This window comes from Eisenbergiella tayi, from assembly GCF_001881565.1.
Classification (GTDB): Bacteria; Bacillota; Clostridia; order Lachnospirales; family Lachnospiraceae; genus Eisenbergiella; species Eisenbergiella tayi.
Map to the genome: position 1 here is coordinate 553,679 of NZ_MPDJ01000003.1, position 57,671 is coordinate 611,349.

The 57,671-nt window shown below is 43.5% G+C and carries 50 protein-coding genes and 1 tRNA gene (1 of these 51 cut by a window edge); 35 read left to right on the plus strand and 16 right to left on the minus strand.

Features of this window, described 5'->3' with window-relative positions; genetic code table 11:
* Positions 1-227 precede the first annotated feature (227 nt).
* Both BLA28_RS13815 and BLA28_RS13820 read right to left on the minus strand, forming a co-directional pair.
* Entirely contained in the window at positions 228-872 is a 645-nt protein-coding gene (locus BLA28_RS13815) for an ankyrin repeat domain-containing protein (protein WP_069158582.1), read from the minus strand.
* A 144-nt stretch (positions 873-1,016) separates the two neighbouring features.
* Positions 1,017-1,298 (minus strand): hypothetical protein, encoded by a 282-nt coding sequence (locus tag BLA28_RS13820; protein ID WP_069158581.1) that lies wholly within the window; start codon positions 1,296-1,298, stop codon positions 1,017-1,019.
* A gap of 243 nt (positions 1,299-1,541) precedes the next feature.
* On the opposite strand from BLA28_RS13820, the gene BLA28_RS13825 reads away from it, so the two are divergent.
* A complete protein-coding gene (locus tag BLA28_RS13825) occupies positions 1,542-2,090 on the plus strand; it encodes a hypothetical protein (protein ID WP_069158580.1) in 549 nt (182 codons plus the stop codon).
* A gap of 3 nt (positions 2,091-2,093) precedes the next feature.
* Here BLA28_RS13825 and BLA28_RS13830 read toward each other — a convergent pair whose 3' ends face one another.
* Positions 2,094-2,747, minus strand: coding sequence for a Crp/Fnr family transcriptional regulator (locus tag BLA28_RS13830; protein WP_069158579.1), 654 nt, complete (start codon positions 2,745-2,747; stop codon positions 2,094-2,096).
* Between the two features lie 88 nt (positions 2,748-2,835).
* Between BLA28_RS13830 and BLA28_RS13835 the strand changes: the two genes are divergently transcribed.
* On the plus strand, positions 2,836-3,375 hold the full coding sequence (locus BLA28_RS13835; RefSeq protein ID WP_069158578.1) for an ECF transporter S component: 540 nt from the start codon (positions 2,836-2,838) through the stop codon (positions 3,373-3,375).
* A 76-nt stretch (positions 3,376-3,451) separates the two neighbouring features.
* On the opposite strand, the gene BLA28_RS13840 is transcribed toward BLA28_RS13835, so the two are convergent.
* The 3 genes from BLA28_RS13840 to BLA28_RS13850 are packed head-to-tail and all read right to left on the minus strand — an operon-like array spanning position 3,452 to position 5,244.
* Entirely contained in the window at positions 3,452-3,931 is a 480-nt protein-coding gene (locus tag BLA28_RS13840; protein ID WP_069158577.1) for a flavodoxin domain-containing protein, read from the minus strand.
* Complete coding sequence (locus tag BLA28_RS34220; protein WP_242880634.1) at positions 3,924-4,604, minus strand: FMN-binding protein; 681 nt, start codon at positions 4,602-4,604, stop codon at positions 3,924-3,926. Before BLA28_RS34220 ends, BLA28_RS13840 begins: the two co-directional genes overlap by 8 nt.
* Before the next feature lies 1 nt (position 4,605).
* Complete coding sequence (locus BLA28_RS13850) at positions 4,606-5,244, minus strand: TetR/AcrR family transcriptional regulator (RefSeq protein ID WP_069158576.1); 639 nt, start codon at positions 5,242-5,244, stop codon at positions 4,606-4,608.
* Positions 5,245-5,434: 190 nt separating this feature from the next.
* Between BLA28_RS13850 and BLA28_RS13855 the strand changes: the two genes are divergently transcribed.
* Together BLA28_RS13855 and BLA28_RS13860 are read left to right on the plus strand one after the other, a co-directional pair.
* The gene (locus BLA28_RS13855) at positions 5,435-6,295 is read left to right on the plus strand and encodes a helix-turn-helix transcriptional regulator (RefSeq protein ID WP_069158575.1); all 861 of its coding nucleotides are present in this window, start codon (positions 5,435-5,437) and stop codon (positions 6,293-6,295) included.
* Positions 6,282-8,357: a HelD family protein gene (locus BLA28_RS13860; protein WP_069158574.1), complete on the plus strand. Its 2,076-nt coding sequence runs from the start codon at positions 6,282-6,284 to the stop codon at positions 8,355-8,357. Before BLA28_RS13855 ends, BLA28_RS13860 begins: the two co-directional genes overlap by 14 nt.
* 20 nt (positions 8,358-8,377) lie before the next feature.
* Here the strand turns inward: BLA28_RS13860 and BLA28_RS13865 are convergent, their stop codons facing one another.
* The gene (locus BLA28_RS13865) at positions 8,378-9,016 is read right to left on the minus strand and encodes a DUF3298 and DUF4163 domain-containing protein (RefSeq protein WP_069158573.1); all 639 of its coding nucleotides are present in this window, start codon (positions 9,014-9,016) and stop codon (positions 8,378-8,380) included.
* A 104-nt stretch (positions 9,017-9,120) separates the two neighbouring features.
* On the opposite strand from BLA28_RS13865, the gene BLA28_RS13870 reads away from it, so the two are divergent.
* The 3 genes from BLA28_RS13870 (at position 9,121) to BLA28_RS13880 (ending at position 10,950) form a co-directional block, all read left to right on the plus strand.
* The gene (locus BLA28_RS13870) at positions 9,121-9,300 is read left to right on the plus strand and encodes a DUF6440 family protein (protein WP_069158572.1); all 180 of its coding nucleotides are present in this window, start codon (positions 9,121-9,123) and stop codon (positions 9,298-9,300) included.
* A 231-nt stretch (positions 9,301-9,531) separates the two neighbouring features.
* Positions 9,532-10,119 carry a TetR/AcrR family transcriptional regulator gene (locus BLA28_RS13875; RefSeq protein WP_069158571.1) on the plus strand — a complete coding sequence of 196 codons (588 nt, stop codon included), beginning with the start codon at positions 9,532-9,534 and terminating at the stop codon, positions 10,117-10,119.
* Between the two features lie 39 nt (positions 10,120-10,158).
* Positions 10,159-10,950 (plus strand): class I SAM-dependent methyltransferase, encoded by a 792-nt coding sequence (locus BLA28_RS13880; RefSeq protein WP_069158570.1) that lies wholly within the window; start codon positions 10,159-10,161, stop codon positions 10,948-10,950.
* 42 nt (positions 10,951-10,992) lie between these two features.
* Here BLA28_RS13880 and BLA28_RS13885 read toward each other — a convergent pair.
* Positions 10,993-11,063, minus strand: a tRNA-Gly gene (locus tag BLA28_RS13885).
* A 159-nt stretch (positions 11,064-11,222) separates the two neighbouring features.
* On the minus strand, positions 11,223-12,038 hold the full coding sequence (locus tag BLA28_RS13890) for an HAD family hydrolase (RefSeq protein WP_069158569.1): 816 nt from the start codon (positions 12,036-12,038) through the stop codon (positions 11,223-11,225).
* A gap of 266 nt (positions 12,039-12,304) precedes the next feature.
* Between BLA28_RS13890 and BLA28_RS13900 the strand changes: the two genes are divergently transcribed.
* The 16 genes from BLA28_RS13900 (at position 12,305) to BLA28_RS13975 (ending at position 35,671) form a co-directional block, all read left to right on the plus strand.
* Positions 12,305-13,204 carry a LysR family transcriptional regulator gene (locus BLA28_RS13900; RefSeq protein ID WP_069158567.1) on the plus strand — a complete coding sequence of 300 codons (900 nt, stop codon included), beginning with the start codon at positions 12,305-12,307 and terminating at the stop codon, positions 13,202-13,204.
* 4 nt (positions 13,205-13,208) lie between these two features.
* Positions 13,209-14,363: a 23S rRNA (uracil(1939)-C(5))-methyltransferase RlmD gene (gene rlmD / locus BLA28_RS13905; protein ID WP_069158566.1), complete on the plus strand. Its 1,155-nt coding sequence runs from the start codon at positions 13,209-13,211 to the stop codon at positions 14,361-14,363.
* A gap of 237 nt (positions 14,364-14,600) precedes the next feature.
* Complete coding sequence (locus BLA28_RS13910) at positions 14,601-17,180, plus strand: type I restriction-modification system subunit M (RefSeq protein WP_069158565.1); 2,580 nt, start codon at positions 14,601-14,603, stop codon at positions 17,178-17,180.
* Positions 17,177-18,331, plus strand: a complete 1,155-nt coding sequence (locus tag BLA28_RS13915; RefSeq protein WP_069158564.1) for a restriction endonuclease subunit S — start codon at positions 17,177-17,179, stop codon at positions 18,329-18,331. Before BLA28_RS13910 ends, BLA28_RS13915 begins: the two co-directional genes overlap by 4 nt.
* 5 nt (positions 18,332-18,336) lie before the next feature.
* Positions 18,337-21,420, plus strand: a complete 3,084-nt coding sequence (locus BLA28_RS13920) for a type I restriction endonuclease subunit R (RefSeq protein ID WP_069158563.1) — start codon at positions 18,337-18,339, stop codon at positions 21,418-21,420.
* Positions 21,421-22,228: 808 nt separating this feature from the next.
* Positions 22,229-22,444, plus strand: coding sequence for a DUF2397 family protein (locus tag BLA28_RS34680; protein WP_242880640.1), 216 nt, complete (start codon positions 22,229-22,231; stop codon positions 22,442-22,444).
* 416 nt (positions 22,445-22,860) lie between these two features.
* On the plus strand, positions 22,861-23,256 hold the full coding sequence (locus BLA28_RS13930) for a DUF2399 domain-containing protein (protein WP_069158561.1): 396 nt from the start codon (positions 22,861-22,863) through the stop codon (positions 23,254-23,256).
* A gap of 149 nt (positions 23,257-23,405) precedes the next feature.
* The gene (locus BLA28_RS13935) at positions 23,406-24,578 is read left to right on the plus strand and encodes an MFS transporter (protein WP_242955478.1); all 1,173 of its coding nucleotides are present in this window, start codon (positions 23,406-23,408) and stop codon (positions 24,576-24,578) included.
* A gap of 194 nt (positions 24,579-24,772) precedes the next feature.
* A complete protein-coding gene (locus BLA28_RS13940) occupies positions 24,773-25,411 on the plus strand; it encodes a uridine kinase family protein (protein ID WP_069158560.1) in 639 nt (212 codons plus the stop codon).
* Between the two features lie 64 nt (positions 25,412-25,475).
* The gene (locus BLA28_RS13945; protein WP_069158559.1) at positions 25,476-25,691 is read left to right on the plus strand and encodes a hypothetical protein; all 216 of its coding nucleotides are present in this window, start codon (positions 25,476-25,478) and stop codon (positions 25,689-25,691) included.
* Positions 25,692-25,760: 69 nt separating this feature from the next.
* A complete protein-coding gene (locus BLA28_RS13950) occupies positions 25,761-25,955 on the plus strand; it encodes a YwbE family protein (protein WP_069158558.1) in 195 nt (64 codons plus the stop codon).
* A 226-nt stretch (positions 25,956-26,181) separates the two neighbouring features.
* Complete coding sequence (locus tag BLA28_RS13955) at positions 26,182-27,009, plus strand: metallophosphoesterase (RefSeq protein WP_069158557.1); 828 nt, start codon at positions 26,182-26,184, stop codon at positions 27,007-27,009.
* 16 nt (positions 27,010-27,025) lie between these two features.
* Positions 27,026-27,676, plus strand: coding sequence for a response regulator transcription factor (locus tag BLA28_RS13960; protein WP_069158556.1), 651 nt, complete (start codon positions 27,026-27,028; stop codon positions 27,674-27,676).
* Positions 27,669-29,063: a sensor histidine kinase gene (locus tag BLA28_RS13965; RefSeq protein WP_069158555.1), complete on the plus strand. Its 1,395-nt coding sequence runs from the start codon at positions 27,669-27,671 to the stop codon at positions 29,061-29,063. Before BLA28_RS13960 ends, BLA28_RS13965 begins: the two co-directional genes overlap by 8 nt.
* A 201-nt stretch (positions 29,064-29,264) precedes the next feature.
* Complete coding sequence (locus BLA28_RS13970) at positions 29,265-31,604, plus strand: glycoside hydrolase (RefSeq protein ID WP_069158554.1); 2,340 nt, start codon at positions 29,265-29,267, stop codon at positions 31,602-31,604.
* A 242-nt stretch (positions 31,605-31,846) separates the two neighbouring features.
* Positions 31,847-35,671, plus strand: coding sequence for an AAA domain-containing protein (locus tag BLA28_RS13975; protein ID WP_069158553.1), 3,825 nt, complete (start codon positions 31,847-31,849; stop codon positions 35,669-35,671).
* Between the two features lie 187 nt (positions 35,672-35,858).
* On the opposite strand, the gene BLA28_RS13980 is transcribed toward BLA28_RS13975, so the two are convergent.
* The 4 genes from BLA28_RS13980 to BLA28_RS13995 all read right to left on the minus strand — a co-directional run bounded on the left by BLA28_RS13980 (position 35,859) and on the right by BLA28_RS13995 (position 40,836).
* Entirely contained in the window at positions 35,859-38,405 is a 2,547-nt protein-coding gene (locus BLA28_RS13980) for an FtsX-like permease family protein (protein WP_069158552.1), read from the minus strand.
* Complete coding sequence (locus BLA28_RS13985) at positions 38,402-39,091, minus strand: ABC transporter ATP-binding protein (protein WP_009250413.1); 690 nt, start codon at positions 39,089-39,091, stop codon at positions 38,402-38,404. The genes BLA28_RS13980 and BLA28_RS13985 overlap by 4 nt, the downstream gene beginning before the upstream one ends.
* A gap of 82 nt (positions 39,092-39,173) precedes the next feature.
* Complete coding sequence (locus tag BLA28_RS13990) at positions 39,174-40,163, minus strand: sensor histidine kinase (RefSeq protein ID WP_069158675.1); 990 nt, start codon at positions 40,161-40,163, stop codon at positions 39,174-39,176.
* Entirely contained in the window at positions 40,150-40,836 is a 687-nt protein-coding gene (locus BLA28_RS13995; RefSeq protein WP_009250411.1) for a response regulator transcription factor, read from the minus strand. Before BLA28_RS13995 ends, BLA28_RS13990 begins: the two co-directional genes overlap by 14 nt.
* Before the next feature lie 546 nt (positions 40,837-41,382).
* Here BLA28_RS13995 and BLA28_RS14000 point away from each other — a divergent pair.
* Entirely contained in the window at positions 41,383-42,144 is a 762-nt protein-coding gene (locus tag BLA28_RS14000; RefSeq protein ID WP_069158551.1) for an EFR1 family ferrodoxin, read from the plus strand.
* A gap of 51 nt (positions 42,145-42,195) precedes the next feature.
* Here the strand turns inward: BLA28_RS14000 and BLA28_RS14005 are convergent, their stop codons facing one another.
* Entirely contained in the window at positions 42,196-42,570 is a 375-nt protein-coding gene (locus tag BLA28_RS14005) for a carboxymuconolactone decarboxylase family protein (RefSeq protein WP_069158550.1), read from the minus strand.
* Positions 42,571-42,702: 132 nt separating this feature from the next.
* Between BLA28_RS14005 and BLA28_RS14010 the strand changes: the two genes are divergently transcribed.
* The 3 genes from BLA28_RS14010 (at position 42,703) to BLA28_RS14020 (ending at position 47,330) form a co-directional block, all read left to right on the plus strand.
* Positions 42,703-43,065: a MerR family transcriptional regulator gene (locus tag BLA28_RS14010; protein ID WP_069158549.1), complete on the plus strand. Its 363-nt coding sequence runs from the start codon at positions 42,703-42,705 to the stop codon at positions 43,063-43,065.
* 80 nt (positions 43,066-43,145) lie between these two features.
* Complete coding sequence (locus BLA28_RS34230; RefSeq protein WP_242880639.1) at positions 43,146-45,998, plus strand: AAA family ATPase; 2,853 nt, start codon at positions 43,146-43,148, stop codon at positions 45,996-45,998.
* 18 nt (positions 45,999-46,016) lie between these two features.
* Positions 46,017-47,330, plus strand: a complete 1,314-nt coding sequence (locus tag BLA28_RS14020; protein WP_069158673.1) for an McrC family protein — start codon at positions 46,017-46,019, stop codon at positions 47,328-47,330.
* 53 nt (positions 47,331-47,383) lie between these two features.
* Here the strand turns inward: BLA28_RS14020 and BLA28_RS14025 are convergent, their stop codons facing one another.
* Positions 47,384-48,271, minus strand: coding sequence for a LysR family transcriptional regulator (locus tag BLA28_RS14025; protein ID WP_069158548.1), 888 nt, complete (start codon positions 48,269-48,271; stop codon positions 47,384-47,386).
* A gap of 161 nt (positions 48,272-48,432) precedes the next feature.
* Between BLA28_RS14025 and BLA28_RS14030 the strand changes: the two genes are divergently transcribed.
* Together BLA28_RS14030 and BLA28_RS14035 are read left to right on the plus strand one after the other, a co-directional pair.
* Positions 48,433-48,954, plus strand: coding sequence for a flavodoxin (locus tag BLA28_RS14030; protein ID WP_069158547.1), 522 nt, complete (start codon positions 48,433-48,435; stop codon positions 48,952-48,954).
* Positions 48,955-49,039: 85 nt separating this feature from the next.
* Entirely contained in the window at positions 49,040-50,032 is a 993-nt protein-coding gene (locus BLA28_RS14035) for a GDSL-type esterase/lipase family protein (protein WP_069158546.1), read from the plus strand.
* Positions 50,033-50,125: 93 nt separating this feature from the next.
* On the opposite strand, the gene BLA28_RS14040 is transcribed toward BLA28_RS14035, so the two are convergent.
* The gene (locus BLA28_RS14040) at positions 50,126-51,124 is read right to left on the minus strand and encodes a LacI family DNA-binding transcriptional regulator (protein ID WP_069158545.1); all 999 of its coding nucleotides are present in this window, start codon (positions 51,122-51,124) and stop codon (positions 50,126-50,128) included.
* Between the two features lie 504 nt (positions 51,125-51,628).
* Here BLA28_RS14040 and BLA28_RS14045 point away from each other — a divergent pair.
* From BLA28_RS14045 to BLA28_RS14070, 6 genes are all read left to right on the plus strand, one after another.
* Complete coding sequence (locus tag BLA28_RS14045) at positions 51,629-52,996, plus strand: hypothetical protein (RefSeq protein WP_143131501.1); 1,368 nt, start codon at positions 51,629-51,631, stop codon at positions 52,994-52,996.
* A 57-nt stretch (positions 52,997-53,053) separates the two neighbouring features.
* A complete protein-coding gene (locus BLA28_RS14050; protein WP_069158543.1) occupies positions 53,054-54,571 on the plus strand; it encodes a xylulokinase in 1,518 nt (505 codons plus the stop codon).
* A gap of 65 nt (positions 54,572-54,636) precedes the next feature.
* Entirely contained in the window at positions 54,637-56,100 is a 1,464-nt protein-coding gene (locus BLA28_RS14055; protein WP_069158542.1) for a hypothetical protein, read from the plus strand.
* 50 nt (positions 56,101-56,150) lie between these two features.
* Positions 56,151-56,651: a YjbQ family protein gene (locus BLA28_RS14060; protein WP_044963579.1), complete on the plus strand. Its 501-nt coding sequence runs from the start codon at positions 56,151-56,153 to the stop codon at positions 56,649-56,651.
* Positions 56,652-56,662: 11 nt separating this feature from the next.
* Positions 56,663-57,373: a triose-phosphate isomerase gene (locus tag BLA28_RS14065; protein ID WP_069158541.1), complete on the plus strand. Its 711-nt coding sequence runs from the start codon at positions 56,663-56,665 to the stop codon at positions 57,371-57,373.
* Positions 57,348-57,671 carry the beginning of a GH39 family glycosyl hydrolase gene (locus tag BLA28_RS14070; RefSeq protein ID WP_069158540.1) on the plus strand. The gene runs 1,806 nt beyond the window's last position, so the window shows 324 of its 2,130 coding nt (coding positions 1-324); its start codon is at positions 57,348-57,350; its stop codon lies beyond the right edge, outside the window. The genes BLA28_RS14065 and BLA28_RS14070 overlap by 26 nt, the downstream gene beginning before the upstream one ends.

Consider the following 57,671-nt stretch of genomic DNA (forward strand, 5'->3'; position numbering starts at 1 on the left):
AATTTATTTACCAATTTATTCCACTTACATGCAGTATTGTCAGTAATGCTGATACCTATTCAAAAAAGAGGTGTGTCGAATAATCTGCAAGTGATACACAGTTTATTTGACACACCCGCAAACAAAGAATCTTTGTGCCTTCAGTCTAATCTGCATCATTTGATTTCAAAGTCATTATTTCGCCATTCCTTACAGGAACTCAAAATACCATACATAAAGCTATTGTCCTATTCGCCTTTTATTTCCTCATATGTCTTCGCACCGTTTGCTATTAAGTAATTAATTATTTCATCGTTATTGGTAAAATAAGCTTTATCTAAAGGTGTTTGTTCAAATTTGACATAATTTACATCTGCATTATATTCAACAAATAGTTTTACATATTTAAAATCATTATTTTGTATGACAAAATAAAACAGCTGCGTACTCCATGTCGCTTCTGCATTGGGATCTGCGCCATAGTCCAACAGCATTTTTGCCATATCATAATTATCATTTTTAACAGCGTAGTAAATTGGCGGATATATGTATTCTTTTTGTTTATTTGGGTCTGCACCTTTTTCAAGAAGAGTTTTTGCTCTATCTATGTTATCCGCGTAAACATTATATTCAATTGAATTCCTTTGCGAAATGCTCTGCTTAATGTCACTGGTGATATTAAAACCAATGATTAAGAGTAACGGCAATGCAGATAAAAAACCTAAAACAAAGGATATTATGCCAAACACCGACAAAACCCGGCTTTTCTTATTTCTTTTTTTAGCCCATCTTGAATTTACGAATCTAAAAACAATGCTGAGAATTATTCCGCCAATACCAAGCACAAATAGAAATAAAGAAATACTGGCAATCATCATTGCAATAAACGCCATAACAATACTCCTTTCAATATGAGGACGTATAATCACTTTTCTAAACTATGCGTCTATCTTTTGTTTCTGAGGCTGAGAATTAAAGATCCCTTAAGTATATGAATAATACCATTCATATACTGACCCCATAAGAATAATGTCCGTTCATTGAGACATAAGCATTACTATTATTGGCAGGCCTAATATTAAATATATAACATTTAACCCTAATACAATAATCCCACCTATTACATTCATTCTTCTCCTGAATAAAAAATAAATTGAGACTGCTGCATAAATAACGGCAGCGATTGGAGTGACAAAACAAATTACTAAAAACAGCAACCCCAATATCATACCAAAAGGTAACGAGAGAAACAGGAAGGCAAGCATAGGAAGGCAGTTAAGGATGCTTAAACTGAGTAAAGCTATTAAATATTTTTTCATAATAAATCCCCATTATAGAAAACCTCATCAGTATATGTATACATCGTCATATCACAAAAGAATATAAGAACAGGAGATAATATTTTTTTCAAGATTCCCCTCTGGATCTTTTCATGATAAAATCATCTTACAAGAATTTTCTGTAGCAGGCAACGAAATAAGACTGAAAATCAAATAATATTATTTGAAAAAGAGAAAAGAAATATTACCTATACTATCTATAATAAGGAAGGAACAGAAAAAATGAGAGTTTTATTTATCGGGAACAGCCATACCTACGTAAATGACATGCCGGAATTGTTTGCCGGGATGGCGAGAGAAAAGGGGATACCCTGTGAGGTGACGATGATCGCCCACGGAGGATGGTTTCTTCATCAGCATCAGAAGGAACCGGATGTGAGATTTAACATTCTTTTCGGCAATTATGACTATGTGGTTCTTCAGGAGCATGCTCATCCTTTTGGGCCGGAGTCGGTTATGATAGAGGCGGCAAGGGAAATCAGCAAATGGATACGGGAGGCAGGGAGCATCCCTGTAGCTTATATGACCTGGGCGGAAAAAGAAAATGAGGTGGGGCAGCAGCAGATGACGGATGCTTATCGGAGAATGGCGGTTGAAACAGGAGCGGTTTTGGCGCCGGTGGGAGAAGAATGGTGGAAGTATAAGCATGCCCACCCGGAAGTGGAGATGTATGCTTCGGACGGCGAACATGCTTCACTTGAAGGATCCACGCTGGCGGCACGGATTCTTCTGGAGGCAATTCTGGAGAATGAGCAGGAAAAGGAAAGCTGAATGTTACGTAAGGAGCCGGAAATGGCTGCGGCTGAAGTCGATCAGGCCATCCTGCTTCATCCGGGAAAGTTCCCGGGAAAGTGCGCTGCGATCCACGTTCAGGTATTCAGCCATAGCAGCCCTGTTAAGAGGGATGCTGAAGGAACGGGAGCCTGTCTTTTCGGCCTCCTGGGAAAGGTAAGTCAGTACCTTGTCACGGATGGTGGGCTTTATAAGACAATCGTTGCGATCGTGTAATACGAGAGCCATTTCCGCGATTCCGTGCAGAAGGTTATAAAGGAGACGGGCGTGTCCGGGGCAGCTGCTTTGGGTGAGCAGCTTCCGATAGGGAAGGTACAGGACGGAAGAGGTTTCGTCTGCCTGTACGGTTACCGGACTTTTCCTTTCCTGGCTGGCGGCCAGAAGTACGCCGACATAGCTGCCGGGCTTCAGCAGGGTCACGATGACCTGTTTTCCGGTAATATCGGTTTTCAGGGAATGCGCGCTGCCTGAGAGGAGAATACCGAGATCCGATACCGAATCTCCCTGCAGAAGGATTCCTTCATTTTTATGATAATCCTTCTGCACGGCGGACAGGGATTCCAGTATTTCAGGGATCTGGTTCCGGGCGATGTTTTCAAAGAGAGGCGTTCCCTCCGGAATAAGTGTTTTTTTCATAAAGGTTCCTTTCGTTGCATGTGCAACCGATGGATTTTTTCTATCATACTATAATGCTAAGAAAAATCCAAGTCGGAGGTATATTTTTATGGAACAGAAAAAAAGGATTATCCGGATAACACGGACGGCGGTATTTCTCGCCCTTTTGATCGTACTGCAGGCGGCTACGGCACCTTTGAGAAGTACTCTTCTCACAGGTTCTGTGGTCAATTTCCTCCTGATTACCTCGGTAATGCTCTGCGGGCCTGCTTCGGGCTTTACGGTTGCCGTACTTTCCCCGGTGCTGGCAAGATTTCTGGGGATAGGTCCGCTGTGGGCGCTTATTCCTTTTATTATTGCGGGAAATATCACGATTTGCGCCGTATGGTATCTGATTGCGGGAAGAGGAGGAAGGACAGGCGTTTTCAGAAAATGCCTGGCAGTGGCGGGAGGTGCTGCGGCAAAGACGGCGGTATTGTATGGAGGGATTGCCTGTTTCGCGGTGCCTTACCTTCTTGTACTGGCGGAACCGCAGGCATCGCTGGTTTCCGGGATGTTTTCCCTTCCTCAGTTTATTACGGCCATGGCGGGAGGGACGGCGGCAGCAGTTCTGCTTCCGGTTCTGAGAAAAGCGGTAAAAGAAATATAAAAAACAGCACTGCCAGGGGTATGATTTTCCCTGGCAGTGCTGTTTCTGGCAGAAAGAGCCGGTGAAGTACGGCTCCTTATCTGGTATCGGAAGGAAGTACGGTTTTAATTTGTTCCCGGATAAAGGCGGCTGTATCCGAGATATCTGCGGCGTCCGGATGGCCTTTGGCGATACCGCCGATGAGCTTCCAGGGGCCATTGGTATCAAAGCCCTTACACTGAAAACTGCCTGTGATGCTGCAGCCGCAGTTTTCTAAGAGAGCGCGGAAGTTTTTGCTGTAATTTTTCTGGTTGGATCCGCTGGTGAGGATGGTGAAGACCTTACGTCCTGCCAGGTCTTTCCTGTGTTTTTCCAAAAAAGCAAGCATGGCGGCATGAGGTTCGCCCATATAAACGCCGGAAGCCAGGCCGATAAGGCTGTATTGGGACAGATCCGGGAGGGGAGTATCAGTCAGGGGAACCAGTTCGGCGAGGGGTTCACCGCCGATGGCCTGTTTCAGCAGCTTTTCTGTATTTTGGTGGTGTTGGGATACATAGAAAATAATACATTTATTCATGAGAGATACCTCCTGTCAGAGCGTTTTCAACAGCTTTCTGGATAACCAGGCTGGAACAGGTGGCGCCGGAAACGGCATCCACCGGCAGGGTCTGGGTATCGGTGATAACATCAAGCACCTGCTCAGCCGCTTTTCCGCGTTCGTTGTCATGGGAAAGCAGGTCGATATGGGTAATTCGGCCATTCCGGAGGGTGACCTGTACTTTGGCATAAATATAACCGGCATCATATTCCCCTTCATAGTTTCCGTCAGGCATGCGGGAAAAATCTGTACCGGACAGGTGGATATCTGCAATGGCCGAACGGTAGTTTCCATAGTCAATACTGTAGGAAACAATATGTAAAACAATGCACAGAAGCATGATGCAGGTGAGGAGCCGGTGCTGCTTGAGCCGGAGCCGGTCATCCCGGCAGATATGGCACAGGGTTATCAGGAGAACCAGGGTAATCAGGATGGCCGCTCCCGACAGGTATACGGAAATGTGTCTTGTTTTTATAAGAGAGAGGGCACAGATAAGATGAATCAGTCCGATGATTAGCAGGGCGGCGGATAAGGGCTTATGAAGCTTCATAAATAAGTTATCCGCCGCTGAAAGGCCGAATTTTCTTGTTATTCCTTTGGTGCCCAGCAGGCAGAAGCACAGAAGGCATAAGAGGCCGGTGAGGATACCCATATCAACATCCTCCTTTTAAGGATTGAAGCAGCATGCGGAAGCTGTGCTGAAGAAATTCTGATTTATCCATGTTCATTCTTTTTTTCAGATAGCATTCTTTTTCATTCGCCATGGGTATCAGGCTTCCCAATGCGGCCCAGAGAGTAAAGGCGGAGGGCATGATATTGATGTCGGGGGAGAGTATGCCTTCCCGGATTCCCTGCCGGAAAATCTCTGTAATGCAGTCATTGATTTCTTCACCCACATCATAAATAAGATGAAGGATCTCGCTGTCGGCAAGAGACTGCTCATCCACGGGGATATTCCCGAGAATACTGGGAAAATACAGCGGATATTGTTCATACAGCTGTGACAGCTTCGCGCAGATACGAAAATAGCACTGTTCAAAATCCAGGTTTTCCCGGGTGCATTCTTCCATACTTTCCTTCAGGCGGCACATGTGGCTGTATATAATGTGTTCATAAATTTCGTCTTTGCTTTTGAAATATACGTAAAGGGTGGATTTGCTGTAATCCGCAGCTTTGGCAATATCGTCCATGGTGGTCTGGCGGATGCCTTTTTCTGAAAACAGCTTTTCTGCGGTATCCAGTATGCTTTTTTTATGAAATTGGACGAGGGCTTCTTTTTTTCTTCCGGCCATAAGGATTCCTTTCATAATCGAACTATAGTTTCAATAATCATACTATTAGTTCGAATTCGTGTCAAGGCTTTGTTGGCCAGACTTTGCAGCTGCCGGTTTTTTTATCTGTAAAAGTGGGAAAACCGCAAGAATGATTAAAAGCGATTCCCCGTAATTGGGTATAATAAGATTTCTGAAGGAGGAAACACCTATGGCAAACCGCAATATCGAAAATATCACGGCAGTCATTGACTATGTGGAAGATCATCTCACCGAAAAACTGGATCTGGACAGGATAGCGGAGGCGGTACACTACTCCAAATATCATCTCCATCGTATGTTCGCCGATACCGTAGGGCTTACCGTCCATGATTATATTCAGCGGCGGAGACTGACGGAGGCGGCCAAGCTGCTCGTTTTTTCCGACAAGCCTATTCTGGAAATCGCTTTGACGGCAGGATTTGAAAGCCAGCAGGCATTTACGGCCTGCTTTACTTCCATGTATAAAACGGCGCCGGGCAGATACCGGGAAACAGAACGGTTTTATCCCCTTCAGCTGAGATTTCATTTAGAAGGGAGTTATGCAATGCTGGAACAAAAACAAAGACGGCAGTGGGATATTGCCTTTGCCGTGCAGGAGGACATCCCCTGCTGGATGGAACTGGTACGGCTTGTTGTCGATGGCTTTCCCTGCCTGGATGAAGCGGAATATATCCGGGTGCTGAAGGAAAAGATCCGCACCGGACAGGCGCTGATTCTAAAGGACGGGGCAATGGCCGTGGGAATTCTGCTTTTTACCGGTGAGACAGGAAGCATTGATTTCATGGGATGCCATCCTTTATACCGGAAAATGGGGATTCCGAAGGCTTTTTTAGATAAGGTGATGGGAGAACTTCTGAAGGGGAGGGAGCTCAGCATTACCACCTTCCGGGAAGGCGACAGGGCGGATACCGGACACCGCAGGGCGATTAAAGGCCTGGGATTTGCCGAAGCGGAACTGCTGGTGGAATTCGGCTACCCCACACAGCGGTTTGTGCTGCACAGAAAGGAGGGAGAGGATGGAGGAGAATAAAATACCTTTTCCGGAGGAAATCACGCATCTGGCCCGGATAAATGCCATTCTGGAAAAGGCGCTGGACAAAGCGGAGAATTCTGTGGGACAGCTGGAAAGAGAATACCGGGATGCAAAGCGTTATATGGCCGACAATCGGGGAGAAATAGATCCCGACGAAATGTTCCAGAACGAGCTGCTGCTGAAGCAGACGGACAGGACAGGCGCCTTTGCCGCGGAGGGCAGAAACCGGCTGGTACGGCTGAAGGAGTCTCCGTATTTCGCCAGAATCGATTTTCTGGAAGAGGGAAGCAGCCATGCGGAAACCTACTATATCGGCCGTTTCGCTTTTCAGTATGACAGGGAACCCTTGATTTTTGATTGGAGGGCTCCTGTGGCAGGGCTTTTCTATGATTTTGAAAATGGCCCTGCAGGCTTTGAAGCGCCGGCGGGATATATCGGCGGCGAACTCACCGGAAAAAGACAGTTTAAAATTACGGCAGGGGTGTTGGAATATGCACTGGAAAGCTCCGGAAATGTCCGGGATGAGGTGCTGTTAAAAGAATTGAACCATACTTCGGATGAAAAAATGAAATCCATCATTTCCACCATTCAGAAGGAGCAGAACCGGATCATCCGCAATGAAAAGGCGGAAACACTCATTATCCAGGGAGCGGCGGGTTCCGGGAAGACCTCCATTGCCCTGCACAGGATCGCCTATCTGCTGTACCGCTTCCAGGACCGGCTCCATTCCCGTGAAGTGATGATTCTTTCGCCCAATAAGGTCTTTGGGGATTACATATCCAATGTCATACCTGAGCTGGGGGAAGAACCCATATCCGGGACGAGCCTGTCGGATATTGCACATCATCAGCTGGAAAAGGTCATCGGCTTTCTGCCGGAAGAGGATCCCCTTAAGAAAATGGGTAAAGGCCGGGCGGAACGGATACGGTTCAAGTCTTCTATGAGATTCCTGCGGCTTATAAATGAATATAAAATACAACTGCCCTATGCTGTTTTTTCGCCGGAAGAATACTGTTTCGGAGTATTTCATGTAACAAAAGAATGGATCCGTGCCCGTTTCCTTGCCTATGACGGACAGCCGGTGAAACGGCGGCTGGAACTGGCCGCGGAGGATATCCTGGAACGTCTGCGGACGGAGAATATAAGGGAAGAGACCCTTCCAAGGTCAGCGCAGATCAGAAAGAGCCTGGAAGCCATGCTTATTATCAAAAATCCTCTGGCTGTTTATAAGGATTTTTATGTCAAAATGGGAATTGCGGATTTTTTTGTAATGCCCGCGGCTAAAACTCTGGCATGGGAGGATGTCTGTCCGTTTCTGTACCTTTACGGCGCTTTTGAAGGCTTTCGGGAAAATGGTATTACTAAGCATCTGGTTATTGACGAAATGCAGGATTATACGCCGGTACAATTTGCGGTTCTTAACGAGATGTTCCGCTGCCCCAAGACGATACTGGGGGATTTCGGACAGTTTATCAATCCCAACCATCTTCATACATTGAAGGATATACGAAGCCTTTACAAAAATGCGGAATTTGTCATGCTGAATAAAAGCTATCGCTCCACATGGGAAATTATCCGGTTTGCCAAAAGAATATGTCCCAATGATCTGATAGAACCTGTGGAACGGCACGGAGAGGAACCGGATGTGATTTGCTGCGCGGACAGGAAGGAGGAGATAAGGCAGATTAAGAAGGAAATACACCGTTTTGCTGCGGGGCCGAATGCCTCCATGGGAATCCTTATGAGAACCAATGAAGAGGCGGAAAGGATGGCAGAGCTTCTTTCGGAGGACTGTGAAGTGAACCGGATTGCACCGGAAAGTACGGCTTTTGTCAACGGAGTGTCCATAGCTTCGATTCAGATGTCTAAAGGGTTGGAATTTGATGAAGTAATCGTTCCGGATGTGGCTCAGGACACTTATCGGACGGAGAAGGACCGGGGACTGCTTTATATTGCCTGTACACGGGCAATGCACAGACTGACGGTTATGTACGCGGGAGAGAGATCGAAGCTGCTGGCCGGGGAGGGAGAATCCCTCCGCCGACCTGAGAAACTGTAGTATGATGCAGCCATGCGGAATCAGAAAATGTTCCATATGGGGAAATGGAAGGTGGGGATTCCTGTGGAATAGGGGGCTATGTCGTATTGCTGGAAGTAAAGGATGCCGTTATATGGCTCCAGATAGAAATTAGCCAGATTCAGGTTTTCCCTTATTAAAAACTCGTAGTTGTCAAAATAAGTATCGGGATTTTCCTGCTGTCTCTCGGCTATTTGATGGGTGATGTTTTTCTGCAGCTTACACAGGGAATCCGGGGTGAGAGGATATACGTCGCCAAGCTGAAGCAGCGTGCAGTTCCTTAAATTCCATGTGTTTGAGGTACGTTTTGTACCGCCGTGGGCTCCGCCGGTATAGGTGTAGGTGTCTGTGTACAGGCTTAAAATGCATTTTTCATTATAAGTCACTGTGAAATCGATGATAAATTCGTAGCTGTTGAAGGGATGGGCCTGCGTATCCTTTGCGTTTTCAAGGGCTTGTTGGTATAATATAGTGCGGCAGTAGTTTTCACTGTTTTTCGCTTCCCTGTAATAAAAATCGTTGATGCTCTGTACGGAGCAGAACGAGGAAGAAATGCAGGGATAGTTGATTTTGTAGGTGAGAACGGGGGTATCTTCATCGTATAGGGTGTCCTCTAAGGTGGTTTTATAATATGTCTGCATAATATCATCCGGGGATTTTGATTATTAGTAATATATGCGGTGGAGAGGGAAAATGATAAGCTTTATTTTGGAATGGGAATTGTAAGGGAAGAGGGGGATAAGGTATGGATCGGTTTGTAAGAGTTTACAGTCAGGGAATCGTTGATGCGGTTGAAATATGGGTTGATATGGAAACGGGGGTTAATTATATGTGGCGTAAGGCGGCTAATGCCGGAGGGCTGACACCGCTTTTGGATGAGAACGGGAATGTGGTGGTTACGAAGGGCGGGGATGGACGTCAGTGAGTGGCAGCTTGTCTTAAGGGTTTCTGTAACGAGAAAATAGTTTTCTTATTAATCGGCATGATCCAATTACACGGGTTATGCCGCTTTTCTATGGGGATAAGAATGAAGTATCAAAAATAAGCAAAGAGAAAAGCTGAATGGATATGTTATTAAAAGATCTCTTGACATGCATTGCATGTTATGCAACAATAGTTGCATAACATTTGTTTTTTATAAAAGTGAGGTGAAAATATGCCGCCCAAAGCAAAAATATCGAAGGAAATGATTTTGGATACTGTATTGGACATTACAAGACAGGCAGGATTTGATGCTGTAAATGCGAGAAGCATTGCAGACAAGCTGCAGTGCTCAACACGCCCGATTTTTACCTGTTATAAAAATATGGATGAATTAAAGTGTGAATTCCTTGATTTTGCCTTTGAATTTTATAATCAGTATGTTGCTGATTACAGAGCATCCGTAAATACAGATTCTTGCCTGATTCTTCCTTTGTCATATATTGCGTTCGCCAGAGACGAAACAAATTTGTTTAAACTGCTTTTTATTAATGATATGGATTTGGATATGACAGAGGCAAAGGATTTTTATAAGGAAGTGGGAAATGAAGAAAAGGCAAAGATTTTTTCAGACAGCATTGGAGTTGAATGGGAACGCGGAAAAGCCATATTTTTAGATCTGTTCCTTTATACACATGGCATTGCGGTCTTAACAGCGACCGGAAAACTGACATTTGACCGAAATAATGTTGAAAAAATGCTGAAGAATTTACTTTCTGCTTTTATAAAACAGGAAAAGCCGGATTGGGAATTTTTTGCTTAATGATACTTTTCAACTACTTTAAACCGAAGGAGCAGTAATATGAAAACAAATCCGTATTTAATTGATTTTTACAATAATTATGATGAAGACAGCCGTCTGGCGTTAAAAAGCGGGTCGGTGGAATTCCTTACCACCATGCGTTATATAGAGAAATATATAAACCTGAGTGCCCGTGTGCTGGAAATTGGTGCGGGAACGGGACGGTATTCCCATGCACTGGCACGCCGGGGATACGCTGTTGATGCGGTGGAATTGGTGGAGCATAACATTGAGGTATTCCGAAAAAATACCTTATCAACTGAAAATATAACGATTACCCAGGGCAATGCTTTGGATTTATCTGCTTTCCCGGATAATGAATATGATATTACGTTGCTGTTGGGGCCGCTGTATCATCTTTATAGCAAAGAGGATAAAAGACAGGCCCTGGGTGAAGCGATTCGCGTTACAAAACCGGGCGGCTGTATTTTTGCAGCCTATGTTATTTCCGATGGCTGCCTTCTGGATGAAGGATTCCGGCGGGGAAATATCAATGTTGCGGAATATATTGAAAAGGGGCTGATTGACGCCGAAACATTCGCTGCAAAATCGGAGCCAAAGGATTTGTTTGAACTTGTGCGTAAAGAAGATATTGACGATTTGATGTCTGTGTTTCCGACAGCACGCTTACACTATGTCGCAGCAGACGGCTGTGCTTTGTTTATGCGTGAAGTGATTGATGAAATGGAGGATGATACCTTTGAATTATATTTGAAATATCATTTTGCCGTTTGTGAACGGGTTGATTTGGCCGGTATTACAAGCCATGCGCTGGATATATTTAAGAAGTGAGTCTGTTTATCCCTGTTTTCAGGGAATTTGGGCAAAACAAAAAGCAGATAGCGGGAATCGAACCCGTCTCTCCAGCTTGGGAAGCTAGCGTTCTACCGATGAACTATATCTGCATGTATTAGAGTATATCATAAGGTTTAAAATTTGAAAAGAGGGAATTTATTATCCGAATATAAATGAATGATAAAAAATATACAGACAAACAGGAGCTGCTTCCATCATTAGCCCGCAGCGCCTGTTTTGACTGGCAATTGAGAGACATACCGCCCCTTCTACTGTATATTTGTTTTAACCGTACGCAGCACCTGCAGTACTCCGTCATTGATATTGGTATCTGCCACAAACCGGGTCAGGCTCTTGATTTCCTTTCGTGCATTGCCGATGGCATAGCTCTGATCCGCACGAAGCAGCATGCTTGCATCGTTCATATTGTCTCCAAAGGCCATGGTTTCACCGGGAGTTATTCCATACCGGTTCTGAAATTCGGAAAGGGCGATCCCTTTATCTGCATTGATGGGAGTGAAATTCATCCATTGCTTTCCGGCGCATACCAGCTGCAGTTCTTTGTGACCGTGCCATTTCTGGTAAAGCCCCTGGTGTGCGATTTCCTCGGCTCTCGTGGGATGATACATTTCCACGCTGAGAATACCGTCATTAGCAGGCAGATCCTCAGGCATCCGTTTCAGCTTTTTAATATCCAGCTGGTACCCTTCCGTCAGCCAGCGGTAAAGTTCGTCGGCCCCTTCTTTAACATACCCGTCCTTGACTGCGGAAATATAAGTAGTGCATCCGGGAAGAGCCTCAATCTCACGCACAATTTCTATAGCCAGTTCCCGGCGTATGGTATAACAGGACAAAAGATTGCCGTGATAAATCGTACGCGCGCCGTTATCACAGATGAACAGAATATCATCAATTACCGGTGCAAACAATTTTTTCAGGCTGGAATAGGAACGGCCGGATACAGCGGCAAAAAGAATGCCATTTTTTTTCAAATGGCGTATCTGGGTAAAGTATTCCGGGTTCAGATCATGGCCTCCGTCCGGTACCAGAGTGCCGTCCACATCAGAACAAATTAATTTGAGCATGCAGAAAACCTCCCTCAGTCTTCTTAATGGAATTAACGGAAATTATATCGTTCATTGTAGTCTGTATGGGAGAAAACGTCAAGAAAATATGGAAAAAAGAAGAGAGAAGCACATCGGAACGTCAGGAAAATGCCGTATGGAAAGGAATAAATAAAAGTTATCTTTATTTCTTTTTATATAAGGCTATGTTATTATTAATAAAGAGAAAAAGCAGGAAAACCGGCGGAAAATGACAGCCGGAAAAGGCTAAGGGAAAAGGAGAACTCATGCAGGATTTTCGGATGGAAACCTTTCTGGCAGTGTGCCGAAACCTGAATTATACGAAGGCAGCGGAAGAACTGTGCATTACACAGCCCGCGGTGTCACAGCATATCAGGCATTTGGAAGAATACTACGGAACACGGCTTTTTGTCAGCGAGGGAAAAAAGATGGTGCTTACGGAGGCTGGCCGCCTTCTGCAGAGCGCGGGCCTCACTATGCGCCACGATGAATACGCATTAAAGGAACTTATGGCCCGGGCCGGGGCGACAGAACGCAGCCTGCACATGGGCGCGACTATGACAATCGGTGAGTTTGTCCTTCCGTCCATGCTCAGCAGATACATGCTCAGGGCGCCGGAGGCTTCCGTCCATGTTACGGTTGCCAATACGTCGGACCTTCTGGGGCTTATAGATGAAGGAAAACTGGATTTTGCACTGGTTGAAGGCTATTTTTCCCGCCAGGATTATGATTATCAGATTTACTCCACGGAAAAATATATTCCTATCGCAGGAGCCAGGTACCAGACCCGGGCGGGCATGAATGACAGCCGCAAGATCAGGACGGAGGATCTGCTCGGAGAAGCGCTTCTCATCAGAGAAAAAGGAAGCGGCACAAGGGAGGTCCTGGAACGCATACTGGAAGGAAAGAACCTGTCGGTAAGAGATTTCCGCAAGCTCCACGAAATCAACAATATCCACGTTATGAAATATCTGGTGCAGGAAGGCCATGGGATTAGCTTCCTCTATGAAGCCGCCGTCCGGCAGGAACTGGATCAGGGCAGTATTCGGGAAATTCCGCTGAAGGATTTTAATGTGGAGCATGATTTTTATTTTGTATGGAGAAAAGGCAGTATTTTCGGCGGGGAATACAAAGAGATTTTTAAACAATTGAAGGATAAGGAATGAGCATATGGAAAAGAAATGCGTAAATGAAAAAAAGTGCGGAAGCTGCAAATATCTGCACATGACCTATAAAGAACAGCTGAAGAAAAAAGAAGAATTTGTAAAGCATGAGCTGGAGAAATGCCCGGAACTGAAAGGGCATTTCAAACCGATTATCGGCATGGAAAATCCATGGAATTACAGGAATAAGGTAACCGCTGTTTTTGACAGAGACCGGAAAGGAAATCCGATTTCCGGAGTCTATCAGGAAGGCACGCACCGCGTGATCCCGGTAGAGAAATGTCTGATTGAGGACGAGCTTGCGGATAAGATTATCGGGACAATCCGCGGGATGCTGCGTTCTTTTAAAATCAAGGTTTATGATGAGGATACGGGCTATGGCCTGCTTCGCTATGTGCTGGTGAGAAGAGGCTTTGCCACCGGTGAGGTTATGGTGGTTCTTGTGACGGCCTCGCCGATTTTCCCTTCTAAGAGAAATTTTACCAATGCATTGCTGAAGGCTCATCCGGAAATCACAACAGTGGTACAGAATGTGAATAACCGTACGGACAGCTTGATTCTGGGGGATAAACAGCAGATTCTGTATGGGAAGGGATATATTGAAGATATTCTCTGCGGCTGCAGATTCCGGATTTCTCCGGCGTCTTTCTATCAGATTAATCCGGTGCAAACGGAGAAGCTTTACAGTAAAGCGGTGGAGCTTGCAGGGCTGAGCGGGAAGGAAACCGTTATTGATGCTTACTGCGGTATTGGGACGATTGGGCTGATCGCGTCGAAGCATGCGAAGAATGTGATTTCGGTGGAACTGAATCCGGATGCGGTCAGGGATGCGATTGTTAATGCGAAGGTGAATGGGATTAAAAATGTGCGTTTTTATAAGGCGGATGCGGGGCGGTTTTTGACGCAGATGGCGGAAGAAGGGGCGAAGGCGGATGTGCTGCTGATGGATCCGCCGAGGAATGGGAGTTCGGAGGAATTCCTGCGCAGCGCGGCTTTGCTGGGGCCGGGGAAGATTGTGTATATTTCCTGTAATCCGGTGAGTTTGGGGAGAGATTTGGGAGTGCTGAAGAAGATGGGGTATCGGGCGGAGGAGTGTTGGATGGTGGATATGTTTCCTTGGACTGCGCATTGCGAGGTTTGTGTGGAATTGTGTCGAAAATAGACGAGCTGGTATGAGTTAGCATAAGTGTTTATTTATGATGTTAAGTTAAAACAATACTGTTTATAAGAAAAGTTTAATATGTGTTAATTTTAAATCACATATTTATATCTGAATAAAAAGAAAAATGACTTTGGATAAGTAGCAAATAGTTAGATAGATGTTTTGACCAGGTACAATTAAAAAGGTAAGGCTCATCATAGTAATTATTTAATAATAATCATATTGGAGGACTAAATTGTGATTACATCAGAAGAAATTAAACGTAGATTATGGGATGGAGCAACGGAACTGCGAGGGTCGATGGATGCAAGCCGTTATAAAGATTATATGCTTGGTCTAATGTTTTATAAGTTTTTAAGTGATAAGACTTTAGAAACATTTAAATCAACAGCGGGTTTAGGGCAGATGTCGGAAGCAGAGTTAGTTGATGAATATGTAAAGGCAAGAGTCGATTATGATACTGAATTGGATAAAATGATTCAAGATGTATTGGGGTATTATGTAGTACCAGAATACCTTTATCAAACATGGGTGAAAGATATAAATAAAGGTGATTTTGAAGTCCAAAAAGTAACAGACGCACTGAATAATTTTGAACTAACGATTTCGGTAACCGGTGATTCGAATGATTTTAAAGGACTATTTTCAAGTTCAACACTAGATCTGACAGATACGGCACTTGGTAGTAATTTAAATGAGCGCAGTAAAAATATCAAGGCGTTGATTTTATTATTTGCTGATTTGGATATGGTGGCGCTGCAAAAAGGAGATGTTTTAGGTGATGCGTATGAATACTTGATCGGTCAGTTTGCTATGGAGTCGGGGAAAAAGGCTGGGGAATTCTATACACCACGTCAAGTAAGCGAGGTTTTGGCGCAAATAGTAGCCAAAACCCCAAATATTAAATCAATCTATGATCCAACGGTTGGAAGCGGCTCCTTACTTCTTACGGTCAAAAAACATTTGGAAAAAAATATTCAAAAGAATTTAGAATATTATGGGCAAGAAAAAAACACTGCTACCTATAATCTTACCCGCATGAATTTGCTTCTTCATGGTATTCGTCCTGAAAAAATGACTATAAAAAATGGAGATACCTTGTCCCAGGATTGGCCGGAAGATCCAGAACATCCAAATGAAGGTATCCTATTTGACGCGGTAGTTATGAATCCTCCCTATTCAGCAAAGAACTGGAATAAAGCGGGACTGAAAGTAAGCGATCCGAGGTTTGAATTGGCTGGAGTATTACCTCCTGATTCCAGGGGTGATTTTGCCTTTCTTTTGCATGGATTATATCATTTAGGGCAAAATGGAACTATGGCTATCGTACTACCTCATGGTGTGCTTTTTCGTGGTGGTACGGAAGGTGAGATTCGTCAAAGACTTATAGATAAAAATTGTATTGATGCAATTATTGGTTTACCAATTAATTTGTTTACAAATACTGGCATTGCTGTCGTTGTTATGATATTAAAGAAAAATCGCGAATTAAACGCGCCGATTCTTATGATAGATGCGTCAAACGGTTTTATAAAGAATGGAAAACAAAACACGTTGCAAGAGAAGGATATAGCCAAAATTGTAGATACCTATACAGACAGAAAAAAAATACATGGGTACAGTTATTTAGCGACTCGGGAGGAGATTATTGAAAATGATTATAATATAAACATCCCACGCTATATTGAGGCGATGAATGAAGAAATTCCGCATGATGTGGATGCTCATTTGTTTGGCGGTATTCCAAAGAAAAATATAGATGATTTACAAGTTTTACAAACTAGTGTATCTGATTTATTATTAACATCTATGAAGGAACTTCGTCCCAATTATGTGGAATTGACAAAGACAATAACGGAATTAGCGAACGAAATATTATCGGACAAGCGTATTCTTAAAAAATCAGAGGTGCTTAAAATAAAAATAAAAAAATATATTGACAGATATTGGTCTATTTTGCGACAGATTGAGAAAGATACAAACTTGAAAATGCTCATGGATGATATGCTCTTTGAAATAAAAATTATGTTGGCAGAGTTTGATTATATTAATGTTTATGATGGTTATCAGATTGTTGCTGAGATTTGGAAATCCTTTCTCACCCACGACACGGAATTAATTGCCTCGAGTAACTTTTATCAAATCGGCCGCACTCGTGTACCTAACATGGTTACAAAGGGCAGCGGGAATAACAAACATGAGGAACAGGATGGCTGGATTGGTGCGATTGTACCAAATGATTTGATAGCCAAGCGTTTATATCCGGCGGAACTTCTGGAGATTGAAAACAAAAGATTACGTTATATAGAACTTGACACTGAGCTTTCAGAACTTGTTGAAGCTGCCAAAGTGGAAGACAGTGATGAATTTAATGCGTTATATGACACACTCAAAAAAAATGACGACGGAGAACCTCAGGATAGTTTTGAAACTAAAATTGTAAAAGATGAATTAAAAAATTCGGAAAAAGGTAAAAATGAATATAACTTGCTAAGAAAAGTCGATAAACTAATCACGGATAAATTATTGCTGAATAAATCTATAAAGGCTGAAGAAAAAGAACTGAAAAAGAAAATCGAAGAACGCATTCTCGTTCTCACAGATGATGAAATTGACAGTTTGGTTTATGAGAAATGGTTTGGAACTATAGTAGATTTAATGACGGATTTGGTGGTTCAGCCATTAAAAGAAGAATTGAATATTTTAGAAATGTTAATTAATCGTTATTCACAGACCTTATCTGCGATAGAACTTGAATGTGAAACATTAGAAAAAGAGCTTGAAATTTTGGCAAACGAATTGGTGGTGGAAGGATGAGTAAAACTAGAAAATTAGTGCCAAGAAGGCGATTTAAGAAGTATCTAAATGATGGGGATTGGGAACAGCACAAGGTAGGCGAAGTTGTCGATGTTCGAAATGGAAAGGATTACAAACATCTTTCTGAAGGCAGTATTCCAGTATATGGAACGAGCGGGTATATGCTGAGTGTTAATGAAGCTCTTTCATATGACGAGGACGCCGTTGGTATAGGAAGAAAAGGTACAATAGATAAACCTTATGTATTAAAAGCTCCATTTTGGACAGTAGATACACTGTTTTATGCAGTCCCGAGAGAAAAGATGGATTTGGATTTTGTCTTAAACATTTTTCAAAATATTGACTGGAAAAAGAAAGATGAGTCTACAGGAGTTCCTAGTTTATCAAAAACGGCTATAAATGCAACAAGAGTAATGATACCTCAATATAAAGAACAGTGTGTTATTGGGGAATATTTAACTAAGATCGACAATCTATTGACCCTTCATCAGCGTAAGCTAGAGAAAATGAAAGCGTTAAAGGCTGCTTACCTTTCTGAAATGTTTCCCGCGAAGGGGGAGTGCAAACCAAAACGTAGATTTAAGGGCTTCACTGATGATTGGGAACTGCGTAAGTTGGGAGAAATCGGCTCAGTTTCGATGTGCAAAAGGATATTTAAAGAGCAAACATCAGTGAAAGGTGATGTACCCTTCTATAAGATAGGCACTTTTGGCGGAGATGCTGATGCCTTTATCTCACAGGAGCTATTTGAAGAATACAAGGTAAAATACCCGTATCCGTCTAAGGGAGCAATATTGATTTCCGCTTCAGGAAGTATAGGGCGAACTGTTGAATTTACTGGGAAAGACGAGTATTTTCAGGATTCTAATATAGTATGGCTGACTCACGATAAAAGGCTTTGCGACAGCTTCTTGAAGTGCTTTTATGAAACTGTTAAGTGGGCTGGGATTGAGGGGAGTACTATTAAACGACTGTATAATGATAACATTCTTAAAACGGAAATTGCTCTGCCGTGCATAAGTGAGCAAAAGGCTATCGGAAATTTTTTTAGTAATCTCGATCACCTCATTGCCCTCCACCAGCGTACTCTCGAAAAGCTTCAAAATATGAAAAAAGCATATTTAAATGAAATGTTCGTAGGAGGTGAGTAATAATCATGAGCAATAAGGCTAAAGATGCCAGTGAAAAAGCTTTTCAGGAGAATTTTGTATCAGAATTACAAAAATACAAATGGGAGGCGCCAGAATTTTTAAATGGTAACAAACAAAAAGTAACGGTTGATACGTTGCTTGCCCATTGGCGTTCGGAGTTAAACCGAATCAATGCCGACCAATTAGAAGGTGTCCCCTTAACGGATGGTGAATTTAATCAGGTTCTTTTCAAAATCAGCCAGATATCCAATAGCTTTGAAGCGGCTAAAGTTTTAGCAATGGAAGAATCAAAAGGAAAAATTGACGGTATTTACCGTGATGACAATTCAAAGCTTACGAGAAAACAAATCACGTTGACTATTTTTCAAAAAGCACAGGTGCGTGGTGGAGATTCAAGTTATCGGATTGCCAGAGAAGTAGTAACAAAAAAAAATAACCGTTTTGATATTGTGTTGCTAATAAATGGTCTGCCATTAATTAATATTGAGCAAAAGCGAACCGACAAAACGCTTGATGAGGCCTTTAGACAGTTTATCCGTTATTACCATGATGGGGAATATAGTAATAATTTTATGGTATTTTCACAAATGATGGTGATAGCAACAGAAATAGAAACTCGTTACTTTGCCACTCCTAAAACTATAAATGATTTTAACCCAAGCTTTGTTTTTCACTGGTCAAACAAAAATAATAAGCCGGTTAATAACTGGCAGGAGGTAATTGAGCAGTTTTTGATGATACCAATGGCACATCAGATGGTTGGGGATTATCTTGTGATTGATGAGGCGAAAGAGGAAGAAAACAGGCGTCATATGTTAATGCGGCCCTATCAGGTATATGCCCTGCAATCAATAGAGGCGGCAGCCTTTGGCTGGGACAATTATAAAAAGGAACCACACGGTGGTTTTATTTGGCATACCACGGGCTCGGGTAAAACAATTACCAGCTTTAAAACCGCTCTGTTTTTGTCTACGCGGGCAGGGTTTGATAAAATTGTCTTTCTGGTTGATAGACGTGAGCTTGATAACCGCACCAGTGAGAATTTTAAAGCTTATGCTAAATATGAATCCGTGTCTGTTGATGATACAAAACATACCTATCAGCTAAAAAAACAATTAAAGTCGGCGAAAAATGGTATTGTTGTTACGACAACTTTTAAATTGAACAATTTAGTGGAGGATTTAGAAAGCAATGGTGACACCAGTGTAGCTGATAAGAAAATGGTTTTTATCATTGATGAAGCGCATCGCACAACGATGGGACAGATGATGAGCAGAATTAAAAATTATTTCAAAAAGAATGGGCTATTTTATGGTTTTACAGGAACACCTCTGTTTGATGAAAATAAAGTCAAGGGTAAAGTGAATGAGAAAAGTGAAGTTATTAACACAACTGAAAAGCTATTTGGTCCGCTCTTACATCAGTATACAATAGATGAAGCGATTGCCGATGGAAATGTGTTGGGTTTCCATGTTGACTATATCAATACGGGGGAGTTTAAAAGTTACGACGATTTAAGAGATCAGTTAGTGGATAAAGTATTGGAAGAAAGACCAGATCAGGCAAAGAAAGACGTAGAACGACTTGTTCAGGGATGGTCTGAAACAGAAGTGGAGAAACAGGCAAGCATTCGTAAGTTGTTTGTCTATCAAGATGAAACACATATTCCAAGAGTTGTGGAAGAAATTTTATGTAATTGGGAATCTCAGTCACAGGGGCGTGAATTTAATGGGATTTTGACAGTTGCTTATAAAAACCGTGTGATTGCTTATTATAATGAGTTTAAAAAGCAGATAGCTAAAAGTGGTTCCAAATTAAATATTGCAATGACGTTTAGTTTTGGAAATGAAAACGATCCTGATATTATTCCAATTGAAGTTATTAAGGAAATGTTTGATGATTATGCGACTTTTACTGGCATTAAATTCATTGCTGGCGATAAAAAACAGGGAGAAGATGCTTATTTTGAAGATTTAGTGGAGCGCGCAACCCATGGTGGAAGTAATCGTAATTCAAAGAATATTGATTTAGTGATTGTAGCTGACCAGCTTTTAACAGGTTATGACTCAAAACGTTTGAATACCTTATATGTTGATCGTACACTCGAATTACAAGGATTGATACAGGCGTATTCACGGACTAACCGTGTTTTTGGAAAAGCGAAAGAGTTTGGTACGATTATTAATTTCCAATATCCGAGAATCACAGAGGAGATGGTAAATACGGCGCTGAAACTCTATGGTAGTGGAGGTAAGAGCAGCCATGCAATTGTTGATACATATCATACAGCAGTAGAAAAGCTTAATATTAAAATCGTTGAAATGATTGTAACATTATCTGATCCGACTAAATGGGCGGAAATAAAAATTGATGAAGAGAAAAAAGAAGCATTTCTTTTAGCCTTTAAAGATGCGGCAGAACAGTTAAATCTTGTAGAACAGTATTATGAGTTTCGGTGGGATGAGAAATCTTTTGGGATAGATGAGCATACCTGGTTGAAATATATGGGAGCATATAAAAATCTGATTTATAGGCCGGCTACTCCACTGCCAATGACCAATATAAGACCTCTTGTCGGCAAAACCAAACTGGCACGAACACAGGTAATTGATGCAGCACATATTCTGAGTTTGATTGGATCTAAAGTTAGAAGTGTAGATGGGGTTCAAACAGTAAATGATGAAACATTGCGAATTATTCATGAGGAAATTCAAGAACTTAGTAATATGGGAGAAGATGAACAGGCAGCACTCTTAAAAGAATTTGTAGATACTGAACTGGTTCCCGGAAATTTATCAAGCAGTTTAAATTTTGATGAATCTTTTGAAAAATGGAAGAATCATAAACGTGAACGATGTATTTTTACCTTTGCTGAAGAATGGGGATTAGAGCCTCAGTTGCTTAGAGAATCGGTAACTTCATACTCATATTCTCAGCCATCCACGGTTCCTTATATTGATGAATTAATTGAAAGCGTTGTTTTTGAAAATGCCGTAAATAAGTCGGCAGGAAACAGATTGAAACATATTATGGCTTTAACTAAGAAATTACCTACGTGGTTGGCAGAAACGAAGCAAAGGTATGACTAATTATCTCTTTTTTCCGCTGATTGTAACGACTGTTCCGAAAGGTATTTATTATATTTTTTAACGAGAATTTTAAAATATGGCCTTATGTGCAAGTGTTAGAGATGTTATAATTGGCCGGAAACTACACATGGAAGGAAGATAAGGTACAATAGATCTTAAGCTAAGGTTAGTTCATGCCATGAGGGAATCTTTATTATACACTCAACACACGTTGAGACGGTTTGTCTGCTGTCCAAGAAGACTTGATTATGTGTGAGTTTGTGGGATTTTTTTGAGGGATATGCAGTAGTCTTTTTACGAAAAGAAAGATTGTCAGCAGTAGAGAACAATCCTATCACAGAAACTCGGAGTCATATCATGGAAATGGAATATTTTGAACCAATTAATGAGTCATCTTATTTATCTGTTCTCAGGGCACCGGTATACCGTAAAATTATGAGGTGTTTTTAACGTGAATATGAGAAAAAGCATTTCCAGATATATATAGAAGATATCTTCCAGTTGTTTATGCAGGATGAGATGGTAACGGAATTTGTAATGGAACAGCTGATGACAGATCTAGAAGCCTTGGTCAGGTCGAAAATCTTACTACGATCCAGGATCCCAGAATGCTTTACACTATAGCGGATTACAAGAATAAGTAGTATCACATATACTATGTCAGAATATGCGGTTGAGATTGAGTGTCTCACTGTACGACAGGAGAATATCTTTTGCAATCTGACAAATTATCCACGAATTTTTGTACGGCTGAAAAAACTGCAAAAGGCAGAAAAAAAGATAGCAGTCTGAAGGAGAACAATGAGTGGTGAGGCTGCTACAGAAGAATTTTAATCGGCTAAATCAGAATTATCGGCGGGGTTTTTATTACGGAAAAACAGAACATCTGATGAAGTTAGTGGAATTTGATGTACATAAAGATAAGTTTATTAAGTATATAAATGAATTTGTGCAGGAATTGCAGTGTCATTCCAAGTGGATTGGGCTAATTATGAAGGATAATATGTCTGTAATTGAAGAATAATCCTGACAAGAGTAAATTGGACATTCCACATGTGGTTTTATGGGAATGCAGAGCCGAGTATACGTGAAAATATGATGGGAAATGGATTTCTCTTAAAAACTGGTTTATAGATTCTTTTGGAAATGAGAGCGAGTGCATAAAGTTCTGGAAATAATGGATGATGTAATAAGAAGTATTATTCAAAATACAACTCTGCACGTACAGCTCCAGAATGGCGAAATCAGCAGAAAGGATGATTACCGCAAGTTTTGGAATTGCTTTTTTAGGTGAGAATTTGGAAGAGTTATAGAAGTTATCGGCTCATTTTTTGGAGTACAGAAAACACAGCATTTTAAGACATTGGAACCTAGTGAGTGGAAGGGGCATTTTCTTTTATCAGAGTTAATTATGTTGAAATGTAGCTAAAATCTTATGAGATGGTTTCCTGCTATTTAATTCATAATCTGAAAAATTCGGACTATACCCTTTTATGTACTTCCGGTCAGCCCCGTTCTGTGGCACAGGTTCTGATTCCTTATATTTTAGCCGGTGGAGCAGAAGTCTGCTATAATGGAGATATTGCTTCGGATGGGATCTGTATAGCTGACAGACTTTGGAAGAAATTCGGGGATCACGTCCATATATGGAGAATGTCGCCGGCAGATTATGTAAAAAGCCTCTCAAAAGAAAAAATAGGGGATATTGGAAGAACAAAACTTGAGAATATCAGTCATCCTATATTGAAAAAAACGGCAGAATGCATGAAGGAAAAACAGCTGGCCGGATATCAGGAGAATATGCTGAAAGAGCTGTTGAAGGATATGAAGAACTGAATCAGAAAACTTGATTCCGGATAATGCATAAAAACAGTAACAGAATGGAGCACACAGTGAACACAGAACAAAAGAAAAAATCATTACTAAACCATCCCTTACTTCAATTGCTGAAGCATAACAAAGGAAATCCAAGAACATTGATACTAATGGAGCCTCTATGGGGCATTCCATATAATCTAATCACGCCATTTGCCACACTATACATGTATTCGCAGGGAGTAACGGACGTTCAAATCGGACTGATTCTGTCTATCGCCATGGTGGTTCAGGTACTTTTTTCTTTCTTTGGCGGTATATTAACGGATAAGCTTGGGCGGAAATTCACGACTATGATGGGCGATTTCTTCGGATGGAGTGTTGCCTGCCTGATATGGAGCATATCAAATAACTTCTGGCTTTTTTTAATTGCCATGCTCTTTAACTGTTTTGAACAGATTAACCAGACCGCATGGTATTGTTTGCTGATTGAAGATGCGGAGCCCAAAGATTTATTGGGAATATATACATGGGTGAATATAGGCGGTTTGATTGCAATCTTTTTTGCACCGATTTCAGGCTTGCTAATCAATTCATTTACCGTGATTCCCGTTATCCGGGTTTTATATTTGGTCTTTTCCGTAAATATGCTGATTAAGGTAGCAGTTACTTTCCGCTATTGTAAGGAAACCCGGCAGGGAAAGATCCGAATGGCTGAGACAAAGAATACCTCTTTGCTTCATATGTTATATGAATACAAGGAGCTAATTCCTAAAGTATTGAAGGATAAGGAGGTTATGAAGGTTCTGGCTGTTTCTGTCATATTATATATCACGAATATGGTCAGTACGAACTTCTTCAGCTTATATGTGACGCAGTGGCTGGGCATAGAATCTCGTTATCTGGCCTTCTTCCCGATTCTGAACGCGGCTGTAATGTTGATTTTTATGATTGGGATACAGCATAAGCTGGAGCTTGTAAAATTTCGGATACCTATGTGGGTTGGATTGGCATTATATGCAATAGCGGTGATTCTTCTGATATTGGCGCCAATAGGAAATATGCTGTTTGTCATTATTTATGTATTCATTGTGGCAGTAGCAGGGGCTCTTGTTATGCCTCGAAAAGATACTCTGATCCAGCTGAGTATTAATGCGGAGGAGCGTGCCAGGATTAATGCGCTGATTATGTCCTTTACAATTGCCTTTTCTTCCCCATTCGGCTATTTTGCAGGATGGTTATCAAGCATTGACAGACGGCTGCCGTTTGCATTTGCATTTGCTTTGTTCCTAGCAGCATTTATTATTGTGGGCCGGATCCGTGATCCCGAATTCTCTAAGTAGTTATTTAATAAACAGCATTCTGTCATGCCATGGGATTTGCTGCGGGATATAAATATCACGGTTAAAATAATCGGCTGTAATTCATGTCTTATACCTCCGGATAATAACCGTATAATCTGAATTAGGATGAATATGAAGAACTACAGGCAGGGTGCGCCCATAGAATTACACCAATCAATAGGAGGGTGAAACACATGAAAAAAGCTATGCTGCCGTCACTTAAAATAGATTCATGGACAGAGGAAGCTTTGTCCGATCTGACAGCAAAAATATCAGATAATAAAGTCAAATCACTTATACTCATCGATGGAGCAGCCGGTTCAGGAAAGACAACTTTAGCGGTAAAAATCGCTGAACGATTGCATGCAAATCTGGTCCATACAGACGATGTAAGCTGGTGCGCCGATCCAATCCGCTGGGATGAGGAATTGCTTGACGGTATTGTTAAACCCTGGTCCGCTGGAAAGAAGGCGGCGTATAAACCAACCGGCTGGAAAAAAGAGAATCGTCCGGGAGCCATCGAGGTGGATCCGGATAAGGCGCTTATCATAGAAGGCATGGGAGCCGGCAGAAAAACACTGCGTGCGGCGGCAGAATATTTGATTTGGGTGGATACCGAGCCGGAAACAGCCAGGGCACGAGTTGTGCAGAGAGACCTTGCAAACGGGGAAAATGGCGGAACTGTTGAGTCTGTCACAGAATTCGCCGATTGGTGGGATTCCTTACTGGTGCCTTTATTTTTGGAGGAGGAGCCGTGGAAATATGCAGATATTATTGTCAGCGGTTCCAGGTCTGATTTAATTTCTGATAAGCTTATGATCCATGTAATATAAGTCCTATATTGATACCCCGGAATAAATTTTCACCCGTATTCCCCCTCGTACAAGGAGGAAAAACATGCCAGAACAAATTCAAAACATGGAACAAGCAGAAAAAATCTTAGATTATTGGTATGCCATAGAGTTTCTGGCACAGGATAAATTCGATGATATGTGGGAAATACGCAGTAAATTTCTGAGGGCACAGGATGTTTTTACAATAAGTGTGATGAAATGGCACCAACAAGATATAAAACACCTTCCGAATATCCTCAAAATAAAATTGAAAAAATAAATGAGGTTGTGAAAACGAAAAGACAAAAGAAAATGATATCTATCATGTAAAGAATGGAGTAGAGATCCTATGGATAGTACAATAAGAAATAATATTAAAATTGGCCAAACCGTTAAAGTGATTCAAAAACAAGATCAAAGAACGGGAAAGCAAACGGAAGGAGTGGTAGAACGGATATTAACAAACTCCGCCAATCATCCCAGAGGCATTAAAGTGAAATTAGAGGGTGGTATTGTCGGAAGAGTTTGTGAAATTAAAGGATAATAAATTCGATATCAGAGGGATATTTATGCAGCCAGTATTGACTATGATCTGAAAGAAAAAAGTGTAGTGTTGGATGCACTAAACTAAATTGTAACTGCGTATTTATCCTTACCTCAAAGATAAGAATTCACAAAAAAACCGTTTCACCTAAAATTTGACACATCAATGACACATCCTGCAGGTAAAATAATAAACATGTAAATTAAGAAGCAGGAGTTCACCCCAAATGAAGTCATTCATCCATCGATTTTTCGCGGTTCTGTTAATCCTGAGTATAACAGTAACCATAATAATCTATTATGCAGTTAAAATAGAACCATACACAGTTACAATAAATAATGTGAACCTAAATAACAACTTCCCTGAAAATCTTAAAATAATCCAAATATCTGACATCCAAATCAGTGAAAACTATCAGGCTTCAGATTTCCAAACAATAATTTCTCAAATAAATCAGTTAAGTCCAGACATCTTCATATTTACCGGAGATTTATACGAGAATTACTCCTCTTATGGCCCTGAAGAAGAGCTGATCCAACTATTAGCAGGCATTTCAGCAGCCTACGGAAAATACGCAGTCTGGGGAAATCGTGATTATGGCGGCGGAGCTGTAAGGCGGTTTGAAAAAATCATGACCGCCGGAGGTTTTCAGGTCTTGTGCAATGAAGGAGTCCATATTATGCTGAATAACGGAGAACGCCTGTTTCTTGCCGGATTAGATGATTCACTGATGGGTAGTCCAAATATCACGCCGATATTATCCCAAATGAAAGAAGATGACGCCTATCGTATCTTAATGCTACATGAACCGGATGCCGCTGATTTATATGCAGACTATGGATTTGAGTTGATGCTGGCCGGACACAGCCATGGAGGCCAGGTAAATCTCCCTTTTCTTTCCTCGCCGACGACATCCATGGCAGAGAAGTACCAAAAAGGTTTATATGACATGGAAACATCGGGAAAAATAAAATTATACGTTAATTCAGGAATAGGAACCTCCCATTTTCCCATACGTTTTCGTGTTCCCCCGGAGATAACAGTACTTTATTAAAAGTAGGAGGACAACTGTGAATATATTAATTGTCGAAGATGATTCTGACATGCAGAAAATTTTGAAGATCTATCTTCAGCGTGAAGGCTATCAGGTAAACAGCGTTTCTAACGGACGGGACGCAATTGATTTCCTGATCGTGAAGGCTGTGGATATTGTCCTGCTGGATTGGATGATGCCGATAAAAAACGGAATGGAAACGCTGAAAGAAATCAGGCAGCTGAATATTCCGGTTAAAATACTGATGCTGACAGCGAAGGGTGAAAACGCAGATGAGGCCGCAGGCCTTACCTTCGGTGCGGATGATTATCTGCGGAAACCTTTTGATATACAAATCCTTCTGCTTCGGATAAAAAAGCTCTGTAATTCAGAGAATCTTCTTCGATGCAATGACATTGTCCTGAACCCTGTTACAATGGAGGTAATGAAAGGGCAGGATAAGGTGAAGCTTACGAAAAATGAATATGAGCTTTTAAAGTATTTCCTCGCCAATCAAAACATGATTCTTACACGGGAACAGCTGCTGAACCATATATGGGGCATGGATTTTGAAGGTGATATCCGTACCGTTGACACCAACATCCGCAGGCTTCGCCAAAAAATCGGAGAGGAATATATTCAGACAAGGATCGGTATGGGATATATTATGGAGAAACGCCATGATTAAACGGAGAGTGAAAATACGCCGGTTATCTACGAAATTCCTTTTTGGCATAACGGGAATTCTTGTGCTGATTTTAATAGCAACCCTGCTTATTAATTCCCGGATCGCAGAACGGTATTATCTGAATCAGCAGAGCCGGTATGTCAGGAAGACGGGAGAACTTCTGAAAGAACGCCTGCAGGAAGGCCAGGAAGCGGATAAAGTAATAGAGGAACTGGAAGCTTCAGAACAGGTATTGATTGTATATTCTGCAAAATCAGACAGCTATGATGAGCTGAGCATGGATTTACGAAGAAAATTTCAGGAAAAGGGATTAGGCTTTCAAAAATTCTGGCTTTGGGATCAGGATTATATTTCTGCTGTTCAGAATGGCAGTCAATTCCGCCTTTATCAGCAGAAAAAGCTGAATTATGCTATTTTGGTGGAATATCTGTCTTCCGGAGAAAATCTGTATGCAATAGCTGCGATTGTTCCCAACACAGGAGAATTTGTCCGAATCATCAACCATTTCAGTATTCTGCTGTATTCCATTTCCCTGTTGGCAGCTGTGCTTTTGATTTATTTAATGATAAGGCATATAACAGAACCGCTGCAGCAAATGGAGCATTTTTCCAAAAGAATATCCGAACAGGATTATGGGCAGTTGACGGTTCAGACGCATGATGAACTGGAAAGGGTAGCGGACAGTATGAATGAAATGTGTATGTCCATCCAGCAATATCAAAAGGAACTGTTGATAAAGAATCAGCAGATGGAACAGCTTCTGAACGATGTAGCTCATGATTTAAAAACGCCGGTATCCCTGATTGGCATATATGCCGATGGTATCAGAGACGGTTTGGATGATGGTACCTTTTTGGAAACAATCGCGCAGCAGAATGCCAGAATGGCGCAAATGATAGAGCAACTTCTCAATCTGTCACGTATTGGCCAGAAGAATTATCCGTCGGGAAAAATCAAACTGGACATATTGCTGCGGCAGTGTATGGAAGAACAGAAAGTCTTTTTGCAGGAGAGAAAACTAATTCTGAAAGATAATATTGTACCAAATGCGGAGATTGATGGAAATGCCGAGTTAATCCGAACTCTTTTTTCAAACCTGCTGTCCAATGCGGTAAAGTATGCTTCAGCCTCGGACATCGAAATAGAACTATCCCAAAACGAGGAAGGAACATATCACTTCTTCATTTCTAATGCACTGGAAAATGAAGATTTAGACATAGAGCAGATTTGGGTTCCTTTTTATGTAGGGGAAGCATCCCGGAACAAATCGCTGTCCGGAACCGGATTGGGACTCTCCATTGTAAAAAAGATTGTCGTTCAATGCGGGTATAAGATTCAGTGCAGGAAAAAAGACGGGAAGATTATATTTGAAATGGATTTTCAATAATAAATAATATGGAGGGTATAATCAGATACTGAAAATATCTGGTTATATCCTTTTTTTGAATAACCTAATAAGGCATTATTTGTGCAAAATAAATTCCCTTTTGACACACGGATGTAATACCTGCCTTTTATAATCCTAAAAGTACATGAAAGAAAGTACAGTAAAGCAAATATCGGAAACAACGAAAGGAAAACAACTAAAATGAGAAAACATAATTATTTTCACACAGGTATATCCGTACTTCTTATACTAAGCAGTATCCTGAGCGGATGTGGGATAAAAAATTCCATGGAAGAGTCCGAGAGCGGGACGAATGAGCAAACAATATCCCAACAGGCATTGAATCCTACCGTTTCAATAGATTATCAAGCAGATCCGGAGGATTTTTCCCTGATTTTAAAAGATGGTGATAATCAGATTGCAGTATCCGGCCAATCCCCCAACCGAACAGTGTCTGATTTCCGGGAAAGCGATACGGAAACGTTCTGGAGATATCCGGAAGAGCAAATCTCAGTTTCCATCAAACCACAAGATAATTATTTAAGTGTTACAATTACCTCAGAAGCAGATGACGATAACGAATTTAGCTGGCCCAATATTTCCGCGGACACTTATTACATTCCTTTTGGAGAAGGGAAACGAATTCCTGCGGATGATTTGATATGGCAGAACTATCTGAATGATCAGGAATTTTCCGTTCTGGAACAGCTGTCCATGCCCTTCTGGATTACCGAAGCGGGAGATTATTCCGTACTTTTCATTATGGAGAATCCATATCGTACGCAGTTGAATTTTTCGGCGAATCCCGATATTGCCTTTTCCGTTTCTCATGAATATCCTCAAATTGATGATGTAAAGGAAAATCGTTTTCGAATCTACCTGACAAACAGCAATCCGGTCAGCGCCGCAAAGCTTTACCGCAGTTATGTGAATGAACGTGGAAATTTCAAGACCTTAGAGCAGAAAGCGGCGGAAAATCCGGATATCCGTAAGCTTTATGGAGCGCCGTTTATATATTTATGGGGTGATTTTGTCCTTTCAGCCGATAACATCAATTGGCCGGCATTCCGTAATTCCCTGTCTTCCCCTGTGATGGAGTATCTCCTGTCTTTTTCGGAAGAAGCGGAAAACGGTTCTGAGTTCAGAAACGTGACAGAGGAAATAAAAAAGCAGGATTATGTGGATGTATATCAGAAAAATATAATCTGCGGATATATCAGCCAGGTGCTTAAGAGGGATGATTTTTGGGATGAATCCATTTTCACATCCGACAATTCACTGAAAGAGCTTATGCCGGACGGCTATGAAAACTTAAATCAGTCGGAAAAAATCCAGATAAATAAACAGGCGCTGGCTGAAAGCCTGCCGAACGTTTTTCAGGATGCCGGACAATGGATGAACGCATCTACCGTGGATTTGCTTCAAAGTATGCAGGAGAATGGGATTGATCGGGCCTGGATAGGCCTGAACAGCTGGGAACAGGCCTATGCCAAACCGGAGCTGATAGAAACCGCACAGAACCAGGGATATCTGATTGCCAGCTATGATTCCTACCATTCCATCCATGAACCGGGTAAGGAGCAGTGGATTACAGCAGAATTTACGGATAAGTCCTTGTATGAAGAGGCTTCAGTCACCAATAAAAATGGCGAAAAAGCGGCCGGATTTCAAAATGTGGGACGTAAGCTGAATCCTGTGTATTCCCTTCCGGCAGTAGAAGAACGTATGGAAACAATCATGGCAAATCAGCTTCCTTTTAATTCTTGGTTCATCGATTGTGATGCGACAGGGGAAATTTACGATGATTATACTCCCGGTCATATTACGACGCAGGAGGAGGATCTGGCTGCCAGGCTGGAACGGATGGCCTATATCCGCGACCAATATCATATGGTCATAGGCTCCGAAGGAGGGAATGATTTTGCGGCATCCACAATTGCATACGCGCACGGAATAGAATTGAAGAGCTTTTCCTGGATGGATGAGGATATGAAAAGCAATAAAGACAGTGAATTTTACATTGGAAATTACTATAATCCGTCAGGGGGAGTGGCGGCTCATTTTTCCAAAGTAATTCCTTTGAAAGAAAAGTATGATACAATTTTCGTGGATCCCCGGTATGATGTGCCTTTGTATAAATTGGTCTATAATGATTCGGTTATTACGGCGGCTCATTGGGACTGGTCAACATTCAGAATTCAGGGAGCGGCGCAGGATCGGATGGTTCGTGAGGTTCTTTACAATGTACCGCCGCTCTGGCATCTTGATGATGCGGAATGGGAAAAGTATAAATCTGCTATTGCTGATCATTATTCCGTATGGTCGGATTTCAGCAGGCAGGCTGTACTTCTGGAAATGACTGATTTCGAGTATGTAACACCGGAAGGAAGCGTACAGAAAACGGTATATGGCAGTGAACTTTCTGCAGTAGCTAACTACAGCGATTCCGTATATCAGTATGAAGACTCCGAGATTCCGGCGCATTCGGTATTGATAATAAACGGAAGGGAAAATAAAATTTACACACCAACAGCAGACTGATACAGCAGAAAAACGGCACATACACTGCCGTTTTTTCTGTTAATGGAATTCTGCAGAATTTAAAAACCATCTGTACTGCTGATTCGTAATTTAGATATTTTATTGTTGCCTGTCTTGGTATATAATGGAAAATGTACAACAGTTAATTTCTGTATAGAATTAAGATTAGACTTTCACACAAGGAGCTCATACAGCATAGAAATTATACATGTGATTAACTGTTAAGAGAAACCGAAAGGGTAATGGTAAAAAACATGGGTGATATCAATAATCTTATTTCCTACTTCTGTGAATATGATTTCTACAATAATATTCTTTCTGCAGAAATAAGAGATAAGAGGGCTATTGATGTATTATTGGAAAACTGTAAATTTCCTTTTCTGTCTGCCAAAATGGCCGAAAGAAAGGCGGAACAAATCCTTCAGATCTTAAGCAGTAAACTGCCCCTGAATAAAAAGCAGGAAGGGAAAAATTTGATCAGAGAGTATGTGGATCACCGTATTTCTCTGCAGGACTTGTTTCAAAGGCTTCCTTTTACCACTCAGAAGTTTCTGGGTCAGGCAAAGGAGGAGGTCAACAAAATAGAAAATAATCATATTTTTTATATTTTTTATCCCGTATATCTGAATCGGAGAAAACATACCCAGCAGCCGTTATTCACATTCACCTGTGAGCGCATGGAAGATTCGTATCGAATACAGAAAGTGTATGCCAACAAAAATATCCTCACGCTGCTTCTTGCTCAGAAAAACGATATGGAATTGACAGATGCGAGAATTTTGTATGAAAAGCAGATTGATGAGATGTCCGCTGCTGTGGATGCGCTGCATCCGGAGGAGAATATCCTGAACCTATATCAGACGGTAAGCGGAGAATTCAGGCATATTTTTGGAACGCAGTTACAGGCATGCCAGGTTTCCGGGGACTGGCAGATGTTGGAAAAGGCTCTGGTCTCTTTTGCATCCCAGGATGCGGTGATTGAAAACTGTTTCCGGGATGAGATGGAAACCATGGAGCGGTTTTACAGTCAGGATGGTATTCTGCCGGAGACTGTGCAGCAGTACATGGGGATTTCCGGGAAAAGTACGGAAGATATAAGCGGAATTTCCTTTCATGGAAGCCATCTGGGAAGTTATCAGGCGGAATATCCGGTTAATCGGAAACAATGGGAATTGGTGCAGATGGCGGAAAAGTCAACGCTGCTGTGTGTTGAGGGGCCTCCTGGAACCGGGAAAACGACGTTGTTGAAAGAATTGATTGCAGATACATTGGTAAAAAAAGCGGATGCATTATTAGAAGTATGGGACAAACCATGGATAGATATGGGGGCAGAAGGAAAGAAAATCAAGTGTTCTCCGCTCGCGGGAAAAAATCCGTATTCTATCGTTATAAGCAGTACGAATAATAAAGCAATTGATAATATCGGCTTGGAATTATTGCGGGAGGTGGCCTTCTTTTCAGAGTGTGCCGGTGAAATCGAAACTGATGGAGCGAAGTGTGCAGGTATTTTGTGTGCCAGACTTGGAAACAGCGGAAATATAGAAGATTTTTACAATTCCTTTTTCAGGCCGTTCTGTGATTTCCTGGAAAATAAGGAGATTACGCAAAAAGAGGCGGAGGCCGTAAAGGAACACTATATGGAACTGCGCACGAAGATGGATCGGACTTCCCGGAAAATGACAGAATTTATTTCATTGCGGGAAAAGTTTGAAGACTGTTCTTCCTTAAAAGAGCTGTGGGAAAAACAGCAGTATATAGAAAAGGAGTTCAGCAAAACAGCTGCGAAAATAAAGGAAGAAGAGAAGAACTATTCCGATTGCCTGAATGAAACAGCGGAATTGAAAAGAAAGAATAATGAGGCTGAGCAGGAAAAGAGCCGGTTGGCTAAGCAAAAAGAAGAATCGGAGAAACAGCTTTCCGCACTTTATTCTGATTTGGAGGAGTATGAAAGCATAACCGGGGTCAAAAAGATGTTTATTTTCCTGTTCCCTGCGGCAGGAGAAGTGAAGAAGAAATATGGTTCCGCACAACAGATTCGCGATATGATTTATGACCGGAAGAAGCAGCACGAGAGTCTGGATGGGCGGATGAATGAGCTTGTTATGGAGGCAGCCCGGTCAAAGGAAAGACAAGGAATACAGGAAAAAGAAGCGGCCGCTATTCAGACGGAGCTGCTGAAGAATAAGTCCCACAGTGAAAATGTCAGAAAGGAACAGCAGATTCTGGAGGCATATTTAAAGCTTCTTTCGATGCTGGAGCAGGAATTGGAGATTTCTGCAGAACAGTGTCTGAAAGCAGAGGCTTTTATGTTCTTTAGCTGTCCCAGGATAATCACCATGAGAAATCAGCTTTTTATGGCTTCTCTGTCTTTATTTGAAAGCTATGTCCTTAGGAATAAAGAGCCTGTATTGGAAAATCTGAATATTTTACTTACTGCCCAGGAGAGGGGAGATGGAGGGGCTTTTTATAATTGGTGCCGGGCTTTATATAATGGAGATGCGGCATATAAGGAGGAGAAAGCCGCGTTGGTTCGAATGCTGTGGGAGACGTTTTTTCTGTGTTTTCCGGTGGTTACCACGACACTGCATTCCTTCCGGAAAACGACATTCCCCATGATTCCCGGACTGTTTGATATGCTTTTGATTGACGAGAGCGGCCAGATTGTTCCTTATTATGCACTGGCGCCGCTGTATCGGGCCGGCCGGGCGGTGTTTGTGGGGGATGTGAATCAGATTGAACCGATAAAAAGTGTTCCCTCCAGCCTGCTGGAGAAGAAATATACAGATTTGCTGGGTGAGGATTGTTATGAAAGGTTCTGCCTGGATGCTGCCAGTGCGCAGAGCTATGCGGCAAAAGCGAGTGATTTCTTCGAGATGGTGGGGGATATACGCCAGGGGGTGATCCTGACGGAACACAGACGGTGTGAGCCTGCAATAATGGCTTTTTCTAATAAATATGTATATAACCATGTTCTGGAGTTGGTAGGTACGGATGATAACCGGAAATTGTTTGGCAGTAATCTGACGGCCTTTGATATCAGAGGCTTTAAGGCGGCCCAGCATTATAATATTGCTGAGATTCAGGCATGCCAGGAGATTGTCCGTATTTTCGTCAGGGAATACGGGGAAGAGGTAAAGAAGGATATCGGTATCATCACGCCGTTTTCAAAGCAGGCGGAAATGCTGAGGAAAAGTATTCCCGGAGTGGAAACAGGGACTGTACATGTATTTCAGGGAGCGGAAAAGAAATATATTCTGTTCTCCTGTGTAATCGATACTGCAGAAAATGATTCGGGACTTTGTAATTTTATCGGCGGGAAGTGCAATCTCCTTAATGTGGCCTTTTCCCGGGCAAAAAAGCAGTTCATATTTGTGGGAAACCTGTCTGCAGCACAAGGTAAGAACAATTATTTGAAAAAAGCGGTGGATGTGATAAGGGAATCCGGGAAAATATACAGCCTTTTTGATACGGACCGGCTGTCCGGTGAAAATATGTTGTGGGATGAAAATGTCATACATATATTATCCGGAGAACAAAAGCTGGCTGAAGAGGATGAAATTGGAAGATACCTGAAGGAAGTGATTCCTCATAACATCATTGATACGCCGCGGCTGCATAATGAGATATTGAATGAAATGGTTTTAAGAGCGGCACAGAGTATTCAGATTATATCGCCATGGATTGGACGGAACGTGGTAACAGACAGGATGCTGGAGGCGATACGTGATAAAGTAGAGAATGAGATTCAGGTCCGGATTATATTTGGTTATAAGGCGGAGGAGTGTTCCTTGGAGGATATTGACAAGTTGGTGCAGCAAGATATTCCATGGGAAAAAGAGGCATCTGCTGATGTAATAAGAAAGCTTCGGATTCTTCTGGGTGATGGGCTGAAATATGAACCGCCAACCCATATAAAGCTGCTTATGGTGGACGACAGGTATCTGTTTATCGGTTCTTTAAATTGGCTGTATAACAGCGGGAAGACAGCACAGAAGGAAATCAGCTGCCTGATTACCAACTCAGATACCATTCAATATGTGAAGGAGCGCTTTTTAAACCAGAGGTAACTGTTCAGAACCCCTTTCTGCCTGTCTGTATCCCCGGCGTTGGGGGGCAGAAAGGGGTGTTTTATTCGGATAGCAAAGACGGCAGTTTTGATTTCACTTTCCGGGCCGCCGCTTTTCGATTCATACATATTACAGGTGGCATTGACTCAGCACATTCCTGCATTTCATCGAAATACATCATCCTTTATCAGGCCATCTCATCCCGAAGGGCATCAATAATATTTTCCTTCTTAATCTTGTTAATCGTATACAGCATTGTAATAAATACAATAAACAGGACTCCAAACACGCTGATCCCGATACTTCCCCAGGGAATCGAAAATCCGACTTCATCCACAATCATTCCCTTGTGAACCAGCCATGCGGCAAGCACTGCGATGGGAAGGCCATAAAGCAGCGCCCTCATTCCATAAAAAATGCATTCAAAATTCATCATTTTCTGGAAATCGTGTTCAGACATACCCACGGAACGAAGCATGGCGAGCTCCCGCCTGCGCAGTTTTATATTCGTGGAAATCGTATTGAACACATTGGCGACTGCAATCATCGAAATCATAACGATGAAGGTATAGGCAAATACATTGGCTATAAAAATATAATTCCTGTTTTCATCCATCATTTGATACATATTGTAAAGACTGTATTCTCCCGTAATTCCTTCACCTTCTATAATAGTCTCCATTTCCGATGCCGAAAGAGAGGGATCGGTTGACTGAAAACTTAAACTTTTCACGCCTTTCGAAGCATCCGGGAATTCAAAGGTACTTTTTGCAGAATAAGGCGCGAGCACCTGGAAGCAGGCCTGTTTCTGTCCGGAGTTTCCTCTTGCCGGAGGAGAATCCGGCGGTACGAAATCCACAAAGGCAACATCGATATTTTTGCTTTCGGACAGCTTTTCCCCGCTGTCGGTTTCAGGAATAAGAGTGATTTTTACAGAAGAATTCCTGAAAACAGTAAGGATACGGTCATCCTCCGCCGTCATGGAAACGGCAATAAACTTCGCATTTTCTCCGGTATACTCTGTCTCGGATAACCCCAGCTCTTTGAGAATATTCTCATACCGGCTGTCTTCAAGGAACTGTATATTTACGGGCAGATCCACAATTTCATCTGTTGAACTCAGGCCTTCATGCCGCAGATAATCTTCGGAAAGCTCACCGGTACCGGCAGCACAGGAGTAAGCTATAACTTCCTGATACAAAGCATCATATACACCTCGGGCAGTTTTCAGCTTCTCATAAAGCGAAAGCATTTGCCCGTCATCCAGATCCTGTGTGGAAAAAATAATATCATAGTCCGTAATCTCTGTCCGCTGGCTCGACATTCGTTTCATATCAGCCGTCAATGCGCTGGTGGAAATGAACAGGACTATACTTAAAACAAGGGAAAGTATAATGCTGCGGTATCTTTTTTTGTTCCTTTTGAAATTTTTCAGTGCAAGCGTTCCTTCCAGGCCGTAAATACGCATGGACAGCCTGGAGGTTTTTACGGTTTTGGATTCAATTTTCACCTCGTTCGTCTGGCGGATGCATTCCATCACCGGTGTGTTGGCGGCCTTTCTGGCCGGGATATATGCAGATATCAGGATGGTAAGCAGGCTGACTGCCGCCGCGGCGATGAGCGCGGGAGCGGATAAGGTCAGGGTCAGAGGAACATCCTGGAAGAGGATGCTGGCAAAGTTTTGGGAAATAACGGAAATGACCAGTCCGATGCTGATGATTCCGACCGCAATACCGATTGGGATGCCGATCATGCCTATGCAGAATCCTTCAAACAATACCGAATTGCGCAGCTGCTTTGCCGTGGCTCCCACGGAAGAGAGGATGCCGAACTGCTGTGTCCGTTCATTCAGTGACATGTTGAATGAATTATAGATAAGAAAAATGGATCCGAGCATGATGATGGCGATGACAATGCCTCCCATAGAGTACATGAACATATTGAACAGGTTGTCATCGGAAATCCCCATGAAACGCAGTACGTTGTCATTGAGGACGTAAGCATGTTTTCCGGTGCTGTTTACATAGGCGCGTACCTGACGTGGATTTTTCAGGGTGACAAACAGGCTGAAGCTGTCCGTTTCGGTGCGGTCATCCGCTTTGGTTATTAAAGTATATCCCGGAGCGGAAGCCTCCTCATAATCAGGCCTGCGGCAGGTACCGACAACGGTATAGGTTTTCTCTGCCTGCGGCACGAACGTTTCCCTTCCGGCTGCATAGGGATCGCCTTGAGACAGTTTGCGGTCTCCGTCCATGCGGTTTCCTACGGACAGGGAAAGGGTATCGCCCACCTTGAAGCTGACACCGCCGTCAGACGCGACTTTGCTGGATATCAGAATTTCCCCGCTGTTTTCGGGCAGTCTGCCTGAAAGCAAAGTGATGGGAAGCGCAGTAAAGGTTTCATCGGTGAAGCCGGCTATGAAAAGGTAGGGTTTAACCGGATTTTGGCCGCCGTCAAGCCCGGCATAGCCGATATTGTCAAAAACTGCTGTGGCAGCAAGTTTATCATTGACGGCCTGTTCCCGGATAAAAGAGGAATCGACGTCCAAAAACGCGGCATGCCAGCCGCCGTATTTGGAAATGGATCCATTTATCAAATAATTCAGAAGGGAAACGCCAAAGGTGGTGACTGCCGTTACCATGGCGGCGGACAGAATGACTCCGACAATGGTTACGAGGGTCCGGGTACGATTTTTTTTCAGTCCCTGGAGGGCTACCTTGTTAAAGATATTCATGAGCGTGCCACCTGCCTCTCATCACGCACCACTTTTCCATCCGCGATGCAGATAATCCGGTCCGCCTGGAGCGCAATATTTTCATCATGTGTAACAATGATGAGGGTCTGGTGATATTTGTTGTGGCTTTCTTTCAGAAGATGGATGATTTCCTGGCCGTTTTTGCTGTCCAGGCTGCCGGTAGGTTCATCGGCAAGCATGACGGCGGGGGCATTCATCAGAGCGCGGCCGATGGCGACACGCTGCTGCTGGCCTCCGGACAGCTGGTTCGGCAGATGTGTTTTGCGCTCCTCCAGGCCAAGGAGCTCTAACAGGTCGTTCAGCCGTTTCTGGTTGACTTTGCGTTTGTCCATGAGGATAGGAAGGGTAATATTTTCTTCCACATTCAGGGTCGGTATCAGGTTATGGAACTGGTAAATCAATCCTACCTGGCGTCTGCGGAAAATGGCGAGCTTTTCATTGCTCTGTCCGTATACATCCTGGCCCTCCAGGTATATTTTCCCGCTTGTAGGGATGTCCACGCCGGCGATGGCATGCAGGAGAGTGGATTTACCGGAGCCGGAGGAACCGATGATTGCGGTGAATTCCCCTTTTTCGATAGTAAGTGAAATATGGTCGAGCGCGGTAACCTGGTTTTCCCCTTTTCCATAGACCTTGCACAGCTCTTTAATTTTTAAAAACTCCATTATATGTGTCTCCTTTCGTAGTTCATAGCCATATAATAGAACTTTCAGCTTACATTTCGGTGACTTTTCGGTGAGAGATCCGTCACTTTGGAAAGCGGATGACAAACATCGCGCCGCCCAGGGGATGATTCCGGGCGGTGATGGATCCGCCCTGTCTTGTGATTATGGTCCGGCACAGCGCCAGGCCTATTCCATATCCGGCGGTGCTGGAATTTTGCCCCCGGTAAAACCGGTTAAAAAGGTTTGGAAGGTCTTCTTTTTTGAAGCCTGCTCCGCTGTCATGAATTGTGATTTCCGTAAAAATGGGATTGTCCTCACAATGGATATCAATTTTTCCATTATCGCCTGCGCTTTCCATGCAGTTTTTGAAGATGTTCTGAAGGGCTTCCGACAGCCAGTTGAAATCCCCGTCTATGGTTATTCCGGGTGGTACATCGGCCTGCAAAGAGATATTATGAAGCTCCATGGGGATCTGAAGAGGTTGGAGTGCAGCAGTAATTAAGCTGTTTATATTAACTTGCTCCTTCTGAAAAACCACAATTCCTGCATCAAGGCGTGATAATTTCAAAAGGGAAGTGAGCAGCCAGTCCATCCGTACAAGCAGTTCCTCTGTTTCCCTTATCAGATTTTTCCGTTCCTTTTCATCAGAAGTATTTTCGATTAATGACAGGACGAGGGTTATCGATGTGAGAGGAGTCCGGAGCTGATGGGCGACATCGGCCAGGGAATCGGCAAGATGCTCCTTTTCTTTTTTCAGAGCGTCGTTTTGTTCCCGGATACGCAGCATCATTTTGGTGATTTCACTTTGCAGGATGGAAAGTTCCCCTTCCTCCGATTCCGCAATAAATAGATGGTCGGCATTATGAAGCACGAGATCAATCTGCTCGGAAATCTGCATAAGGCTTTTGTATCTGGCTTTTGTAAACACGAAGAAAGCTGTTCCGAAGGCAAAGGAAGAAAACAGGGCAAGAATCCCTGCGGCCATATTGTTAGCGAACCCCAGCGTCACAGAAGCAGCGGCTATTAAAAAGAAGATGACGGCGAACTGCCGAAATTCCCTATTCCGAAGCATTTCCATCCCCCAATCGGTATCCGGTTCCGCGGACGGTCAGAATGATCTGCGGATTAGCAGGATCCTTTTCTATTTTTTCCCGAAGCCGTTTGATGTAAACGGTGAGTGTGTTATCATTTACAAATTCACCAGCAGCATCCCACAGTTCATCGAGCAGGCGGTTTCTTGTTATAATAATTCCCGGGTTGTTGATAAATACCAGCAGCAGGCGGTATTCCAGTGCAGAAAGAAAAACGTCGCTGCCGTCTTTTTTGACGACACCGCTGGCAGTATCGACATGGAGGCCGCAGATTTCAAAAGCGGATGTGCTGACTCCGCTTTTGCGAAGGGCGGTTTTGATTCTTGCTACCAGTTCGCGGGGGCGGAAAGGCTTGGTGATATAGTCATCCGCGCCCATATTCAGTCCGGTGACGACACTGGCTTCGTCGCCGGAGGCGGTCAGAAAGATGACGGGAATATCCTGGGATTCTTTGATTTCCGTGCAGACCGTAAAGCCGTTTCCGTCGGGCAGAGAGATGTCAATCAGCGCGAGATCGAATCTGCTGCCGGCGAGCGCGGCAAGGGCCTCGCGTCTTGTGGGGGCGTGGGTGACAGTGAAGCCTTCTGAGCGGAGCAAAAGGATTAGGTTTTTGGCGATTGTAAGGTCGTCTTCAAGTAAGAATATTTTCTTCATTTCTTCTTCCTATCTTTTTTTGTGGGTGATTTTGCGTAGGGTGTGAGTATGCCCCTATGCCCGCCGGTTCCGTGTCTGCCGTCCGTATGGGTCCCCATGCTGTCCTCCGCCGTCCCCGGACATGCAAGGGTCCTTGCAGGGGAAACGACTTTAGTCGTTTTTGCTTATCGCTCGGATAAGCACGCAGCGGTACTAAGGCTGCAAAGGACGCAGCCTAAGGACCGGCGAGCTTATGACGCCCCTTACAGGAACCCTTGTATGTCCGGGGACGGCGGAGGACAGCACGGGGACCCATACGGACGGCAGACACGGAACCGGCGGGCATAGGGGCATACGCGAAGGTTGCGTAATATGAGCCAAAATCATTTGGCTGATGGTCTTATTATATTTCTTTTGGCGGGAATATACAATGAGCATAAAAAGAGGAGGAGAGAATGGGGGGAGGATATGGAGGGGGTGATGGGCAGATTGGTTTTTATGTGGTAGAATATAGAAAGTTTGTGTAAGAGATGGGTTGGCAGATGTTTATAGGGCAGGGGTGTGGTGATGGTTGGGATTTATTTTAGTGGGACGGGGAATACAAAATATTGTGTTGAAAGATTTTTGGCTTGCTGTGGTGGGGAGGCGGAGGCGGTTTCTATAGAGGATTCGCGGGCGGTGGAAGCGATTCGGGAGAATAGGGTAATTGTTTTTGGGTATCCGGTGTATTTTAGTAATATGCCTAAGATTGTCCGTGATTTTATGGAAGAGCATCAGAAATATTTTTTTGGGAAAAAAATATTTCTGATAGCAACTATGGGGCTGTTCAGTGGAGACGGAACGGGGTGTTCGGCAAGGCTGTTCAAAAAATATGGAGCGGATATTGTGGGGGGAGTTCATTTGAAAATGCCGGACTGTATCGGGGATGAAAGGGCTTTGAAAAGGACAGTCCGGCAGAATCATGAGCTGATTGAAGCGGCGGGGGATAAAATAAAAAAGGCGGCGGAAGGGCTGAAAGGTAACAGGCCTCCGAGGGAAGGGCTTGGGTTTTGGTATCATGTGGCGGGGCTGTTTGGGCAAAGGCTGTGGTTTTATGGTAAGACGAAGGATTATACGGATAGGGTGCATGTGGATGCGGATAAGTGTATTGGCTGCGGAAAATGTGTCTTGCTGTGTCCTATGGATAATATGGAACTGCGGTCGGGAAAGGCTGTTCAGGGGGGACGCTGTACGATGTGTTACCGGTGTGTAAATCATTGTCCGGGGCAGGCAATTACTTTGCTGGGAAAGAAGCTGTATGAGCAGTGTACGGTAGAAAAATATCTGTGACAGCAGCCGGGCTGGGGCGGCGCAGGTTGATGGTGGTCGGGAAAAGAGGTATCAGGGCAATTTCTGAAAAAGTTTGTCTGCGGTAAATACGGCATTCAGGACTTTGGGGAAACCGGTATAGGGGATGCACTGGAGGAAGGTCTCAATAATTTTTTCTTTGGAAAGTCCGACATGCAGGGCGGCAGAAATATGGACTTCCAGCTGCGGCTCACATCTGCCTGCGGTCAGCAGGCTGGCGAGGGTGATGATTTCCCGTTCCTGCAGTGTGAGTCCGGGTCTTGCATAGATATCGCCGAATGCGAATTCGACAATATAGGTTCCGAGGTCGGGGGAGATATTTTCCAGGGATCGGATGACAGCGTTTCCGCCGTCACCGTCAATTTTCTTTAAATTCTCCATTCCTGTCTCAAATCTTGATTTGTTCATTTCTTTTTACCTCCTGGTTTGATAGAATATATTCGGCTGCAGGAAAAGAATAGTTCTTAGACTATAGTCGAAGTCAAGAGATTTTAAAAAGTTGCTTGAAATTTAGGTTAAAGGCGAAAAGAGGTTTTGTAAGTGATAATCGGAGAATTTTCCCGTTTGACAGGAATCAGCGCATATACTCTGCGTTATTATGAGAAAAAAGGATTGCTTCATGTGGAGCGTGATGGTGCCGGAAGGCGGGATTACAGGGAAGCTGATGTGGAATGGGTGAAATTTATAAAGCGCCTTAAGGATACTGGAATGCTTCTGCGGGACATAAGGCATTATTCGGATTTACGGTACCAGGGGGATGAAACCATGGAAGAGAGGATGGAGCTGCTTGTACGGCACAGGAGGTCAGTGGTGGAGGAGCAGAGGAAATGGGCGGAATATCTGGATAACCTGGATGATAAGATTGAGATTTACCGGGAGCGGATTGACGGGGGAAGGGGATAACAGGGGAGCGTATGGCAAGGAAAGTTTAGAATGTAATTAAAAAATTATTTTATATAAAAAAGGGAAGGCAAAGAGTGAATATGACCATAACGGAGAAGTACAGGGAATGTTTTAAAGAATATCCTGTTGGTACAAAATTTACCCGAAAACAGATTATTGATCTGATGCAGCAGAAATTTGATATTAAGCCTGCCAGCATTATACCCAGTGATTATAGCTATAACATGACTAACAAAGGAAAAAATGGTTCTGCAGAGTTAAATAATTTTTTCCTGAACATTGGTAATGGTAAGTATGAGTACGTAGGGGAATATTATGGCGGTATGGCTATTGAGGATATTGTCGCCGCATATAAAGCAGATTTTGAACGAATAGATAAAGAAGAACGTTATAAATGGGAAGCAATCGGATGGTATAAGTCTCACTGGGATATAGAAACAGCTGATTTTGCTGGAATGTTTTCTGTTGCATTCAGCAAGGCATCAAACCTACTTGCGGCTAATATGTACTATCCATATAAGGTGGCCTGTGAATTTGCAGAAAATGAACCGGAAACGGTGAGAGCTTTATTCAAGGAGTTGTATGATGAAAGAGTTCCTCTTGGGAAAAGATATGATGATTTCCGGGATGGTTTTAAAAAATATCTGAAGGTTTTACAGGAAAGGGAACCGGTGCATATGATGCATCTGAATCATTACCAGGATCTTCATGCGGTTTCTGTATATCTGACATTTGAATTCCCTGGAACTTATTATCTATACAAAGCCAAGGTCTACAATTCGTTCAAAAATTTGACTGGCTATGTTGAGGATAGAGGGAAAGTCAGGTCTGTAGTATGGAAAATAGAGAACTGCAATCGGATGTGTTCTGAAGTTTGGAAAACAGTAAAGAAGGATCAGGAACTTCTTGCAATGAGTAAAAAACGGTTGACAGCTGATTGTTTTCGGGATGAAGAGGGTTATCTGCTGGCGATGGATGTTGTATTTTTGGGGAGCCAGCTGAAAAATGAAATTGATAAACCCCAAAATGTTGAAGAAGAATACTGGCCATCATCCGATGAATATAATACTGGAATGACAAAGGAAGTATGGCTTGCAATACTAAAGGATTCTTCGATAACATCGAAAGAGAATCTTGTAATGTTTAAAAGAATGATTGAGCTTGGTGGTGAAAGTACTTGTGCTCATTTGGCAGATGTTTATGGAAGAACACATAATTATTATAACCTGTTGGCCAGCAGGTTTTGTGAAAGAGTCAAGATAAAGGAGGCACTTCCGGATTGTCTGAATCAAAGAGGAGAAAATAAACTTTGGCCTGTGGCATTTATTGGTAAACCCATAGTGGAAGATGGGAATAACCGTTTTCTATGGAAAATAAGAGATGAGTTGGAGGAGGCATTGGAAGAGTTGGATTTAGATAATATATATACGGAAGAAGAGGATTTATCTGATACAGATGTTGCTAAAAATACGATTTTATATGGACCTCCCGGAACAGGAAAAACATACAGTACGGTTATTTATGCAGTTGCCATTATTGAGAAAAAAACGCTCGCTTCTGTCAGGAAGGAGCCTTATGAGGATATACTGGAAAGATTCAATACATATAAAAAGGATGGTTTCATTGAGTCAACCACATTTCATCAGTCCTATGGATATGAAGAATTCATTGAAGGTATCAGGCCTGTTATGGAAAGCGAGACCGAAGAGAATGAAGAAATCCGGTATGATGTATGTGCCGGTATTTTTAAGAAGTTTTGTGAATGTGCGAACCTGCCTGTAATTAATAAAGAGGCAGATATTGGATTAAATAATTCGCCGACCATTTGGAAGGTTTCTTTAGATGGTACCTATGATAATCCTACCAGAACAGAATGTCTTGAAAATGGGCATATCCGTATCGGGTGGGATGAGTATGGTCCCAAAATTGATGCAAGTACCGACTTCTCTAAAAGCGGAGGCAGAAATGTTCTGAATGCTTTTATTTATAAAATGAAAATCGGTGATGTTGTACTTTCCTGTTACAGTAATACTACAATTGATGCAGTTGGCATTGTAACCGGTGAATATGAATGGTGTGATGGATATGAAAATTTGAAGCGTCTGCGAAATGTAAAATGGATTGTTAAAGGGATTCATGAAGATATTTTGGCGGCTAATGGTGGCAGAACGCTGACCTTGTCATCAGTATACAGGCTGACCGTATCGTTGGCCGATGTGATGGCTATTATTGAAAAGTACAGGGATGGTTCCAGTGTAGTAAAGCCAAACCACAAAAATTATGTATTTATAATAGATGAAATCAATAGGGGTAATATTTCCAAGATTTTTGGTGAGTTGATTACTTTGATTGAAACATCCAAGCGTGTGGGGCAGTTGGAAGAAACTACTGTAATTCTGCCATATTCTCAAAGACCATTCGGGGTACCGGATAATGTGTACTTAATTGGTACAATGAATACGGCTGACCGCTCTATTGCCGCCATTGATACAGCTCTCCGCAGACGTTTTCATTTCAGGGAAATGCAGCCGGATGCAGAAGTACTGGAAAATATATTTGTTGAAGATCTTTCCATCCGAGACATGTTTGTCAGGATGAATAAGAGAATCAGTGTTCTATATGATCGCGAACATACAATTGGACATGCTTATTTTCTTCCTTTGAAGAAAGAACCCACAATTGAAACTTTGGCGGATATATTTGCCAATAATATTATTCCGCTGCTGCAGGAATATTTTTATGAGGATTACGAAAAGATAAGACTCGTGCTTGGTGATAACAACAAAAAGAATCCGGAAGAACAATTTATCATCGCAGTGGCAATAGATTACAGAGAACTGTTCGGGAATACAAATTTAGAACAAGAGGAAGCGAATACCTATCAGATCAATTATTCTGCATTCGATAATATTGCTGCTTACAGATCCATTTAAATGATGGGAGGAAAACTGGTGAGAACAGTTTACCAGATAACTGAATTTGGCTCTTTTATAAGTGAAAAAGAATTACCCGGTTATGCAACTTTGCCAAAACATACTTTTGAACAGCTGGAAACGTTTATTCTTTCAAACAAGAGCAAGAAAACAGATGCGTTGGAACTTATGGGAATCAGCCATAAAAGAGGTGCTGGTAAAGTAATCACAGCGCGCAATTATGTGGGTATTATTACTATGAAGGATGGCACTGTAATAGAAATCCTTCCAAAAGTTTATTCAAAGCAGTCATGTGAATCTGACAATGACAAAGCAGCTGCCCAAATAAAAAGGCTGCTTGTTGAAATGCTTAAGACACTGAGGATATCTCCATATAAGTCATTGCAGACATCTTGTGTTAATATCGAAAGAATGAATCTTTTTGAGGTTTTTATAAGGATGTTTATTGATGAAATATTTCGGATAGTGAAGCATGGTCTGAAACGTAGTTATGAAACTGTTGAAAACAATGAACAGCTGTTCAAAGGAAAAATAAAATTCCAGGAACACATCAAATATAATTTTGCTCATAAAGAACGCAGCTATGTTGAATATGATGATTATAACAGCAATCGGCCTGAAAACAGACTATTGAAGGCTGCGCTTCTATATTTATATAAGAAGTCAGCTTCTGTAAGAAATAAAAGCGATTTGAGAACACTCCTGAATGAATTTTGTGAGGTTGATGCTTCAACTGATTATGAAGGTGATTATGCCAGTATTATTCCAGATCGTAATATGAAGGACTATGAAGCTGCATTATTATGGTGTAGAGTTTTACTGATGGGGAAGAGCTTTACTTCATTTTCGGGTTCTGAAGTTGCAGTAGCGCTGCTTTTTCCAATGGAGACACTTTTTGAAAGCTATATTGCTGCTCGGCTTTCAAGAGTATTAGAAAATGATGAATTTTCAGTTTCTGTACAAGATAAAACATATTATCTGTTTGATAAACCAGATAAAAAGTTTTTGATAAAACCAGATATAGTTATTAATAGAAAAGCAGATAATGTCGTATTTATCCTGGATACGAAATGGAAGGTACTTTCGGAAGTAAAAGTCAACTATGGAATTGCCCAAGGAGATATGTACCAGATGTTTGCATACCAGAAAAAATATGGTGCAGAAAATGTTACATTGTTGTATCCATTAACTGAGCAAATACCGATAGATAAAAGAATTGAGTATATATCAAATGATGGTGTGACCGTAAAAGTGAAATTTGTGGATTTGCTTGATATTGATAATAGTTTGGCCGCTATCGCAGAAGAATTCGAAAAATATGGATATACATAAAGTGCATTAACTCATATGATTTCCTGCTGCGATAATGGCCATGCTATGTAGAATCATAACATACTTTTCACCACTTCAATAAACCTGAGCACTTCCTCCGATGCATGAAGGCTGTACAGCAGCCCGTAAGGAATACTGTAGTCCCAATTTACGGGAATCGTAACAAGCCCGGGGTGGACTTCCTGCCAGCATTCAAGGGTGAGCAGTACGTTTTCTGTTTCTGCGCAGCGGTTAAATACGGAAAGGTCATAAAACTGGGGCGTATCTTCAATTTTTATCTGAGGATGATTTTTTTCCAGATCATCCCGGAGAGAATCAAGGATGCCGGAATCTCCGCGTTCGGTCATCATGATGGTCTCATTATACAGATCTTCGATATTAATGCATTTTTTGGCAGCAAGATGATGTTCTCTGGTCACCGAAACCATTTTTTTATATCGGCCGAGTTCGAGAAAATTGCAGTGGCGCAGCCATTCCTTCGAATCGCAGACGCCGATCAGAAAGTCAAATTTCTTTCCCAGCTGTTCTATTTCACTGAGGATTCCTTTATGGTTATCCTCAAAGGTAACGAGGTGCAGCTTATATTCGGAAAAATATTTATTTACGTGGGGCCAGAGATCTATAAAGGGTTTGGCAGGGTTCAAAAGTGAGGTGCCGATGAAAAAGGTCTTATCCTTGGCATGAAGGGCCGCTTTTGCATTTGTAATGGTTTTCTGCGAATAGTCGATTATAAATCTGGAATTCTGATAAATGACAGACCCCGCCGCTGTCAGACGGATACCGGATGGTGTGCGTTCCACCAGCTTCATATCCAGATGTTCTTCCAGCGTATTTATCTGTTTCATGACGGCGGTTGGAGAAATGTACAGACGTCTGGCGGCTTTTGTGAAACTGCCGCAGTCGGCTACTGCTATAAACGTATCAAGTATATGGTTATACATGTGTGGCCTCCGGAAATAAAAAGAAACCTGGTCAATTATCCTGTGGTGTGTGTCCGGTAAGGTATAAACCTAAAGTTGATATAATGATACCATAAAGGAGATTCTAAAGCAAGAATTCAGGATATATAATACATGTATTAAAAAAATAGGGAGGTAAAAAAATGACGGAACTGATTGCATTTTTTTCGCGGGGGGATGAAAATTATGTGGATGGAGAGATAAAAACTCTGGAGACAGGAAATACGGAGGTAGTGGCCGGCGTTATTCAGAAATTAACAGGAGCGGAGCTGTTTAAAATAGAACCTCTGAAGGAATATTCGAAAGATTATAATGAGTGCATTGCGCAGGCGCAGTCTGATCAGATGCAGAATGTGCGGCCGGAATTAAAGGCTTACCCGGAGAGCATCGAACCCTATGAAGCCATTTATCTTGGTTTTCCCAATTACTGGGGAACGATGCCGATGGCGGTATTTACGTTCCTGGAACATTTTGATTTCACAGGCAAGATTATCAGGCCTTTCTGTACACATGAGGGGAGCGGAATGGCGGACTGCTTAAATGATCTTATTAATCTGTGTCCTGATGCAAAGGTGGAAGAAGGGCTTGTGATTAACGGAAGCCGTGTGTATAAGTCAGGTAAGGAAATTGAGGATTGGGTAGCGGCGGTAGGAAAGATCAGCTGATACAGGCCTTCAGGCAGCAGCATGAAAAGCAGGCTGTGAGAAATTGCAGGGATCTTGAAAACGTGGGAACAGGAGAAGAGCCGGTATGATATTTCAGGGGATTGATTTTCATAATGTGGACAGCCTTGTCAGGCAGAGTCAGGGGTACGCCATGCAGCGTGTTCCTGATTCTGTCAGACTGCAGTTAAATGAAAATGCCAGGGATGAGGTACGCTTTAACAGCACCGGTGTGGAACTGCGTTTTAAAATCAAATCTGAAAAAGCGGTTTTATCCCTGAAGGCAGAACCGGGCAGCGAGGCCATGACGGCATTTATCTACTATGGTTCGTTTCAGGGAGGATGGCAGAATTCCAGTAAAGCGATCGGCGTGCAGGAAACCAGGATATCTATCCCCAGACCCGGTGACCCGGAGATCCTGCAAAAATTGACCGGAGATTGCGGCCTGCCCTTTAATCCGGAGGTCATACGTGTGGTGCTGCCATATGGACGCTGTTTGTTCCTTGGGATTGAAGGCGATGTGGAGCCGCCTGAACAAGGAGACCTTCCGGATAAAACCTATCTGGCATATGGCTCGTCCATCACGCATGGAAGCCTGGCATTGGCGGCGCCCTGTACCTATCCTTTCCGCATCGCGCAGAAGCTTGGATGTGATTATCTGAATCTGGGTTATGCCGGAAGCGCTTATCTGGAAAAAGAGATGGCGGAATATATTGTGAGCCGTAAAGACTGGGATTTCGCTTCTGTGGAAATGGGGATCAATATGCTGTATGGTAACTTTACTGCTGATCAGTTCGAAGAGCGGGTCAGAAGCTTTGTGGAGGTATTCTCCCGGGAGGAACGGCCGGTGTTTGCCACCAGTATATTCGGATTTAACGGCAGCCGGGAATTTCAGGAAAAGGCGGCATTGTTCCGGAAAATTGTGAAGAAATATGCAGGGGAGAAGCTGATCTTTACGGATGGGCTGGAGCTCCTGGATAATCCTGCCTGGATTTCTGAGGATCTCATTCATCCTGCTGTTGACGGAATCCTGCAGATTGCGGACCGATGGTCCGATGTAATGAAGAAATATGGAGTCTGAAGCTGACATACAAATACCCGCCGTCTGAACCGGAAGGAAATCCGGTTCAGACGGCGGGTATTATTTTTAGGGGAGAAAAAAGCTGTTTGTATGTCAGGTAGTTTCCCGTATTACCAAATCGGGTTTGAGCGCTATTTGCTGGGGAACCGCATCTTCGTTCTGCATCCGGTTCATCAGGACACGTACTGCAATGGAGATCATATCTTCCAGAGGATTTTCGATGGTAGTCAGGCCCTTATGGATATAACCGGACATGATAATGTTGTCAAAGCCCATGATACCTATGTCATCCGGGACTCTGAGGCCGGCCTCGTCAATGGATTTCAGAGCGCCGATAGCCATCTGATCATAACCGGCAAAGATGGCATCCGGAAGCTCCGGCTTGGCCAGCAGCTGTTTCATACATTGGTATCCGCCTTCTTCCGCTCTGGCAGTACTGGTTTGAATAAAGGCTTCATTAACAGGATTCCCGATTTCATACATGATCTGACGGAAGGCATTAAGCCTGCCGCGGGTCATTTCTTCTCCTATAAAACCAATTTTTTTGTAGCCCTTGTCGGTAAGATACTCCACACCCGCCCGTATTCCGCGGGTTTCATCGACATAGATGGAGTCAAAGTCCATGTGAGGATTGTATTGTGTGGTGATAAACATGGCCGGTATGCGGGTCTGGCGCAGCGCCTGATATACGTCCTCCGTTATCTGTTCCGCATCGTCAGCCACAATGAGTACACAGCGGATATCCGTTTTTTCAAATCCGAATATATGCCGGATCAGGGTATCCTTATCAAAACCGCTTAAGCGAAGCAGTACGGAATACTGCTGTCTGGCGAACTGGTCGGATGCAATATGGACGAGATTGGAATAATAGCCGGAATTGATTTCCGGAACGATAATCCCTGCATCCTTCCATATATCATCATGCTTTCCTTCCGGTTTCCGTATTTTGTGTTTTATATAATTCTGCTCCTGCGCGATCCTCTGAATTCGGAGCGTCTGTTCCGGACTGATTCGCGGATCATTATTTAAAGCCCGTGAAGCAGTTGAAGTACTTACGTTGGCGATTATGGCAATGTCCTTTAATGTAACCATTGTTTGCCTCCTGTTCCATGGCTTTATTACTGCCGCGGCAGCTGTTTATTTAAAAATTGGGAAGCCAAAGATATTTATAAACACATCTTAATGCAAAATTGCACTATATATTCTTATAATAGCCTATTGTGAAGAAAATGTCACTATCATTAATGCAAAAAAATATATAGTGCTGGATACCAAATATCTCAACAATCTGCTGAATCTCATGAAAAGTAAGGAGAATGCAATGTAATGCAAAATAATGCCTTGAGTTTGCAATATATTAAAAAATATTGTGCAAAATATGTGCAAATATCATTGACATATATGCAAAAAAAGTATATAGTCAAAGTGAAATGAAGAAAAAAGGAGCAAAATGGTTGGAAAAAGGCTTTTGAAATTAATTTTTGCATAAAAGTTGCACAGATAAAGAAGAGGGAGTCAGGCCGGGGCTTCCGGAGATATAACGGAGAAGATGCTTCAGTGGATTGACGCGTGCCAAGTACGCAGATAGGAGTAGGGATGATGATGGTCAGAAAAGTGGGATTCATTTGTTTCGGAGAGGTTAACACACCATATGAACGTCTGAAGGCAAAACATGATCAGGCATTGAAGGTGCTGGAGAATCCGGGTGTGGAATTGGTGGATGCAGGGATCGTCCTGGATGATGCGGGATATGAAACCGCGGATAAGGCCATTCGTATACTGGAGAGCAGCAGGTTCTGCTGTCTCATAGTCTGTGTTGCCGGCTGGATTCCTTCTCATGCGGTTATACACGTTACAGACCGTTTCCGGCATGTACCGATGCTCCTGTGGGGGCTGTGCGGATGGATGGAAAACGGCCATATCGTGACAACTGCGGATCAGGCGGGGACTACCGCGCTGCGTCCTGTATTTGAAGAAATGGGATATCGGTATTCCTATGTATACAGCACAATGGATCAGGGACATCCGGAGGATAAGATTGACGCTTTCATACGTTCCGCCTATTCGCTGCAAAGGCTGCGGACTGCGCGCATCGGTACCATGGGATATCGTGACATGCTCCTTTATGGGACGCAGTGTGAGGGGACATCGCTGCGAAGTGTACTGGGAATAGAAACGGAACCGTTTGAAATGCTGGAAATGATACAGAATTCGGAGAACATCAGGCAGGCCGATATCGATAAATGGAAATCCTATATCGATCAGAATTGGTGTATCCGGAACAAAACTCCCCAGGCGGAAGAAACAGTGGAAAGAGGAGTACGTTATGCGCTGGCTATCGGAAAAAAGGTGGAGGAGAGAGGCTATGATGCGGTTACCCTGCTTGATGTGGACGGCATGAAAAAGCTTCTTGGTTTTCCTCCTGCCATGGTATTCATGCTGCTGAACCGTATATACGGCGTACAAGTGATACCGGAAAATGATATTCTGGGTTCAGCCACACAGCTTATGATGCATTTTGCCACAGAAGAGACCGTGCCGTATCTGGAATATTACGAGTTCTTCAAGGATTATCTGTTGGCAGGTGTTCCTGATTTTATTCCGGAATCGGCTGTCGACGGACCTGTTTCTATGCTTCCTGCTGCTTTTGGCCTGCTTAATTCTTCACTGCTGAATGTTTCCGAGGTAAAACCGGGTTATGTTACATGTTCCAGGCTGCTGTACCGAAAGGGGCGGTACGCCATGCATTTCTATACGGGAAATGCCAAAAAGCCCTGTGCGTGGGAAGAATGCGGCTGGGATGCTCCGGCGCCTCAGCTGCCGAGCCTGGCGATATATCCGGATTCCTGTACCATTGAGGAACTTGCACAGAAGGTGGGCGGACAGCATACGATTGTCAGCTATGGAAACCATACAGACATGATAAGAACCATGTGCAGACTGGCTGATATAGATATTTTGTAGAAACTGACAGATTTGCCGGGGACTGCGGCAGACAGGCCCTATTAATGGAGAAGGAAAATGACGGGATATTTATTAGGCATTGATGCGGGCACGACTTCATTTAAGACGGCGCTTTATACGGATGAAGGCGCAGCTGTACATATGGTAAAAGAGGAATATGTTCTCCTGACGCAGAAGGCAGGATGGGTTGAGTACAGGGCGGAGGATTACTGGACGCTTCTGTGCAGGCTTATAAAAAAGCTGCTGGCGGAAAGCGGAATACCTCCGGAAAAAATTCTGGCTTTAGCTGTCAGCAGCCAGGGGGAAACATTGATTTGTCTGGATGAATCCGGCAAACCGCTGATGAACGCCATCTGCTGGCTGGATAATCGTTCGGAAAAAGAAGCCGACAGAATCCGTGCCCATTTTGGGAAAAAAGTTATTTATGAAAAAAGCGGCCAGGCAGATGTGACAGCCACCTGGCCTGCCACCAAAATTTTGTGGCTGAAAGAAAAAATGCCGGAAGTGTTTGAAAAGACAGCGCATTACCTGCTGCTGGAGGATTATCTGATCTATCGGCTGACCGGATGTTATGTATGTGAAGAAAACCTATGGGCCTCCTCCCTTTTATATGACATCAATAAGGATTGCTGGTGGCCGGAAATGCTTCACTATCTGGATATTACGGCAGAACAGCTTCCGGATAGAAAAGGCTGCGGACAGCCGGCAGGCATGGTGAGCGCATTGGCCTCCGGACAGACCGGCCTTTCCCCCGATACATTAGTGGTTACCGGCGCCCTGGATCAGACCTGCGGAAGTATTGGGGCCGGAAAAATCTTCCCCGGAGAAGTGACGGAAACCACAGGCTCCTGCCTGGCAGTGAGCGCGGCGGTGGACAGGTTTGTTCCCTATTGTGAAGAACGGCCCATCACGTGCCAGAACCATGCGGTAAAAGGAAGATATACAATTCTCCTTTGGTCGCAGACGGCAGGAATGGTACTCAAATGGTATGCCGGCTGTTTTTTCAGCAAAGAGTTCAGGGAAGGGGAGAATATTTACCGATTGATTGACCGGGAAGCGGAAGAGGCGGCTGCGGGCAGTGAAGGGCTTGTGATGCTGCCGCATTTAAGCGGAGCTAGCAATCCGGAATATAACTCTATGGCGAGAGGGGTATTTTATGGTATGACCCTGGGGCATGAGAGGAAGCATTTTTCAAGGGCAATCCTGGAAGCGGTGGCTTACATGCTGCGGCGGAATATAGAACAGATTGAAGGTATCGGGGAAAACGTGTCCGGGATCTATTCTATGGGGGGAGGAGCTGAAAGTGATATCTGGTGCCGGATTAAGGCGGATGTCACAAGGAAAAGGGTGGAGACCGTGCAGGTAAAGGAATGCGCCTGCCTGGGCGCGGCGATCCTTGCAGGTGTGGGAGCCGGTATTTTTTCTGATATTGACAGTGCTGTGAGAAAAGTATCCGGAAGAGGAAAGCTTTTTGTCCCCACAGAGGAAAACAGGGCTGTCTATGACCGCTCCTTCGGTGCCTATATTGATTTATATAACGCGCTGGTGCCTGTCTTCCGGAAATACGGAGACTGACGGATACACTTCATAAGAAATACACAGCGGTAAGGAACAGACAGAAAAGACAGAAAGGAAAAGTTATGGAGAAGAAAATGCGGATAGGCTGGGCATCTATGGATATTACACCCGACAGGCCTGTATATCTGGCCGGACAGATGTACGTGAGGGTGAGCAGGTTTGTACACGATTCTATCACCGCTTCCGCGCTGGTCCTGGAAAACGGCGGTGAGCAGGCCGTATTTGTATCCATGGATACGGTGGCGGTTCCGGACTTCCTGATGGCGGAAATACGGTGCAGGCTGGCGGAAAGGGAGGGGCCTGATCCCGATAAGGTCAGCCTGTGTGCCACACATACCCATACCTCCAGCCGGTTCAGTGTTGTGGGAAATGAAACGCTGGCCCGGTATATGGGAAGCGGAACAATAGAAGCTCCGGAGGCTCCGGCGAATATCCTGTGCGGCGAAGAGGGGAAAAAATATCTGGCCGACAGGATAGAGTGTCTGATTATGGATGCATGGGAGAACCGCAGGGAAGGAAGTGCCGGCACAGCGGAGGATTATGCGGTGGTGGGCTTTAACCGGCGCCCGGTATTCCGGACCGGCGATCATGAATGCGCGAGGATGTATGGAGATTGTTCCCGGACGGATTTCCTGCGGTTTGAAGGGACGACAGACCATACGGCGGCTATGCTTTATACCTGGGATGAATCCGGAAAACTCACAGGGATTGCCGTGAATATCCCATGCCCGGCCCAGGTGATGGAGCTGCATTCTTTTATCTCCGCGGATTATTGGCACTATGCCAGAAACCATATTCGGGAGAAGCTGGGGAATATCCATATCCTGCCCCTGTGCGGGGCGGCGGGTGACCAGAATCCTTTGGATCTGGTTCGCATCAGTAAGGAGAATAAGGAGGAGCTGATACGCTGGAGCGCGCAGGAGGATGAGGTTTTCCGGAATATCGACATGACAGGAATCTGCGAGGAAACCGGCGAACGGATAGCGGAGGCGGTCATGCGGGGATACCGTACAGCCCTGGGAAGGAAATGGAACCGGCCTGTATTGGAACATAAGATCGTACATAAGGAACTGCCTCTGCGGACGGTGACAGAGGAAGAATACATAGAAGCGGAAAAAATAATCCGGGATTTCAAGAGCCGTTTTTCAGAAGAAAACAGGATGGGAATGGCGGAGCAGCTGAAGCTGTACGGGCCTGTGGGAATTGCCGAACGCTATGCCCTGCAGCAGGAGAGTCATTCCTTCCCGGCGGAACTGCATATACTCCGTATTCAGGATTCGGTGTTCGTGACACATCCCTTTGAGCTTTTTACAGAGTATGGGCTACGCATCCGGGCCGGATGCCGGGCGCGTAATGTCTTTCATGTACAGCTGTGCAATGGCTATGCGGATTACCTGCCCACCCGGGCGGCGATAGCGGGAGGCTCTTACAGCAGCGAGCCGGCATCTACCTATGTGGGGCCGGAAGGCGGGGATTTGCTGGCAGCCGTATTGACGGAGGAAGCAAACCGGCTGTTTGACAGATAGTCTGCGGAGGGAAATGCCCGGGACAGCATAAAAAGGAGGGAAAGGCAGCGATGATATTTATCAGAGAAAAATTTGAGATACAGTCGGAGGGACAGCACCCCACGTTTCATAATATTACGGAGCAGGTGAAGGATATTGTGGAAAAATCGGGAGTCAAAAACGGAATGGTGACGGTTTATTCCCATCATACAACCTGTTCGGTAATGGTTCAGGAATGTTCCCATGACAGGACTTATTTCGGACTGGAGTATCTGCAGCAGGATCTGTGTAACATTATGGAAAAACTGGTTCCTACCTGTCGGGTGGAAAACCAGTACCTACATCCGGGGCCAAAGCATGTGGAGTTTGGGGACAGCGTGGGAGAGCCCGGACCCTGGACCAGCCTGAATACAGATGCCCATTTGCGCTCCTGCTTTTTCGGCCGTTCGGAGAGTATTGCAATTGAAGAGGGAAAGATGGATCTGGGAGAATTCGGATACACCTATTTTATCGATTGGGATCAGGTCCGTGCGCGTAAGCGTATTGTGCAGGTGATGGTTATGGGGGAGTGAGGGGCAGGAATATGAAGCGGAAAAATGTACCGGAGCAGCCCTTTTTTGAAATCGGCCCGAAATCCTATCTCTATGGGGATGACGTTTTGGAACTGGCGCTGGCGGCGGAAAGGGCATCGGAAAAGTATGATGTGGATATTGTTTTCACCACACCGTACACAGATATACGCAGAGTGGCAGAAGCTACAGAAAGGCTTTTTGTCTATGCGCCCCATATGGATTTGTTGGAGCCGGGAAGAGGATTGGCGGAAATCCTTCCGGAGGCAGTGAAGGCTGCGGGCGCTGTGGGCGTCATGCTGAATCACTGCGAGAAGCCGCTGACATTGAGTACCCTGGAGAAGTCCATCCGGCGTGCACATGGAATCGGTCTGGCGGCAATCGTATGTGCAGATACCATAGCGGAGGCACGCGCGATTGCCTGTCTGAATCCGGATATCATTGTGGCGGAGCCTTCAGAACTGATAGGTACCGGACAGACGAAGAATATGGATTATGTAAAAGCTTCTATAGAAGCGGTACACAGCATAAACCCGGAGATTCTAGTACTCCAGGGTGCAGGAATTTCAAGCGGAGAGGATGTATACCAATTGATATATCATGGAGCACAGGCCACAGGAGCCTCGAGCAGTATAGTAAAAGCAAAAGATAAAGAGGGTATTATCGATGAAATGATCGGTGCTGTGCAGAGAGCGGCAGATGACAGAAAGCGGAAAGCATTATAGTCAGAAACAAGTATTGGGGGAAAGGGTATGGTCCCGGAAGATGGAAAAAGATCTGAAAGAATCGGTTCAAAAGGCGTGGCGCATAGAAGCGGGTGAAATAAATAAAATAGAAGCCTATATGGATTATGAAGCAATGGAGCGTGCGGTTTGCCTTCTGGCCGGAGCAAAACGAATAGCGGCCAGCGGATGCGGCCATACAGGTATCGCCTGCCGTCATCTGGCGCATCTCATGTGCTGTATAGAGCGGCCCGCGCGTTTTATCTCACCATCGGAAGGAAATCATGGAGGCCTGGGTTTC

What these genes read in the sequence shown, in the direction of transcription:
- BLA28_RS13815 (WP_069158582.1), bottom strand. Translation starts at nt 872, where the DNA reads ATGGCGTTTATTGCAATGATGATTGCCAGTATTTCTTTATTTCTATTT.
- BLA28_RS13820 (WP_069158581.1), bottom strand. Translation starts at nt 1,298, where the DNA reads ATGAAAAAATATTTAATAGCTTTACTCAGTTTAAGCATCCTTAACTGC.
- BLA28_RS13825 (WP_069158580.1), top strand. Translation starts at nt 1,542, where the DNA reads ATGAGAGTTTTATTTATCGGGAACAGCCATACCTACGTAAATGACATG.
- BLA28_RS13830 (WP_069158579.1), bottom strand. Translation starts at nt 2,747, where the DNA reads ATGAAAAAAACACTTATTCCGGAGGGAACGCCTCTCTTTGAAAACATC.
- BLA28_RS13835 (WP_069158578.1), top strand. Translation starts at nt 2,836, where the DNA reads ATGGAACAGAAAAAAAGGATTATCCGGATAACACGGACGGCGGTATTT.
- BLA28_RS13840 (WP_069158577.1), bottom strand. Translation starts at nt 3,931, where the DNA reads ATGAATAAATGTATTATTTTCTATGTATCCCAACACCACCAAAATACA.
- BLA28_RS34220 (WP_242880634.1), bottom strand. Translation starts at nt 4,604, where the DNA reads ATGGGTATCCTCACCGGCCTCTTATGCCTTCTGTGCTTCTGCCTGCTG.
- BLA28_RS13850 (WP_069158576.1), bottom strand. Translation starts at nt 5,244, where the DNA reads ATGGCCGGAAGAAAAAAAGAAGCCCTCGTCCAATTTCATAAAAAAAGC.
- BLA28_RS13855 (WP_069158575.1), top strand. Translation starts at nt 5,435, where the DNA reads ATGGCAAACCGCAATATCGAAAATATCACGGCAGTCATTGACTATGTG.
- BLA28_RS13860 (WP_069158574.1), top strand. Translation starts at nt 6,282, where the DNA reads ATGGAGGAGAATAAAATACCTTTTCCGGAGGAAATCACGCATCTGGCC.
- BLA28_RS13865 (WP_069158573.1), bottom strand. Translation starts at nt 9,016, where the DNA reads ATGCAGACATATTATAAAACCACCTTAGAGGACACCCTATACGATGAA.
- BLA28_RS13870 (WP_069158572.1), top strand. Translation starts at nt 9,121, where the DNA reads ATGGATCGGTTTGTAAGAGTTTACAGTCAGGGAATCGTTGATGCGGTT.
- BLA28_RS13875 (WP_069158571.1), top strand. Translation starts at nt 9,532, where the DNA reads ATGCCGCCCAAAGCAAAAATATCGAAGGAAATGATTTTGGATACTGTA.
- BLA28_RS13880 (WP_069158570.1), top strand. Translation starts at nt 10,159, where the DNA reads ATGAAAACAAATCCGTATTTAATTGATTTTTACAATAATTATGATGAA.
- BLA28_RS13890 (WP_069158569.1), bottom strand. Translation starts at nt 12,038, where the DNA reads ATGCTCAAATTAATTTGTTCTGATGTGGACGGCACTCTGGTACCGGAC.
- BLA28_RS13900 (WP_069158567.1), top strand. Translation starts at nt 12,305, where the DNA reads ATGCAGGATTTTCGGATGGAAACCTTTCTGGCAGTGTGCCGAAACCTG.
- rlmD (WP_069158566.1), top strand. Translation starts at nt 13,209, where the DNA reads ATGGAAAAGAAATGCGTAAATGAAAAAAAGTGCGGAAGCTGCAAATAT.
- BLA28_RS13915 (WP_069158564.1), top strand. Translation starts at nt 17,177, where the DNA reads ATGAGTAAAACTAGAAAATTAGTGCCAAGAAGGCGATTTAAGAAGTAT.
- BLA28_RS13920 (WP_069158563.1), top strand. Translation starts at nt 18,337, where the DNA reads ATGAGCAATAAGGCTAAAGATGCCAGTGAAAAAGCTTTTCAGGAGAAT.
- BLA28_RS13930 (WP_069158561.1), top strand. Translation starts at nt 22,861, where the DNA reads ATGGTTTCCTGCTATTTAATTCATAATCTGAAAAATTCGGACTATACC.
- BLA28_RS13935 (WP_242955478.1), top strand. Translation starts at nt 23,406, where the DNA reads ATGGAGCCTCTATGGGGCATTCCATATAATCTAATCACGCCATTTGCC.
- BLA28_RS13940 (WP_069158560.1), top strand. Translation starts at nt 24,773, where the DNA reads ATGAAAAAAGCTATGCTGCCGTCACTTAAAATAGATTCATGGACAGAG.
- BLA28_RS13945 (WP_069158559.1), top strand. Translation starts at nt 25,476, where the DNA reads ATGCCAGAACAAATTCAAAACATGGAACAAGCAGAAAAAATCTTAGAT.
- BLA28_RS13950 (WP_069158558.1), top strand. Translation starts at nt 25,761, where the DNA reads ATGGATAGTACAATAAGAAATAATATTAAAATTGGCCAAACCGTTAAA.
- BLA28_RS13955 (WP_069158557.1), top strand. Translation starts at nt 26,182, where the DNA reads ATGAAGTCATTCATCCATCGATTTTTCGCGGTTCTGTTAATCCTGAGT.
- BLA28_RS13965 (WP_069158555.1), top strand. Translation starts at nt 27,669, where the DNA reads ATGATTAAACGGAGAGTGAAAATACGCCGGTTATCTACGAAATTCCTT.
- BLA28_RS13970 (WP_069158554.1), top strand. Translation starts at nt 29,265, where the DNA reads ATGAGAAAACATAATTATTTTCACACAGGTATATCCGTACTTCTTATA.
- BLA28_RS13975 (WP_069158553.1), top strand. Translation starts at nt 31,847, where the DNA reads ATGGTAAAAAACATGGGTGATATCAATAATCTTATTTCCTACTTCTGT.
- BLA28_RS13980 (WP_069158552.1), bottom strand. Translation starts at nt 38,405, where the DNA reads ATGAATATCTTTAACAAGGTAGCCCTCCAGGGACTGAAAAAAAATCGT.
- BLA28_RS13985 (WP_009250413.1), bottom strand. Translation starts at nt 39,091, where the DNA reads ATGGAGTTTTTAAAAATTAAAGAGCTGTGCAAGGTCTATGGAAAAGGG.
- BLA28_RS13990 (WP_069158675.1), bottom strand. Translation starts at nt 40,163, where the DNA reads ATGCTTCGGAATAGGGAATTTCGGCAGTTCGCCGTCATCTTCTTTTTA.
- BLA28_RS13995 (WP_009250411.1), bottom strand. Translation starts at nt 40,836, where the DNA reads ATGAAGAAAATATTCTTACTTGAAGACGACCTTACAATCGCCAAAAAC.
- BLA28_RS14000 (WP_069158551.1), top strand. Translation starts at nt 41,383, where the DNA reads ATGGTTGGGATTTATTTTAGTGGGACGGGGAATACAAAATATTGTGTT.
- BLA28_RS14005 (WP_069158550.1), bottom strand. Translation starts at nt 42,570, where the DNA reads ATGAACAAATCAAGATTTGAGACAGGAATGGAGAATTTAAAGAAAATT.
- BLA28_RS34230 (WP_242880639.1), top strand. Translation starts at nt 43,146, where the DNA reads ATGACCATAACGGAGAAGTACAGGGAATGTTTTAAAGAATATCCTGTT.
- BLA28_RS14025 (WP_069158548.1), bottom strand. Translation starts at nt 48,271, where the DNA reads ATGTATAACCATATACTTGATACGTTTATAGCAGTAGCCGACTGCGGC.
- BLA28_RS14030 (WP_069158547.1), top strand. Translation starts at nt 48,433, where the DNA reads ATGACGGAACTGATTGCATTTTTTTCGCGGGGGGATGAAAATTATGTG.
- BLA28_RS14035 (WP_069158546.1), top strand. Translation starts at nt 49,040, where the DNA reads ATGATATTTCAGGGGATTGATTTTCATAATGTGGACAGCCTTGTCAGG.
- BLA28_RS14040 (WP_069158545.1), bottom strand. Translation starts at nt 51,124, where the DNA reads ATGGTTACATTAAAGGACATTGCCATAATCGCCAACGTAAGTACTTCA.
- BLA28_RS14045 (WP_143131501.1), top strand. Translation starts at nt 51,629, where the DNA reads ATGATGATGGTCAGAAAAGTGGGATTCATTTGTTTCGGAGAGGTTAAC.
- BLA28_RS14050 (WP_069158543.1), top strand. Translation starts at nt 53,054, where the DNA reads ATGACGGGATATTTATTAGGCATTGATGCGGGCACGACTTCATTTAAG.
- BLA28_RS14055 (WP_069158542.1), top strand. Translation starts at nt 54,637, where the DNA reads ATGGAGAAGAAAATGCGGATAGGCTGGGCATCTATGGATATTACACCC.
- BLA28_RS14060 (WP_044963579.1), top strand. Translation starts at nt 56,151, where the DNA reads ATGATATTTATCAGAGAAAAATTTGAGATACAGTCGGAGGGACAGCAC.
- BLA28_RS14065 (WP_069158541.1), top strand. Translation starts at nt 56,663, where the DNA reads ATGAAGCGGAAAAATGTACCGGAGCAGCCCTTTTTTGAAATCGGCCCG.